Source organism: Eubacterium sp. LMAG:50, assembly GCF_008680265.1.
GTDB classification, from domain to species: domain Bacteria; phylum Bacillota; class Clostridia; order Lachnospirales; family Lachnospiraceae; genus Eubacterium_U; species Eubacterium_U album.
Genome location: NZ_NALP01000006.1, coordinates 346,030 through 403,700, shown reverse-complemented (window position 1 = coordinate 403,700; position 57,671 = coordinate 346,030). Strand labels below are relative to the sequence as shown.

The window sequence follows — 57,671 nt, the reverse complement described above, 5'->3', positions numbered from 1 at the left end:
GTTCTTGAAGGAAGAATATCAAATATTTTATGATTTTTCGGATCCGTTAGTATTGCCTGAAACTTCTCGCCACCGGCGTTTCCTTTGAATTCATCAATGGATAAAACTTGTGGAAGAACAGAAGGTTTAGGGTATTTAATATCTTCCATTCTTCTAAAAATAGTAGAAGGTGATATTCCAACCTGCCGGGCTACTGCAGAAACATTTTGAGCCTCTTTAAGCATATTTATAGCAAGAAAATTTAGTCTGTTTGTAATTCTGCAATGCTTAGGAAGTAAAGTAAAGTTCTCGTTGAAATGTTTGCCACAACAATCACAGTGATATCTTCTTTTTGAGTAATGAAGATACGTGTTTTTACCCATTATTGGTGCATCTTTTATAATTGAAGGACGATAGTCATGAACTTTATTTGTCACTGCACCACAACATGGACAAACGTGATCACGACGTTCAATTTTAAAGTAAATATGCATTTCTTCTGGATATGATTCAACATTTGTTATAATTAAGTCTTTTATTTCTAGGATATTTGATATAAAATCATTGTTAGGAATAGGCAATCTCCTTTCGGTTATTTTGTGGTGATTTAATTATAAAGGTTATAGGTTCCTGTGCCTACTTTTTTTACTTAAAAATTAAAAAGGCTCTAAACCTTACCCACCCCAAGTAAAGTTTAGAGCCTTTATTTTGCTTTTTATAACTGAAAATAGTGAAAAACAATGGGAAATTATCGAATTATGGATAATAATAATTGAGTTAAATGTGAATTTGTAAAAAACGCGCCTAACAGGAGTCGAACCTGCGTTACCGCCTCCGGAGGGCGGCGCTCTATCCACTAAGCTATAGGCGCATAAAAATATAATACAGGAATCTTAAGAAAATATCAAATATTTTTGTTGTATAATAAATAGTGTCGTATTGAATTTGGAGAAATAATTTGATATAGTTTAAGGAGGTTTTGTTTAAAATAATATAGAAATATTTAAATAAAATTATGTATTGGACAATGAGTATTGGAAAACGACAACAGGAAGTCGATAGAAATACAAAGATAATACAAGGAGCATTTAATAATGGGCTTTAAAAGTAATGGAATAAATGATTTTGATATAGAAGCATTAAAAAGAGAACAGGAAGAAAAGAAGAGATTAGCTAAGCTTGAAGAAGAAAGAGCAGCAGCTGAGAAGAAAAGACTTGAAGAAGAAGCTTTAAAACAGCAGGAATTACAGAAGCAGGAAGAACAGGCAATTTCTAATGACACAGAAGTTGTTGAACTTCAGGATACACCTGACGGATTAACAATGATGGGTGAAGATGGCAATGAAATTTCAATAGATAAAGAACAGAATGGTAATCCGGTAGATGTATCAACAGATATAACAGAAGATACAGTATCTGAATCACAGACATCAGATACAGTTATAAATGATACAGAAAGCGAAGATGAAATTAAGTCGGAAGAGGCTACGCTTGAAACGTTAGATAATGCATATTTAGATGAAGTGATGAAACAGCAGCCGGAGGAAGAAGAACCTCAGGATGAAGTAAGTAGATTGTTAAAGCAGATTTATGCTGATGAAGAAGCTGCCAAAAAGGCAAAGAAAGCCAAAGAGGAAAAAGAAGAAAAAGAAAAGAAACAAAAAGGAAAAAATAAAAAGAAGAAAAGTGCTAAGAATAATAAACAAAAAGCCGGATATAGTCATTCAATATATGGAGAAAATGATGATGATGACTACGATGATGACGATAAAGGTATTAGCAGATTTATTCCTGTAATAGGAATTGTTGTGGTAGTTATAGCGGTAATTGCACTTATAGCAGTTGGAATTAACGCAACAAATTATAAGAAAAATGACGAACCTGAAACAACATCATATGATCAGGCAAGCAATCCATTACAGGAAGATTCATATGAAGATATCTCTGATGTTGTAAAACTTTACTATCAGGCAAAGGCAGCAGGTGATGTTAATGCATTAGCACAATATGTAGACAATATGGATGGTATTACTGAGGATAGCTTAGCAGAAGAATCATCTTATATAACAGGATATTCAGATATAACATGCTATACAAAGAATGGATTATATGCTAACACATATGTAGTATTTGTAAGATATTCATTACAGATTAAGAATATTGCAACTCCAGCACCTGGAATCTCTATACTATATGTAATCAGAGATGATGAAACGGGAAATATTTATATTCATAATGGAGTTACAGATAAAGAAGTTCTTGATTATATTAGTATGATTTCTCAGGATGATGATGTTGTAGCATTGTATACGGAAGTTAATAATTCATTAAATGATGCATTGAATGCAGATGGAGATTTAAAGAATTTCTACGATGCACTTGCAACTCAGAACAATGCAAATCAGAGTACAAATGATGGAGCAGCTCAGTAGCATTTGAAAATTAGAAACTTTAGAGATATATAAAGAGAGAACAAAATGAATAATATATGCTATATAGTTGGTGCCGGAGATAATACCGGCACCAATTTTACAAAAAAAGAAAATGATTATGTAATAGCAGTGGATGGCGGATATAAGATTGTTAAAAAATTAGGAATTAGTCCTGATTTGACATTAGGAGATTTTGATTCATTAGGTTATGTTCCTGATGAATTAAATATAAAGACTTTTCAAGTAGAAAAAGATTATACAGATACAATGATTGCCGTTATGGAAGCTATTAAGCTAGGATATACAGATATTAGAATTTACGGTGGTACAGGTGGAAGAGCTGACCATACATTTGCAAATATACAGACTTTGCTTTATGGTGCAAAAAAAGGTGCAGATATGCGTATGGTAGATAGCGATAGAGTTTACAACGTAATAAATGATTCTAAAATCATATTAAAAAATAGAATTTGCGTAAATCTGTCCATTTTTGCTTTAGGTGATAAAGCGGAAGGAGTTTCTATTTTAGGAGCAAAGTATGAACTTAAAGATGGAACTTTGACAAATGATTATCCACTTGCAGTAAGCAATACATTTGTGGGAAATGATGTAAGTGTTGAAGTGAAAAAAGGTGCACTTTTAATTATTTATGACCGTTAAAATATTGGTGATAAGATAGATGTAGAAAAATGTAAATAGCGTTGGGAATAATCCCGGCGTTTTTTATTCTAAAGGAACATGATATGGATAATAAAAAGAAAGAAGTAAAAGACGAACACGAATTAATAAGGTTAAATAAATTTTTAAGTGATGCAGGAGTATGTTCAAGAAGAGAAGGGGACAGACTTATTGAAGCAGGTAAAGTAGTTGTTAATGGTAAAGTCGCATTAATGGGACAAAAAGTGACTATAAATGACGATATTGTTGTAAATGAACAAAGGGTTTCAAGAGAAGACGAAAGAATACTTATAGCACTTAATAAGCCTGTTGGAATAGAATGTACAACAGATTTGAATAATAAAGATAATATTGTTGATTTTGTAAATTATTCAAAGCGAATTTATCCGGTGGGACGTTTGGATAAAAATTCACAGGGATTAATATTAATGACAAATGACGGCTCGTTAGTTAATAGCATTTTAAAAGCGTCTAATGGACATGAAAAAGAATATCACGTGTGGACAGATAAGCAGATAACAGATGAATTCGTTGAAAAGATGAGTAGTGGAGTTGAAATATTAGATACGGTTACAAGACCTTGTAAAGTAGTCAGATTAAAGAAAAATATGTTTTCAATAGTTCTTACACAAGGGCTTAACAGACAGATTAGAAGAATGTGTGAGGCATTAGGTTATAGGGTTGTAAAATTAAAGCGCATCCGTATAATGAACATCGAGTTAGGAAATCTTCCAATTGGAAGTTATAGAGATGTGACAAAAGAAGAATTTGAAACAATGGCAGAAAGTTTTAGAAAATAAAAATTATAAATAATTTTGAAAGGTAAATAAAATGGCGCAGTTAGATAGAATAAAGGAGTTAGTTGAGCTTTTAAACGAAGCTTCAAAGGCATATTATCAGGAGAGCAGAGAAATTATGCCTAATATTGAATATGACAGGTTATACGATGAATTAGTAGAACTTGAAAAGGAAACAGGCATTGTATTGGCAAATAGCCCTACTGTAAATGTAGGTTACGAGGTTATTAGTGAATTACAAAAAGAAACACATGAAAGTCCTATGTTATCTCTTGATAAGACAAAGGATGTAGCAACACTTGCTTCATTTGCAGGAGAAAGAAAAGCACTTTTGTCATGGAAACTAGACGGACTTACTGTAGTTTTAACATACAATAACGGAACTCTTGAAAAGGCAGTTACAAGAGGAAATGGTATTGTAGGAGAAGTAATTACAAATAATGCTAAAACATTTAAAAATATTCCAATTAATATTTCATATAAGGGACAGCTTGTGCTAAGAGGAGAAGCGGTAATTAAGTATTCGGATTTTAAAAAAATAAATGCCACAATAGAGGATGCGGATGCAAAATATAAAAATCCCAGAAATTTATGCTCGGGCTCAGTACGTCAGCTTAACAATGAGATAACTGCAAAAAGAAATGTAAACTTTTTTGCATTTGCCCTAATTAGTGCTCCGGGAGTAGATTTTGGAAATTCTATGGCGAATCAGATGAAATGGCTTGAAGAACAGGGATTTCAGGTTGTAGAACATAAAGAGGTAACTGAAGCAAATATGCAGCAGGCTGTAGAATATTTTGCAGAAAAAATAAAGACATTTGATGTTCCATCAGATGGACTTGTATTAATGTATGATGATTTAGCTTATGGAGCATCTCTTGGCTCGACAGCAAAATTTCCTAGAAATGGAATAGCATTCAAATGGGCAGATGAGCAGGCCGAAACAAAATTAAAATACATTGAATGGAGTGCAAGCAGAACAGGTCTTATAAATCCTGTGGCTGTGTTTGAACCTGTTGAACTTGAAGGGACAACTGTTAGCAGGGCAAGTGTTCATAATGTAAGTATTATGGAAGAACTTGAACTTGGTGTGGGTGATAGTATTTTAGTTTATAAAGCAAATATGATTATCCCGCAGATTGCAGAAAATCTTACAAAAAGTGGAAATGTAGAAATTCCTGACAAATGTCCTGTATGTATGGGCAATACAATAATAAAGAATGAAAACGGAATTAAGACTTTGTATTGTGACAATCCTAAATGCCCTGCAAAACATGTTAAGGCATTTTCTCATTTTGTATCAAGAGATGCAATGAATATAGAAGGACTATCAGAAGAAACTTTGGAAAAATTTATAGATGAAGGTTATATTAAAGAATTTGCTGACATTTTCCACTTAGACAGATTTAAAGAGGAAATAGTAAATAAAAAAGGATTTGGTGAAAAATCATATAATAATATAACAGCAGCAGTTGAAAAATCCAGAAGAGTAACTCTTCCATCGTTTATCTATAGTCTTGGAATTGCTAATATAGGAATTTCAAATGCAAAGATGATTTGTAAGCAGTTAGATTCTATCGACAAAATCAGAAATGCAACAGTTGAAGAACTTGTGGCTATTGATAGAGTTGGAGAGATTATGGCAAAGAAGTTTGTTGAATATTTTGCAGATGAAGAAAACAATAGAAAGCTTAATAATTTATTATTAGAGGTTGAACTTTATATTGAGCAAAGTAATGATGAACAGGTACTTGAAGGAAAAACGTTTGTTATAACAGGAACTGTAAATGAATTTGCAAATAGAAATGAACTTAAAAAGTTTATTGAAGATAGAGGGGGAAAAGTAACAGGTAGTGTTACAGGAAAGACAAATTATTTGATTAATAATGATATAAATTCAAATTCATCAAAAAATAAAAAGGCAAAGGAACTTGGTGTTGAAATAATAGATGAACAGGGATTTATGAAATTAGTGGCACAGAATTAATTCTAAAGGGATTTTATGATTGGGTAGGATTGTGGGGAACAATCCGTAGGCATCAAAGTTGAGGCTTTTGACCTCAATATCATTTTATAAAAATATAAAGCAACAGAAAATTGGAAAAGTTAAACAAAAAACTTTTTTAATTTCCTGTTGCTTTTTTAATTATAAGTGTTATAATGATTTGGTAATTTAAAAATAAAGTTATAATACATATAACTAAAAAGTAATAACTCAACTCGAGAAGGAGAAGAAAATGAGAAAAAAGGTTATAGCATTAGCTATGATAGCTGCAATGGTAGTATCATTAACAGCTTGTGGAGGAAAGAACAACGATAAGCAGGGAAAGGATAGTACTGAAACTTTAAAAGTTGCATATCAGTCAGGAATTGCTTATGCACCAATTTTAGTAATGAAGGATCAGAAACTTATTGAAAAGAATTATGATGGAAATGTTGATATTGATTGGCAGTTGCTTTCGGGTGGAGCAGCAATCAGCGAGGGATTAACTTCTAATACAGTTGATGTAGGAGCAATAGGAACAGGAGTTGCAATTACAGGGGCTAAAGCAGGTGCACCATATAAGATTTTTGCAGGAATGTCATCACAGCCTTATAGAATATCAACAAATAAAGAAGAAATTAAGACTTTAAAGGATATAACAAAGGAAGACCAGATAGCTATTACAGGAATTAACAGCCAGCCACATATAGTTTTGGCAATGGCAGCTAAAGCTTATCTTGGAGATGCTCATGCATTGGATGCTAATCTTGTAGCACAGCCAAATGCAGACGGATATACATCATTAGTAAGTGGTGCAGTTCAGTGTCACATGATAATGTCACCGTATTGCTTTATGGAACAAAACAAAGAGGGAATTCATCAGATTGAGGTTGATGAAAGTGTATGGCCTGTAGGAGATACAACTATTGTAGGTGTTGCAACAGAAAAATTAAAAGAAGAAAGACCAAAGTTATATGAAGCAGTTTGTAAGGCAATGGATGATGCAATTGAATTTATAAATGATAATCCTGAAAAAACAGCAGATATTTTAAAAGATTATTACGATGCATCGCAGGAAGAAATTGTGTCGTGGTTAACTAATGATGCGTCAGTATTTTCAACAAAGCTTCAGGGCGTTAAGAAGTTATCTGATTTTATGGTAGAAGAAGATTTCCTCGATAAAGGACCTGAAAGCATAAGTGAAATAGCATTTGATAATGTGGAAGGAAATTAAATTGTTTAAATAACAAAGTTGAATAAGACTAGCCTGTTTAAATATTTTAGCTTGTTATTAATAATAGTTGAAAAATAAGTAACACAAAAGAGAAAATTAAACATTTTACAAAATGAAACATAAAGGAGCATGGAGATGAAGAAAAAAATTGTGGCATTGATTATGTCAATGGTATTGGCAGTAACATTTACAGCGTGTGGAAGCAGTTCAGACAATACAGAAAGTAAGAAAGATAACGGTAAAGAAAAAATCACAATAGCATATCAGTCAAGTATTGCATACGCACCGATACTGGTAATGATGAATCAAAAACTTATTGAGAAACATTATGACGGAGAAGTGAATATTGACTGGCAGATGCTTGCAAATGGTGCAGCTATTAATGAAGGTTTAACATCAGGCTCAGTTGATATTGGGTGTATGGGAGCAGCTCCTGCGATTACAGGTATTAAAGCAGGAATTCCGGGAAAGATTTTTGCGGGAATTTCATCACAGCCATATGGTATTTTAACAAATCAGGATGATATAAATTCATTAAAAGATATTACAGCTCAGGATCAGATAGCAATTACAGGATTGAACAGTCATCCACATATTTTGTTAGCAATGGCGGCTAAGGCATATCTTGGAGATGCACATGCACTAGACGGAAAACTTACGGTTTTATCAAATGCAGATGGATATACATCATTATTAAGTGGTGCAGTCCAATGTCACATGGTAATTTCTCCATATAATTTTATGGAAGAAGCAGCGGATAATGTTCATAAAATTGAAATAGGTGAAGATGTATGGCCTAATGGAAATACATTTATTGTAGGTGTTGCTTCAAATAAGTTAAAAGAAAATAAACCTGAATTATATCAGGCAGTTTGTGATGCAATGGAAGAAGCAATGGAATACATTAAGGAAAATCCACAGGAAACAGCTGAAATATTGTCAGATGGATATGATGCAACAGCAGATGAAATTCTTTCATGGATGAATGATCCGGCTTCAAGTTATACAACACAACTTCAGGGAATTATGGATTTAGCAGACTTTATGGTAGAAGCAGGATTTCTTGAAAATGGTCCAAAAGATATAAGTGAAATTGCATTTGATAATGTAAAAGGAAATTAATATAAAGTAGAAGAAATTGAGTAATCACATAAATGAAAATGCTGCTAAGTAGTGTAAAACGACTTAGTAGTATTTTTGTGTGAATAAATGTGAAAACCGTATATGGATAAAAGCATAAGAAAGTAGAAAGGAACAGGAAAAGCAGTGAAGAAAAGTACAAAGAGATTAATTGCACAGTTAGTATTTATAGTTGCAGTTTTTGCAGTGTGGGAATTGTATTACTATAACGTAATTGAACCAAGTGGTAAGACACTTTTATTCCCTGAACTTAGAAGTGTAGGTAAGGCATTTATGAATGCGTTTACGGTAAATGGGTTTGGAGCTATGGTTGCACATTCAATGCAGCTTATGTTAAAAGGTCTTTTAATAGGTGTAATATTGGCACTTATTTTTTCAAGTTTAGCAGTTGTAAGTGATACATTTTATGCTATTTACAATATGATTGTATCAATGTTTGACCTGATTCCGGGTATTGCGTTGACACCGATTGCAATTCTTTGGTTAGGAATTGGAGATGCATCAATTATATTTATCGTAATTCATTCAGTTGTATGGCCGATGTCAAGAAGTATTATAGATGGCTTTAATGCAGTTCCAAAATTATATTTGGAAGTAGGAGAAAACATTGGACTTAGTCCTGTAAGATTAGTATTTGGTGTATTTTTGCCGGCAGCTCTTTCGAGAATTTTCTCAGGTATAAAAATGGGATGGGCAAGAGCATGGAGAGGTTTAATAAGTGCAGAAATGCTTTTTGGAAGTGGCGGTTCAAAAGGAATTGGTTACTACATTACAGATAGAAGAACAAATATGGATATCGCCGGAGTATTTGCAACAATTTTAGTTATCATTTTAATTGGTTTAGTTGTTGAATACGGAGTATTTAGAACTATTGAGAATCACACATTTAAGAAATGGGGGATGTCAAGATAATGGATAAGAATATTTTAAAAATCAGAAATTTGGTAAAACAATACGATAATTCACAAAATGTAATTTTAAAAGGAATTGATTTAGATTTAAATGAAGAGGATTTCTTATGTATATTAGGACCGTCAGGATGCGGAAAATCAACAATGATTAGATGCATAGCGGGATTTGAAGGATACGAAGGAACGATTGAAGTTAGCGGAGAAAAAGTTACAAAACCGGGACCTGACAGAATTATGGTTTTTCAGGATTTTAATCAGTTATTTCCGTGGAAAACAGTTTTAGGAAATATAACATACCCACTTAAAGTAGGTGGAATGAAGGATAAGGAAGAAAGAAAAAAGAGAGCTGAAAAGTACTTAGAAAAAGTAAATTTATCACAGTACAAAAACTACTATCCACATCAATTGAGCGGTGGTATGAAGCAGCGAGTAGCCATTGCAAAAGGGCTTGCATTAGGCTCAAAGATTATTTTAATGGATGAACCATTTGCCAGCTTAGATGCCATGACTAGAAATAAAATGCAGTCAGAGTTACTTCATATAAAGGAAAAGGAAAAAATGACTGTAATTTTTATTACACATAATATTCAGGAGGCAATTTCTCTTGGAAACAAAATTATGGTTATGTCTAAAAATGGAACAATTAAGGAAAAAATGGATAATCCGATTTCTAAACCTGTAACACCTGCAAGCGAAGGATACGGAGAATTGTGGGAGCATTTGAATAATGCATTAACAGAAGAAAATAAAGAAAAATGATCAGAATCAATATGAGGAGAAAGCAATAATGAATAATGAAGTAGCATCAATTTTAGAAGCAATAAAGATACATGCGAAAGAAACTCCTGATAAATTATGTGCCGGGGATAAGAAAAAATCAGCAACCTACAGCGAATTTTGGGATATGATTCAAAGGGCAGCGACATATTTGAAAAATAGTGGAGTAAGAAAGGATTCCATCGTCGTAATAAGAGGAGTTCAGAAGGTGGAATATCTTGTGGCAGCACTTGGAATACAGTTAGCAGGAGCTGCATATCTTCCTCTTGAAAAAGCAGTAAAAGATGATAGAATTCTTGAAATTATGAGGTTTGTTGAGGCAGATGTTTATGTGGCAGAAAAACCTGTGAATAATGAAAATGTGAAAAATATAAGTTTAAAAGAATTGCTTAAAATTGTGACGGATAAGACAAGTCCAATAGAAACATTTGAAATGCCTAAGTCGAATCAGTTGGCCGAAATTTTATTTACAACTGGTACAACAGGAAAATCAAAAGGAATAGAAGTTACATTTAAGACAGATATTGCTATTGCACAAAATGTTATAGACAGCGTTGAAATGGGCAAAGATGAGGTGGAATTGCTTTCAACTCCGATTAATCATTCTTTAGCAATTAGAAGATTTTATGGAGCAATGTACAATGGAAGTACAGCCATTTTGACAGATGGTTTTGTATTTGTGGAAGATTTCTTTAAGCTGCTTGATAATTATAAAATTACAGCTATTACATTTGTTCCTGCAATATTAGATATGGTTTTAAAATTTGCAAAAGATAGATTTGCAACATATGACAGTCAGTTTAATTATATTCAAATGGGTTCAGCACCATTGTCAGAAGCAGATAAGGAATTATTAACTAAGATGTTTCCTACTGTAAGACTTTACAACACATATGGTGCTACAGAATCAGGGTGTACAGTAATCCTTGAATTTAATAAATATGCTGATAAGAAAAACTGTATCGGAAGAACTACAGTTAATACTACAATTTTCTTTGTGGATGAAAATAGAAACGAGATTGAAGCATCATTTAAAAATCCGGGATACATGGCATTTAAAGGTGACATGAATATGCGTGGATATTACAAAGAACCTGAAATTACAAAAGAGGCATTGGAGAATGGAAATATTTATACAAATGATTTAGGATATGTTGGAGATGATGGACTCGTATATCTTCTTGGCAGAAAAGGAGATGTTATTAACATGGGTGGACTAAAGATTGCTCCTACGGAAATAGAAGAAGTTGTTGTAACGCATGAAAAAATCAAAGATTGCGCATGTATTCCTATTAAAGATGAAATTACAGGTGAAGCACCAAAACTTTTTGTCGTAATGAATGAAGGATGCGAATTTGATCAGAAAGAAATTGCAAAATTTATGCTAAATAAGCTTGAAGCGTTTAAAGTTCCAAAAGTTTTTGAAGTTATAGATGAAATTCCAAGAACTTTTAATGGAAAAATTATAAGAAAAAAATTAAAAGAATTGAATAAGTAACAAATATGTGGTAGATATATATTTATAAAAATATTGCCATGAGGAGGAAGATGAAATGAGAGATGAAGTTATTGAAATTTTAGCAATGATTAATCCAGCAATTGACGCTGAAGATGAAGACCTAAATATTGCAGAAGATCTTGACTCTATGGATATCATCGCATTAATTGCTGAACTTGAAGATAAGTTTGATATCGAAATCACAATGGAAGAAAAGACAGAAGAAAACTTCCAGAATGTAGATACTTTAGTTGAAATGATTAAGCGTTTACAGTAATTTAAAATAACAAAATAGGAAAAAGGAAAACAAAAAGAGCCAAGCGAATTATTTTTATGAAAAATAAAAATAATTGAACTTGGCTTGTTTAATATAAAGAGGAAAAAAGATGGCAATTATTGATTATAATTTTATGTCTCAATCACTAATGCATCCCACAACAGTCAAACTAGTTATGCCTTGTAATAATAAGCCTGAATATGTAATGATTTTTTTGCATGGAGTGTTAAGTGATGCTAATAATTGTGTTAGTAATATGGATGTGCAGGGAATGGCTGATAGATATAAAGTAGCATTTATAATTCCAAGCTGTGGAAACAGTTTTTACATAGATCATGGAGTCGCATTTGGAAATTATGGAAAATTTGTAGGCACAGAACTTCTTGAGAGAATGAGAAAGCAATTCAGTCTTCCAATGGACAGGGAACACACCATTATTGCAGGATTCTCAATGGGAGGATATGGTGCAATAAGAAACGGTGCAAAATATTGTGATACATTTGGCACCGTAATAGGTTTATCTTCGGCATGCCTATATGAAAAATCAGTCAATGAACTTAATAAAGGAAAATTTGGTTATTACAAATTACAAATGTTTGATAAGGTCTTTAAGGAAAAATCAGTTCCGGGTAATTTTAGCGAGAATTACAAATATGTAATTGAAGAGAAATTAAAGAAAGGAAAAAAATTACCATTCTTTTACATTTCATGTGGCAGGGAAGAAGAACTCAGACAGATTAACACTGAATTTGTTAATTATTTAAAAGAATTACATGTAAAATGTTATTACAATTTATCTCACGGCGAACATAATTGGCAATTGTGGTCTAGGGAAATAGATAAGGCTCTTATGTATGTTACCGGTGGTGAAGGTGAAAATAGTTTTGTGGGTAAAGGTGTATAAAAATAATGAAAAAAATTGAAATTAGGAAAATGACATATACAGAAAAAAGGTATTGGGACTAAATGAAAATTGCTGTAATGACGATGAATTAAATTTGTGTCTCGTAAAGGAATTATAATTTGTATAATTGTATTGCAGAAATTAGTCATGCAGTAATATTAAATATAATCAATATATCTATACAGAAAAATCAAAATAAAATATTAAATAAAATCAAGGATGTTTTAGAACAAACATAGAGTTAAAGGGCTTTTGACAAAATTATAAAAATAAATTTAGTCTTATGAGTATTCAAATGTTGACATTGAAATAATTTGTGAGTAAAATTTATCTTATGGGTCGAGTAAAGTATATACGAGACTAAATAAAGTGCAATAGCAATCAGAGATAACTTGCCTTTTGCAGGGCACCAATCCTTACTGATAGTATTACACAGATAAATCGGAGGAAAAAAATATGGACAAGAAGAATATTGATTGGTCAAATTTAGGTTTTGGTTATGTTCAGACAGAAAAGAGATTTGTCTCAAATTTTAAAGATGGTAAATGGGATGATGGTCAGTTAACTGATGATGCAACAGTTGTTATCAGTGAATGTGCTGGTGTATTACAGTATGCACAGACATGTTTTGAAGGAATGAAAGCTTACACAACAGAAGATGGTCGTGTAGTAATATTCAGACCTGATTTAAATGCAAAGAGAATGGAAGACTCAGCAAAGAGACTTGAAATGCCGGTATTCCCTCAGGATAGATTTGTAAAAGCAATTGAAGAAACAGTAAAAGCTAACTTAGATTATGTACCACCATATGGTTCAGGTGCTACATTATATATCAGACCTTATATGTTTGGTAGTTCATCAGTTATTGGTGTAAAACCTGCTGAAGAATATCAGTTCAGAGTATTTACAACACCTGTTGGACCATACTTCAAAGGTGGCGCAAAGCCTATCACAATCAAAGTAAGTGATTTTGACAGAGCAGCACCTCATGGTACAGGTCATATCAAAGCCGGACTTAACTATGCTATGAGTTTACATGCAATCGTTACAGCCCATGCAGAAGGATTTGACGAAAATATGTACTTAGATGCAGCAACAAGAACAAAGGTTGAAGAAACAGGTGGAGCTAACTTTATATTTGTTACAAAAGACAACACAGTAGTTACTCCTAAGTCAAACAGTATTCTTCCTTCAATCACAAGACGTTCATTAATGTATGTTGCAGAACATTATTTAGGGCTTAAAGTTGAAGAAAGAGAAGTATATTTTGATGAAGTAAAAGATTTTGCAGAATGTGGTCTTTGTGGTACAGCAGCAGTAATCTCACCTGTAGGAAAGATTAATGACCATGGTAAGGAAATCTGTTTCCCAAGTGGAATGGAAGAAATGGGACCTATTACTAAGAAATTGTACGATACATTAACAGGAATTCAGATGGGAAGAATTGAAGCTCCTGAAGGATGGTTATACGAAATTAAATAAAAGTATATAATCTAAAAAAGAATATACAAGTTAAAAGATGCAGTTGTGGACGAGTGTTTGCAGCTGCATTTTTGATTTTAAATGACCACTTTATTTCTTGATAATTAATTTGATTAATTATATACTTAAGTTGCAATAGCAAAGTATGAATACAATAGTAAGAATTTGAAGTTTTGATAAAAATTAAATTACGAAAGAATAGGAGTGACAGGTTGTAACCTGAGAAGATAGAAAATTATGCAAAATAAAGACAAATGTATTGCTATATTTAAAACATTTATGAAAATTGGAGCGTTTACTTTTGGTGGTGGATATGCGATGTTACCTATGATTGAACGTTCCATGGTTCAACAGAAAAAGTGGATTACAGAAGAAGAAATGACAGATATGGTTGCAATTTCAGAAGCAACTCCGGGACCGATAATGGTGAATCTTGCTACATTTGTAGGAAGTAAAATCGCAGGAGTGCCGGGAGCAATAATGGCTACATTAGGAGTGATTGTTCCATCATTTTGTGCAATAACAATTATAGCTATGTGTATGAGACAAATAAGTGATATGATGCTTGTAAAATACGCTTTTGTTGGAATAAGAGCGGCGGTTTTAGTATTAGTTGTAAAAGCGATAGGAGTTGTTTATCGTGGATGCAATAAAAGTGTATTTGCCTATATAATAATGGGACTGGCATTGTTGTTGGTTGCATTTTTTAATGCTAATGCAATAATGGTACTTATAATAGCAGCAATATTAGGAATAGTGTATTCAAAACCATGGAAAGGGGAAGATAAATGATATATTTAAAATTATTTATTAACTTTTTCAAAATTGGTCTTTTTACCTTTGGTGGCGGATATGCAATGATTCCCATGATACAGGAACTTGTACTTAGCAACAAATGGATGGACACAAAGCAAATGGTAGATTTTATTGCAATCAGCGAAACTACACCAGGACCGCTTGCAATTAATATGTCAACTTATGTTGGATATGAGGTCGCAGGAATACCAGGAGCATTCTGCAGTACATTTGCAGTAGCATTACCATCATTCATAGTTATTATTCTTGTCGCAAGAGCTTATAAAAAATTTAAAGATAATAAAGTCGTTGTTGCAGTGATGAACGGAATAAAACCGGCAGTCGTAGGACTTGTCGGAGCAGCGGTTTTATCTGTTGCAGGAAATGTATTTACCGTTGGAAACTCAGTTTCAAAAATATTAACATCGGATAATCTTATATCATTAATAATAGTTATTACGTCAGCAGTTATGGCGATAAAAAAGAAAAATCCGGTAATCATTATATGTATTGGAGCCTTGTTGGGCATTATATTAAAATTTGCAGAAAGCATAATAATGTAGAACTGCAAATTAATTGTTTAAATCTTAAAATAAAAAATTAGGAGGGTTTTATGGAAAATTTATACGACAAAGCAAGCGAAATTTTAAATCAGGTAAAACAGGCGGTTGTTGGCAAAGATGATGCAATAGATAATATATTTGCGGCAATTTTAGCCGGTGGACATATTTTGATAGAAGATATGCCTGGAGTAGGAAAAACAACAATGGCTTTATCATTTGCAAAAGCAATGGGAATATCAAAGAAAAGAATACAGTTTACTACGGATATTATGCCGTCAGATTTGGTAGGTTTTTCAATTTATGATAACGAAACAAAATTATTTAAATATCAGTCAGGAGCTTTGATGTGTAATTTATTTTTGGCGGATGAAATAAATAGAACATCACCGAAAACACAGGCAGCGTTATTAGAGGTAATGGAAGAAAAACAGATAACAGTAGATGGTGTTACAAGAAGTCCGGGGAAACCATTTGTTGTAATTGCAACAGAAAATCCGGAAGGCTCAGCGGGTACACAACCGTTGCCGGATTCTCAATTAGACAGATTTATGATTTGCATTCACATGGGGTATCCGTCAGTTGATGAGGAAGTAGAAATTTTAAAAAGAAGACAAAAAGGAAATCCAATAGAAAATGTAAGACAGGTTTGTACTGCAGAAGATATTATTGCAATGCAAAATGAAATAAATGATATTTATATACATGATTTAGTATTTGATTATATTGCAAGGCTTGCAAAAGCAACGAGAGAAGATGAATTACTTAAAGCAGGTTTAAGTCCAAGAGGAACAGTTGCACTTGCAGGTATGAGCAGGGCATTAGCATGGATGGACAAAAGAAATTATGTTATTCCTAAGGATGTAAGCAATGCATTTGAGCCGGTTGCATTACATCGAATTACATTAAGCACAAAAGCAAAAGTAGGAAATGTAAAAAAAGAAAGCATTACAAAGAAAATAGTGGCACAGGTTAAAGCACCAATTGTTAGAAATAAGTAGAGAGGACGCTATGATAAAAAGATTAATAGAGTATATTATTTTGATTCTACTTACGATAATATTATTTTTCTTATACGATGATGAGATAGTAGGAATGATGCTTGTTATGGAGATAGTGTATTTACCGGTTTCTGTTATTTATATAAATTTGTGCAAATTATTTGTAAATGTACAAATGAAAAATTTGCAGCCTGTTGTAGAAAAAAATGAAAAATGTTCAATATTATTTGAAACAAGCAGTAAAGCATTTATTCCTTCGGTAAATATTGTGCTAAATATAGCTGTCAAAAACAGATTTACGGGAAAAAGTAAAAAGATAAAATTACGTGGGAAAACAAATGGAAAAAATAAGAATGAAATATATTATGACGTTGAGTTTAACCAGTTCGGAAGCGTAATTATCTCATTTGACAGTTATGAAGTACTAGATTGGTTTGGCATTTTTTCTTTAAAGAAAAAAGTCGAAGAGAAAGAAAATATATTAATATATCCGGAATTAAAACTTGTAAATGTAGAGGTAAAACAAAGTACAAGAAAATTTATAACTGAGGCGGACTATTATTCTACATATGAATCGGGAGATGATCCGTTAGAAACTTATCAGATAAGAGAATATAGAGAACAGGATTCAATACATGATATACATTGGAAACTATCAGCAAAAAATGACAAGCTTCTTGTTAAAGAAAGGGGAAAACCTGAAGGGTGTGCAGTGTTGATATGGGTTGATTTCTGTGGCAATAGCAAAGATAAAAAAAGCATAATTGAATCAATAGAAATTGCAACCGATATTTCATTTTCACTGCTTCAGGAAAAATGCAACAATGTGGTTTCATGGTATGACGGACAAAGATTGAAAACAGTTAATTTTAAGATAACATCATTGGAAAATTTATACCAAATGCTAAACGAAATATTGATTACAGATGTACACAAACTGCAGGAAGAAAATAGTTATGCATTAAATGATAAATTAGAAAAAGAAAACTATAGTACTGTCATAGAAATGAAATCTAATGGAATTATAAAAATTAATGATAATGAGCTTAGAATAACGAAAAACAAGAATAAAATACAATGGGATAAATTATATTTTGAAGTATAAAAAGCAAATTTATATTAATAAAATTGTCTAAATTATGTTTTAAAATAAAATAGTAAAATAGTTTATTACTAATTTTAAAATTAGCAAATTTCGTTGAAAGGCTTATATAAAATTATGGAGAAAAATGCATTGAAGGGTTGGAATAAAAAAAACATACTAGGTGTTGGTGTTAAAATCAGTATTTTAGCTTTTTTAATTGTGACTTTTTTTAATACAATTTTTTACGAATTTAAAATAAATGCAAATATAAACAGATTAATATTATTTGTATTAATTATAGTAATTATTGCGTTTATATGTGTGTATTATTTTAGATATATTTATAAATGGCTGCTTATAATCGGAGCAATGAGTGGTGTAACTTTAGGTATATGTATTTTTAGAAATGTTGAGGCTGCATGTGCTCATCTTATAAGAGGTATTTCGCCTATTTCTGAAGCCTATTATTCTATTTATAAAAAATATAATAATATTTTAAATTCAAATTATATCCTTGATTATTCAAATTTAAATAAAATAGGAATTAATAAATATTTGTCATTAAAAGAAATAACTAATGTAAAAGATAACTGGGAATTTTGGGTTATTGTAACATTAGTGATTTTTGTGATTTCGATTACATTTGTCTTAATTACAAAAAAGGAAAAAGGATTTTTCGTGGTTACTTTATTTATGGTAATTCCTATTGCATTAACATGTACTGTTGGAGCATTCCCATCAACTGAAAACTGCTTATTTATAATTGGCGGAGTAATGGTATATAGATTATATTTTGTTTTGAAAAAATATGGAAATGCAATTGGGAGCATAGTTGCCGGAGGGATAGTTTTAACTGTTCTTATATGTTTGGCTTTTGGAACAAAATCCTACATTAAAGAAAATAGAAAAATAAATGAAATTCAATATTTAGAGGCAAAATCAAGTATTCAGAATTTTCAACTTAAGGAATTGCCAACACAAATATTATCATTTTTTGGAGGACCATTTAGAAATGATAAAATAGTTTTAAATGGTAATTTGAATAATAGTAGTGAACGTACAATTACAGGAACAAAAATGATTAAAGTAACATTAACTCAAATGCCTGATGGAACGTTTTATATTAAAAATTTTGTGGGTGAAACTTATAAAAACAATAAATGGAGTGAGTTTAGTTTATCTGATTTAGAAAAAGATTCTAGTGGCTATAGATTGATGAAAGAAGCTGAGAACCGAAAAAGAATATATGGGGAAACTTACAATAGAATAAATCATTCAAGAGTGCCGGCAGCATTACAAATTGCAACATTAGATGTTTTTGCAGAATGTAAGAATATTGCATTTGTACCATATTATGCAAAAGTCACAGATGATGATACGGTGAATGGACATGGAAATCTAAATTTTATAAGTGGAGAGAATTCAAAAACATATCAGAAATATAATTATTTTCCAATGGAAGATGCTATGGCATTAGATGAGATGGATTATGGTAGTGATTTTGAAGACTGGAAAATTTATGAAAACAAAGTGGCGAAAATTGTAGATGAGCAGATTCCGGACAAATTGAGTAAAATAAGAGAATATAAAAGTAAGATATATTCTGACAATATAGATGATGTATCAAGTAATATTGATAAATTATTTTCAAATGGATTTAAATATACTTTAATGCCGGGAAAGACTCCGTCAGGGCAGGATGTATCAGAGTATTTTTTGACAGAGAGCAGAAAAGGATTTTGTGTTCATTTTGCTACAACTGCAACATTAATGTATAGAATGTGTGGAATCCCAGCAAGATATGTGGAAGGATTCGCAATCCCATCGAGTGCATTTGAAAGAGATAAAAATGGACATTATACGGCAGTTGTAACAGATAAGATGGCGCATGCATGGACAGAAGTGTTGAATTCATATATCGGGTGGGTTGTTAAAGATCATACAATAGCTGACACATCCTTAACTGAAGCTGAATCTGTTAATAGCCCGGAAGAAAAAGAGAATGAAAATGTAACTAATAAAATTGTAGAAGCAACAACTTTACAAAAACAGGTTAATGAGACACAAAGCAATGAAAAGAAAAATACTGATTTAGAAAATTCAAATGAGAGTGACACGAAAAATAGTGATAATACAAACATAAACGGAAATAGAAAAGTGATGGTTGGCATTATGTTGCTAGTTATAATTGCAGTCGTGATTTTATTTGTCGAATTTAATGCATTAAAGAAGAAAAAATTACGAAAATGCAGAAATATGTCTGCTGTTGAAGCGTATACTTATCTTTATTGCGTTGGAAGAAGAATGTGCGCAGGCAAAAATAATTTAAAAAGAAAAACATTAAGTGGTGCAAATCCAATAAATGTGAAGGCTAGAAGTTTAAATAAAGGAAACAGAGAAGAATCAAATATAAACAAGAAGAATAATTTGAATAAACAGACAATTGAATATGATGAATTTGAATATATAATGAATGAGTTGGATATTGTGAATAAAGAAGAGTGGAACTGGTTATACAAAAAGGCTTTGGAAGAAAAATTTTCTGATAAAAAGATAGAAAGTGAAGATGAGAAAAAAGCATATTTTATTTATATTAATTTTAGAAATAAATTAATTAAGAAAATGAAAAAAGATAATAGATATGGTAAACTAATTTGGCTTAGAATTAAAGGAATGTAAATTTTATAAACTATAGAAATGTTTTTCCTTTAATTATTTAAAAATTCGATATTTTTCACCTAATTTTTTATATTTCACTAGACAAAGAAAATATAATTTGTTAAAATTATAACAATCTCAGTGGACATAGGGATAACTGCGTGAATTAATGGTATTCACACAAATTTTACATATATTTTAAATGCGGTTTATTGCAAGATATATTGGCCTATGTTATCATTGAACAAGAGTGTGTCGTAAGGGATTACTTAGAATATATATTACAAAAGCGACGCGTAATTAAATTATTTTATATGGAGGATATTTATCATGTCAAAGAAAGTAGTTATTGCAGGCGCATGCCGTACAGCTATTGGTAAAATGGGTGGAGCTTTAAGCACAACTCCAGCACCTGTTTTAGGTTCTATCGTTATTAAGGAAGCTCTTAACAGAGCAGGCGTTCCAGCTGATCAGGTTGATCACGTATATATGGGATGTGTTATCCAGGCAGGTCTTGGACAGAACGTTGCACGTCAGGCAGCACTTAAGGCAGGACTTCCAATTGAAACACCAGCTGTAACAGTTAACGTTGTTTGTGGTTCAGGTCTTAACTGTGTAAATATGGCAGCACAGATGATTCAGGCAGGAGATGCTGATATCGTAGTTGCAGGTGGTATGGAAAACATGTCAATGGCACCATATGCTTTACCACAGGCTAGATTTGGTTACAGAATGAACAACGGAACAGTTGTTGATACAATGGTTAATGATGCTTTAACAGATGCATTTAACAATTACCATATGATGATTACAGCTGAAAACGTAGCTGATCAGTGGGGACTTACAAGAGAAGAATTAGATGAATTCTCAGCTAACTCACAGCAGAAATGTGAAAAGGCTATGGCTGAAGGAAAATTCAAAGATGAAATCGTTCCTGTTGAAGTTAAAACAAGAAAACAGACAATCATCGTTGATACAGATGAAGGACCAAGAGCTGGAACAACAGTTGAAACTCTTAGCAAGTTAAGATGCTGCTCAGGTAAGCCTGATGGAGTAGTTACAGCAGGTAATGCATCAGGAATTAATGATGGTGCAGCAGCAGTTGTAGTTATGAGCGAAGAAAAAGCTAAAGAATTAGGTGTTACACCAATGGCTACATTCGTAACAGGAGCACTTGGTGGTGTTGATCCATCAATCATGGGTGTTGGACCTGTTGCTTCTACAAAGAAAGCATTAGCAAAAGTTAATATGACAATCGATGATATGGACTTAATCGAAGCTAACGAAGCTTTCGCAGCACAGTCTGTAGCAGTTGCAAGAGACTTAAAATTCGACATGAGCAAAGTAAACGTAAACGGTGGTGCAATCGCACTTGGACATCCTGTTGGAGCTTCAGGTTGCCGTATCCTTGTTACATTACTTCACGAGATGCAGAAGAGAGACGCTAAGAAGGGTCTTGCTACATTATGTATCGGTGGTGGTATGGGATGTACTACAATCGTTGAACGTGACTAATAAAAAATAAATGAAATGCAGATGATGGATTGTTAATTGAAGTTAATAACTTTTTAATCTGTTAGAGAATAAGTTAATAATTTTTACATATGCATTTCGTCTTAAGCAATCAGGTGAGCTCTTTCACATATTGAAATAACGGTGATGGGGCTTACCTGTTTGAAGTGTAAATTGTTTTTTTGAGATGGCTCAATATAACAAATATTTTACTTTTATAGCCCAAAGCGTAGAATGCTATTTGCTTTGACTTTTATATTAAGGAGAATAAATATGGAATTTATCACATATGAACAGGAAGGATTTGTAGGTGTTCTTACAATCAACCGTCCAAAGGCACTTAATGCTTTAAATAGCCAGGTACTTACTGAATTAGAAGAAACAATTGATGCAATTGATATTAATACAACAAGAGCATTAATTATCACAGGTGCAGGCGAAAAATCATTCGTTGCAGGTGCAGATATAGGAGAAATGTCAACACTTACAAAAGCAGAAGGTGAAGCTTTTGGTAAAAAGGGAAATGATGTATTTAGAAAGATTGAAACATTAGAAATCCCTGTAATCGCTGCTGTTAATGGATTTGCATTAGGTGGTGGATGCGAAATTTCTATGAGCTGTGATATTAGAATCTGTTCTGAAAATGCAATTTTTGGACAGCCTGAAGTAGGTCTTGGAATTACACCTGGATTTGGTGGAACACAGAGACTTGCAAGAATTGTTGGACCGGGAATGGCTAAACAGATGATTTATACAGCAAGAAACATTAAGGCTGCTGAAGCTTTAAGAATTGGTCTTGTTAATGCAGTATATCCTGTAGAAGAATTAATGGATGCAGCTAAGAAGATGGCTAATGGAATCGCTATGAACGCTCCAATTGCTGTCAGAGCTTGCAAGAAGGCAATTAACGAAGGACTTGAAGTAGGTATGGACGATGCAATCGTAATCGAAGAAAAATTATTCGGTAGCTGCTTCGAAACAGAAGACCAGAAGGCAGGAATGGGTAACTTCCTTGAAAAAGATAAAGAAAAGAAATTAAAGGTAGTACCATTTGCAAATAAATAAGCGGAATGCTGAATTTATATTCAGATAATATTTATATTTTCATTTAGGAGGAAAAACAATGATAGTAGGAGTTATTGGTGCAGGAACAATGGGTGCAGGAATTGCACAGGCATTTGCAATGACAGACGGATATGAAGTACGTCTTTGTGACATCAAGCAGGAATTTGCTGATGGAGGAAAGGCAAGAATTGAAAAGAACATCAACTTCCTTGTTGGTAAAGAAAAAATCACAGCAGAAAAAGGTGCTGAAATTTTAGGAAAAATCCAGACAGGATTAAAAGACATCTGTACAGACTGCGATTTAGTAATCGAAGTTGCTCCAGAAGTAATGTCAATTAAGAAAGAAACATTTAAGGAATTACAGAGCATCGTAAAACCTGAATGTATTTTTGCTACAAATACATCATCATTATCAATCACAGAAATCGGTGCTGGACTTGACAGACCTATGATTGGTATGCATTTCTTCAACCCAGCTGACAGAATGAAGTTAGTTGAAGTTATTGCTGGTGGAAACACACCTAAGGAATTAGTTGAACAGATTAAGACAATCGCTACAGAAATCGGAAAGACTCCAGTAGAAGTTGCTGAAGCTCCAGGATTTGTTGTTAACAGAATCTTAATCCCAATGATTAACGAAGCAATCGGAATCTATGCTGACGGAATCGCTTCAGTAGAAGATATCGATACAGCCATGAAGCTTGGTGCTTCTCATCCAATGGGACCATTAGCATTAGGTGATTTAGTAGGTCTTGATATTGTACTTGCTATTATGGAAGTACTTCAGGCTGAAACAGGTGATCCAAAGTATCGTCCACATACACTTCTTAGAAAGATGGTACGTGCAGGAAAGCTTGGAAGAAAGACTGGCGTTGGTTTCTACGATTACAGCAAATAATACAATATACATGAGAGTTAGGGAGTGCCACTAGTCGATGATTAGTGGTATCCCCTTATATATTTATTTAATTTACATGGAGGAATTTAATAATGGATTTTACATTAAGTAAGAAACATGAAATGGCTCAGAGCCTTTTCAGAGAATTTGCCGAAAATGAAGTAAAACCTCTTGCACAGGAAACAGATGAAAATGAACAGTTCCCTGTAGAGACAGTTGAAAAAATGGCAAAAAATGGTTTCCTTGGTATCCCAGTTCCTAAGGAATATGGTGGACAGGGATGTGATCCTTTAACATACGCTATGTGCGTTGAAGAATTATCAAAGGTTTGTGGTACAACAGGTGTTATCGTTTCAGCACATACATCACTTTGTATCGATCCTATTATGACATTTGGTACTGAAGAACAGAAGCAGAAATACGTAGTTCCACTTGCAAAAGGTGAAAAATTAGGTGCTTTCGGTTTAACAGAACCAGGTGCTGGTACAGACGCACAGGGACAGCAGACAAAGGCTGTTTTCGATAAAGAAACAAATGAATGGGTATTAAATGGTTCAAAATGTTTTATTACAAATGGTAAATATGCAGATATTTATATCATCATTGCAGTTACAGGTAAAGTTGAAAAACGTGGTAGAATGATGAAAGAAATTTCAGCATTCATCGTTGAAAAAGGAACACCTGGATTTTCATTTGGTACAAAAGAAAAGAAGATGGGTATCCGTGGTTCAGCAACATACGAATTAATCTTTGAAGATTGCCGTATTCCAGCAGAAAACTTACTTGGTAAGCAGGGTAAAGGTTTCGGTATCGCTATGCATACACTTGATGGTGGACGTATTGGTATCGCAGCTCAGGCTCTTGGTCTTGCAGAAGGTGCTTTAGAAACAACTATTGCATACGTAAAAGAAAGAAAACAGTTCGGTAGAACAATCGGACAGTTCCAGAATACACAGTTCCAGTTAGCAGACATGGCTACTAAGGTAGAAGCTGCTAAGATGCTTGTATACAAGGCAGCTAAGGCTAAAGAAACACAGAAGACATATTCTGTAGAAGCAGCTCAGGCTAAATTATACGCAGCAGAAGTTGCAATGGAAGTTACAACAAAGGCTGTTCAGTTACACGGTGGTTATGGTTATATCAGAGAATATGACGTTGAGCGTATGATGCGTGATGCTAAGATCACAGAAATCTACGAAGGAACTTCAGAAGTTCAGCGTATGGTAATTTCTGCAAACTTATTAAAATAATTTAGGAGGTACTTATCGTGAAAATTGTCGTTTGTGTAAAACAGGTACCTGATACAAAGGGTGGAGTTAAATTCAATCCAGATGGTACATTAGATAGAGGTGCAATGCTTACAATTATGAACCCTGATGATAAAGCAGGTCTTGAAGCAGCACTTAGATTAAAAGATCAGTATGGCGCAGAAGTAACAGTAGTTACTATGGGTCTTCCAAAGGCTGAAGAAGTTCTTCGTGAAGCTATGGCTATGGGAGCTGATAAGGGAATCTTAGTAACTGATAGAGTTTTAGGTGGAGCTGACACATGGGCTACATCAACAACAATCGCAGGTGCTATCAGAAACCTTGATTATGATATTATTATTACAGGACGTCAGGCTATCGATGGTGATACAGCTCAGGTTGGACCACAGATTGCTGAACATCTTAACATTCCTGTTATCTCATATGCACAGGATATTAAGGTTGATGGAGATAGCGTAATTGTAGAACGTCAGTATGAAGACAGACATCACGTAATTAAAGCTCAGATGCCTGTATTAATTACAGCACTTTCAGAATTAAATGATCCTCGTTATATGACTCCAGGTGGAATTTTTGATGCTTATGATGCAGAAATTACAACATGGGGAAGAGCAAATCTTGTTGATGTAGAAGATGGAGACCTTGGATTAAAGGGTTCACCTACAAAGATTGCTAAAGCATCTGATAAAGTTCGTAAAGGCGCTGGAGAAAAAGTTACTCCAGATAGCCCGGCTGAAGCAGTTGATTACATCATGGATAAGCTTTTAACAAAGCACGTTATTTAATTAGAGAGGAGATTTAATCATGCAGAATATAAATTTAGAAGATTATAAAGGCGTATATGTCTTCGCTCAGCAGGTAGATAACGAATTAAGCTCAATCGCGTTCGAACTCCTCGGAGAAGCAGGAAGACTCGCAAAACCATTAAATACAGAAGTTACAGCAGTACTTCTTGGATCAAACGTTGGAAATCTTGTAGATCAGTTAGCTGAATATGGCGCTGACAAGGTTATCGTAGTAGATGATCCTGAACTTGAAACATATAGAACAGAACCATATGCACATGCTTTAGCAGAAGTTATCAACAAATATAAACCTGAAATTATGTTAGTTGGTGCAACAGCAATTGGTAGAGATTTAGGTCCTACAGTTTCAGCTAGAGTTGCAACAGGTTTAACAGCTGACTGTACATTACTTGAAATTGGTGACTTCCCATTAGTTGCTATTCCAGGTAAGGAACAGAAACACAATCAGTTATTAATGACTCGTCCGGCATTTGGTGGAAACACAATTGCTACAATCGCTTGTCCTGATAACCGTCCTCAGATGGCTACAGTACGTGCAGGTGTTATGCAGAAGGCTGAACCAAAGCCAGGTGCTAAGGCAGAAGTTATTGAATTCAATCCAGGATTTACACCTAACAACAAATATGTTGAAATCATGGATGTAGTTAAAGAAGTTGCTGAAACAGTTAACATCATGGACGCTAAGATTTTAGTATCTGGTGGACGTGGAGTTGGAAGCAAAGAAAACTTCAAGATTCTTGAAGATTTAGCAGAAGCTCTTGACGGAACAGTTGCATGTTCTAGAGCAGTTACAGATAACGGTTGGTTACCAGTTGACAGACAGGTTGGACAGACAGGTAAGACAGTTCGTCCACAGGTTTACTTCGCAATTGGTATTTCTGGAGCAATCCAGCACGTTGCAGGTATGGAAGAATCAGATCTTATTATTGCTATCAATAAAGATGAAGATGCTCCTATCTTTGATGTAGCTGATTATGGTATCGTTGGTGATTTAAACAAAATCGTACCACAGCTTACAGAAGCTATTAAGGCTGCAAAGGCTAATGCATAATTAAATATAATATACGTTAAGTTATATTAACATATTTAGGAATCTCCGCATCTTTGGATGCGGGGATTTTTGACTTCTCGACATCATGTATAATAAATCCTCAATTATTCATATAAAATTAATATAGAAAAAAGAGTGAAACTTTGTTATAATTTTGTGGTTACAATAGTAATAAAAATAAAGAAAGGAAGTATAAGATGACAAACAAGTTATCTATACAAAGGAGAAAATGTTAGAAAAAATATTCAAACTTAAAAAAAACAATACTTCTGTAAAAACTGAAGTTATTGCGGGTATTACAACATTTATGACAATGGCATATATTCTTGCTGTAAACCCTAACATCTTAAGTGCCTCAGGAATGGACAAAGAGGCTATTTTGATTGCTACATGTATAGCATCATTTGTTGGAACAATGTGTATGGCATTTATGGCAAATCTTCCATTTGCCTTATCAGCAGGTCTTGGATTAAATGCATACTTTGCTTACACAGTATGTGGAGAAATGGGATATTCATGGCAGATTGCTTTATTTGCGGTATTTGTAGAAGGTATTATATTTATAATTCTTTCATTAACAAATGTACGTGAAGCAATTTTTGATGCTATTCCTCTTAATCTTAAAAAGGCAGTATCAGTAGGTATTGGTTTATTTATTGCATTTATCGGATTACAGAATGCAGGATTAGTAAATGATTCAGAATCTACACTTGTTACAATTACAGATTTTACAAGTAACTTCCATACAGCAGGAATTTGTGCATTATTAGCAGTAATCGGTGTATTTATTACAGCTATTCTTTACATTAAGAGAGTAAAAGGTTCAATCTTAATAGGTATCGTTTCAACATGGGTTTTAGGAATTATTTGTGAACTTACAAAGATTTATGTTCCTGATAACGAAAGCTTTTTCTCAGTAATTCCAACACATTTTGTAAGCTTTGATTTTTCAGCTTTAGGAGAAACTTTTGGACAGTGCTTTAAACTTGATTTTAAAGCAGTAGGAATTGTTAACTTTATTATTGTAGTATTTGCATTCCTCTTTGTTGATTTATTTGATACATTAGGAACAATTATTGGTGTTAGTACAAAGGCTGGAATGCTTGATGAAAATGGAAAGCTTCCTAACATTAAACCAGCTCTTATGTCAGACGCTATTGCTACATCAGCAGGTGCTATTTTAGGTACATCAACAACAACAACATTCGTAGAATCTTCAGCAGGTGTTGCAGAAGGTGGTCGTACAGGTTTGACAGCAGCAGTAACAGGTTTATTATTCCTTGTTTCAGTTGTTCTTTCACCATTATTTATTACTATTCCATCATTTGCTACAGCACCGGCATTAATTATGGTAGGATTCCTTATGTTTGGAGCAGTAACAGATATTAAATTTACAGATGATAATTTGACAGATGCAATCCCTGCATATCTTTGCATTATTGCAATGCCATTGTTCTATAGTATCTCAGAAGGTATCTCAATCGGAATTATTTCATATGTATTATTAAATGCTATTTGCGGTAAAGCAAAAGAAGTAAAACCATTGATGTACATTCTTGCAGTATTATTCGTATTAAAATATATATTCTTATAAGAAAAAAATAGAATTTAATAAAATTCTAGAAAATTTAAGAAAAAACAACAGAAAAACAAAAGACCTTTGTCATTATTAGATGTCATCAATATGTTAGAAAAAAACTAATTATTGATAGTCATTGTGGCAGAGGTCTTTTTGATGAAAAATAAATTTTGGGATAGTTGAATTAAAATAATGTATAAGATATTTATAAAATTCAAAAATTCTTAAAGAAATATTTATTTATTTAATGTCGAAAATTGTTATTATACTATTTAGATAAGCAGAAAGAAGGTACGATATGTCAAGAAGAGCAGAGAACTTAAGAAGAAAAAGACAAAGAAAAATAATGTTAATTAGAAAATATATAAGATTTACATTTTGCTGTGTACTTATAGTAGTTTTGGCATTTGCAATTAATTATCTAAAGAAAAATATGAATAACATATCTGAAGGTGGAAATAGTGGCGGAAATAATGTAAAAAAAATAAAAGAATCAAAAGAGGAATCAGCAAAAGATGTAATAAAAAACTATGCAGAAAAACATGGTTACACTTTAGAGGATTATCCGGAAAATATAAAAAAATTATTTGAAAGAAATAAAGAAACAAAAGATTTTGTCTTGAAATATCCTGAAAAAAAGGGAAAAGCATACGATATTGATTTTTCAAAATATAAGAAAACTACAGAGGTTCCGCTATTTATGCAATGGGATCAGAGATGGGGTTATTATACATACGCAGGTGATTGTATGGGAATTACAGGCTGTGGACCGACATGCCTTTCGATGGTGGCTGTTTATGTGACAGGAAACATAAAATATACTCCGAAAATGATTGCAGATTTTGCAATGAAAAATGGATATGCAGATGAAGAAAATGGTTCATCATGGTCGCTTATTTCAGAAGGTGGCAGGCAGCTTGGCATGCAAGTTATAGAAATACCGTTAGATGAACAAAGAGTAAAAGATAATTTGGAAGTAGGTAATCCAATTATATGTGTAGTAGGGCCAGGAGATTTTACGACACAGGGACATTTTATAGTATTAACTAAATATAAAGATGGAAAAGTAAGTGTTAATGATCCTAACAGTAAAGCAAATTCGAATAAGCAATGGGTGTTTGAAGATATAAAAGACCAGATAAAAAATCTATGGGTTTTAAGATAAATTAAAGGATTAAAAATAAAAAATGAAAGAAAATTTGATTTTTAAAGCAGGAGATATAAATAGATTAGAGGATATTTTTAAATTGTATGTTGATGCAAGAAAGACTAAAGGATGTACATGGACAGAAGAATATCCAACAAAAGAAATAATAAAAAATGATATTTTAAGAGGGGATAGTTTTGTTATAGTTAATAAAAAAAACAATGAGATAATAGCAGCAATTTCAATAGATGATGATAAGTTAGTAGAAGAACAGAAATGCTGGTCAAAAGAACTAAAACCGGCAGGGGAACTGGCAAGACTGGTAATAGCTGAAGAATATAGAGGTAATGGACTTGCAGGAAATTTGATACAAGGAGCCATGGAAAACTTACAAAAAAGAAAATATAAGGGAGTACATTATCTGGTAAGCCCAAATAACGCTAACGCACTGAGAGCATATAAAAAAATGGAATTTAATGATTGTGGAAGAATATTTTTGTATGACCATGAATGGATATGCTATGAAAGGGGAATATAAAAAGGTATAAATATAATAAAAAGTGTAGAAAAGGTGCAATAAAAAAGAATAACATTAAAAAATGATTCAAAAAACAATAAAAAAGTATAAAAAGCATAATAAAAAAGTTACCAGATTAGTAATTGAGTTTTGTTGAATAAAACTGTATATGTAGTATAATATTCATATGGAATAACGGAAAATTAATATTCAATTTAGAAAAATTATAATAATGACTATAGATTGATTATAAATGCGAGATAATAATGACTGGAGGACATATGAAGAAAACGGTTTTAGTTGTTGAAGACCAGGAAATGAACAGAGAAATTCTTAAAGCCTTATTAGAAGACAGATATACTGTTATTGGGGCTGAGAATGGTCTTGAGGCATTAGAAATTTTAAAAACAGACAGTGAACGTATTTCTGCAATTTTATTAGACATTGTAATGCCGGTTATGGACGGATATGGATTTCTTGAAGAATTTAAGAAAGAACCGGAATATAATAAAATACCTGTAATTGTAACAACAGATAAAGATGCGGATGAAACGGAAGAGAAGGTCTTGGCTTTAGGCGCTAATGATTTTGTAAATAAGCCATATAATATCAAAGTATTGCTTAGAAGAATCGATAATATTATCGATATGAAAGAATCCATTTACAGACTTAGAGATGCTGAAAGAGATTCTTTGACAGGAGCTTATAACAGAAAGGCTTTTTATAGAAAGGCAAAAGAAATAATAAAAAGTAATCCGGAAGAAAAATATCAAATTATTGCGTCAGATATAGAAAAATTTAAATATTTTAATGATGCATTTGGATGGAAAGAGGGAGACAGCCTTTTAAAATTTTATACTGAGATGCTAAATGGAGCGTTTGAAAATAAGGATGTGTTGTTTGCCCGTGCCCATTCAGATATTTTTTACTTTTTATCTAAGGAATCCGATAATATAATTAATACTTTAATATATGCTACGAAGATGGTATATCAGAGATTTTATGAAGCAAAAATAAGTTTTAAATTTGGTGTATACAATATTGAAGATAAGAGCATCATTATAAATTCTATGTGCGATAATGCTATTGCAGCATGTAATCAGGCTAAACTCACATATGATCATGATGTGTACATATATGACGATGCATTAATGAGTAAAAATCAGCAGAATATTCAGATTACAAAAACTATGAAACAATCTCTTATGAATGAGGATTTCAAGGTGTATTATCAGCCTAAATATGATATTCAGACTAATAAGATGATTGGAGCAGAGGCACTTATAAGATGGCAACATCCGGAATTAGGATTTATTTCGCCGGGTGAATTTATTCCGATATTTGAAGAAAATGGATTTATTACTGAACTCGACATATATATATGGGAGCATGTATGTGGATTCATTGAGAAAATGAAGAATGAACACAATAAGATTCTTCCGGTATCTGTCAATGTATCAAGAAAAGATATTTACAAAGAAGGACTTCCGGAGATTCTTAAAAGTATGGTTGAAAGACATAATCTATCACCTACATACTTACACTTAGAAATTACAGAATCAGCATATATGGAAAATACTGAAAATCTTTTAGAAGTAGTCAGAAGATTAAAAGAATATGGATTTATTATAGAGATGGATGACTTTGGAAGTGGATATTCATCATTGAATATTTTAGCTGAACTTCCAATAGATATAATTAAGCTTGATATGAAATTCATTCAGAATGAACAGAAAAATAAGAATAGCCATAATATTATCAGTTCAATAGTAAATCTGGCAAAATGGATGAATCTTATAATTGTAGTTGAAGGTGCAGAGACAGAAGAACATATTCAGTATTTGAGAAGATTAAAATGTAATTTTGTACAGGGATATTATTTCTCAAGACCGATACCTGAACAGGAATTTAAAAATAAATTATTAAGTGAAGATATAATTCCAATTTTTAATTTAGAGAGTTATAAAGAGTACAAGAAATTATCAATAGATGACCAGAACGGCGAGACAGAAGTGATAGTCCTTGTGGATGAATTACAAAGAAACCATGAAATGTTTAGAAACTATCTGGATACGGAATATAGATTTGTAGAGTTTGACAATGAAGAAGAAGCTTATCAATTTATAAAGAAGAATTATTACAACATTATTTTAACAGTTGTAGATACTAATATAAATGAAGAAGATAAGTTTCATTTACTTTACGAAATGAAAAAGAACGATAAATTAGATGAGATTCCGGTATTATATACAACAGGTGACAATGAAAATGTATATAAAGATATTGCATTTAAAAACGGTGCAGATGGTATGCTGTTTAAACCATATGACAAATATGAATTAAACAATACGGTTGAAAGATTATTTGAAGAGCATCGTAAAAAGGTAATTCAGAAATTACGAGTTGTTGAAGGTCAGGTTAAACTTGATACAATGACAGGACTTCTTAACAGAAAAGAGTTTGAAAGACAGGTAAGATTGTTCTTGAGCAGTTCAGGAAAAGAAGCTATATTCCTTATGATTGATATTGATAATTTTAAGGGAGTAAATGATAGTCTTGGACACATTATGGGTGATCAGGCAATAATTAATGTGGCCAATATTCTTGACAGTGCTTTTTCAGAAGAAAATTTATCGTGTAGATTTGGTGGAGACGAATTTGCTGTATTTATAAAGCGTGGAATGACAATAGATGAACTTAATAACGAAATGGAAATATTGAGAAATAAACTACGTATTAATGTGGGAGAAATGAAGATTTCATGTTCAATAGGTGTTGCAATGTTTCCGGCTCATGCGACAGAATATAAAGAACTTTACAGATGTGCTGACATGGCACTTATTCAGGCTAAGAAATTAGGAAAGAATCAGTTCCAGATATATACAGGTAATGAAGAAATGTCAATGCCTATAGATGTTAGAAACATGGGATGGCTTATTGAAGAATCACATGAAATTATATTTATATGCAATGAAAAAACAAAAGAATTATTGTATATGAATCGTGCAGCAAAGGAAGAATTAACTTCTGATAAAACAAAAGAACTTATTGGATTAAAATGTCATGAGACAATATGGGATTCGAATACACCATGTGAACATTGTGATAAATTCTGTAATGAACTTATTAAAGAAGTTGACGTTAAGAATGAGGATACAGGTAAGACATATAATATTAGAATAAGAAAAGTACCTTGGAATTCAGGGTATGCGCTTATACATTTTGCAGAAGATATTACAAAGAAAATACAGGATGATAATATTATTAACGGAATGCTTGATAATATCAGGTTTGGACTTGAAGGAGAAAAATATACTTATTGGCATGTGGCAATGGATACAGATGTATGTGATGTCGGAACAAAAGCTAAAGAAATTTTTGATTTAGATACTGATAAAGTAGATTATGTAGAATTTATGAAAGAAAAAGTTGTTTCAGATGAAGAGATTGATAAATTTATTAAATTCTATGAAGAAACAAAGTCAGATAAATCAAATAAAAAAATACAATTAAATTGTTTTGACAAAGATGGTACATTAAGAAAAACTCTATTAAGTCATATAGTTTTAGAAACACCAAATGAGCAGTATAATGGAATAATCGGATTGTTAAATTATGTTGATTAAACCATGATTAATTACTTTCGTTAGAGATATTTTATACTGCTAAAAAGAGAATATGCATTTTTGACACCTACATTTATATATTGTATAATGTGTGTGTTTGCAGCTATAAGGAGCCGTAAGGCTCCTTATGTTATATATCGGGGAAGAGAAAATGATATATAAAGACTATATGTGAGTATGTAGTTGTTGCATACAAAGGCTTCTATAGTTTATATAAGTCAAAGAGGTATCACTTTTATATAAGAGAATTTCAATGAACAAAGGATTATGGGTATCCTTAATTAACCCAAATATAAAAAGGAGGAAATAAATGTTCGGATTAAAAAAAGATAAAAAACCGGAAGCACAAGTGTTTGTTGACTATGAACATTGGTATTATGCATACAGAAATAAGTTTCAGATGAAGCCTAATATTGAAGAGTGGATTGAAGAACTAAAACAGGAATATAATATTACAAGATTGTATGTTTTTGGGGATTTTTCAAAATATAATATAGGAAATGATTTAGAAAGATTAAAAGGAATTACTAAGAATATTATACATACAGCCAGCGATAAAGAAGGCGTAGATAAAGATTTTACAGATGTAATTATTTTAGATGCAATTTATAGAAGCGCTGCAAAAAAAGATAAAACAAAAGTATATGTTTTGTTTACAGGTGACGCACATTTTACTAAAGTTGCAGAATACTTAAAGGAAATAGGCAAAAAAGTTATTATTTATGGGGTTAAATATTCATTTAGCAATAAACTTAAATCAGTCGCAACAAGTTATGTCGAGATGCCAAGACAGTCACAGGAAAAACATCATTATAATGAACTTATTCTAAATAGTTTATATAAACAGAAACAGAAAAATCGTTCAGTTGTTACATATTGGAAGACCATTCAGTGTGTAGCGGATTATAATAAAGTTCCGAAAGATAAAGTAAAGGTTGCTGTTGACGGATTAATAAAACAGAAGTATTTATATCAGGAAGAGAAGAAATTTAAGAGGGGAAAAGTTGTTTCTGTATTGAAAGCAGATTGGAATAAGATTTCAAATGATGGTATTTGGGAGAAGGAATAAAAATTCCGTTTATCTAAAAGCAAATTCCACAGCACGATGGAAGAGTGAAATTTAAAATTTTAATTTTGGAAGGAATAAAAATATTAAAAAACAGTTGATTTTTTTGCTACAAAAAGTTAGTATAGAAAAAGATTAATTATTTATAAGACGTTGAGAGGAAGAAGTAACTTAATTGTACTTGCAAGAGAGTAATCGGTTGGTGTGAGATTATGAAGTAGATTTTGTGAAATACATCCTGGAGTTACAACCTGAAAAGAAATGAGTAGGGAATGTCGGGAGCGCCCGTTATAGCGCAAGAGTGTGTTTGCACTCGTAGAGGAAGATTTCGTGAGAAATTTTTATTTAGAGGTGGTACCGCAGTTAATGCCCTCTGTATCGTAAGATGCAGAGGTTTTTTTTATGTATGGCAAGGTCATATTTATGAATCTAAGCTTAAAAAATGCAATTTTAATTTTCGCAGATAATAGAAAATTGCATATCGGTATCAAAAATTTAATAAGTATCCTAATAACTTGAAACACTTATAAAGAAATTTAATGAATTTTAATTTAAGAAAGGAAAAAAAGATGACAATTTATGATGAATTAGTAGCACGTGGTCTTATAGCCCAGGTTACAGATGAAGAAGAAATTAAAGAATTAATTAACACAGGAAAAGCAACATTTTATATTGGATTTGATCCTACAGCAGATTCACTTCATGTAGGTCATTTTATGGCTTTATGTCTTATGAAGAGATTACAGATGGCAGGCAACAGACCTGTTGTATTGCTTGGTGGTGGAACAGGATACATAGGTGATCCTTCAGGACGTAACGATTTACGTCAGATGCTTACACCTGAAACAATTGAACATAACTGCGAATGTTTTAAGAAGCAGATGGAAAGATTTATTGATTTTGGAGAAGGTGGAGCTATTGCAGTAAACAATGCTGATTGGTTATTAAAACTTAACTACATTGATGTATTACGTGAAGTAGGACCATGTTTCTCAGTTAACAATATGCTTCGTGCAGAATGCTACAAGCAGAGAATGGAAAAAGGTTTAACATTCCTTGAATTTAACTATATGATTATGCAGTCATATGACTTTTATCATTTATTTAAAGAATATGGATGTAACATGCAGTTTGGTGGAGATGATCAGTGGTCAAATATGTTGGGTGGTACAGAATTAATCCGTCGTAAACTTGGAAAAGATGCTTATGCCATGACAATTACACTTCTTATGAATTCAGAAGGAAAGAAAATGGGTAAGACAGCTAACGGAGCAGTATGGCTTGACGCTAATAAAACATCTCCATTTGAATTTTACCAGTATTGGAGAAATGTAGGAGATAAAGACGTATTAAAATGTATCCGTATGTTAACATTCCTTCCACTTGAAGAAATTGATAAGATGGATGAATGGGAAGGAAGCCAGTTAAATAAAGCAAAAGAAATTCTTGCATTCGAACTTACAAAGATGGTTCATGGTGAAGAAGAAGCAAAGAAAGCTGAAGAAGCATCAAAGGCATTATTTGCAGGTGGTGGAGATGATTCAAATATGCCAACATCTACAATTACACATGAACAGTTAACAGATGGTGGAATTGGAATCATGGATTTAATGGTAACTTGTGGATTAGCAGGAACAAAGAGTGAAGCAAGAAGACTTGTACAGCAGGGTGGCGTATCTGTTAATGATGAAAAAGTTTCTGACATAGGCTTTGTTGTTACGGAATCAATGTTAAAAGAAGGAGCAAAGATTAAAAAAGGTAAAAAGAAATTCCATAAGGCAATTATGGACTAAGATTTAATTCAGAATCGATAATACAAAAAGTAGAACACTTATTACATTCTAAGTAATTATGGTAAGAAATTTTCATAGAATGTAATAAGTGTTTTTTTAGGTATGTTTATGAACGGAAAAATAGAAAATTTATTGAATGTTGCCTTGGAAGCTAATATTCAGGAATTAGATAAATGCCGGGAACTATCAGCAGGTTTTAATCCAATAGATAACTCCTGGGATTTGATTATAAGGTTCACGGGAACTCCGGATTTTTTAGAAAAATATAATGGAATACAATATGAAATATTGTCAAATAATTTTGCAATATTATCTGTGCCAAAAGAAACTATTGATAAACTTGCTGAGGATGACAGTGTTATTTATATTGAAAAAGCAAAACCGTTATATTTTGCAGTTATAAATAACAGAAGTGAAGCATGTGTTACAAATGCACAGAATCAGTTTGGTATATATGGAGAAGGGGTAATTATTGCGGTAATAGACAGTGGAATAGATTATGCAAATTCAGCATTTATAGATGAATTTGGGAAAACTAGAATTATTGAGATTTGGGATCAGACAATAGGGAATGGCGAAAATACATACGGTTTTAACAGAGGAACATTTTATACGGATAGTCAGATAAATGCAGCAATAAATGCACCGGATTTTAGAGAAAGATATGAAATTGTACCATCAAGAGATTATTCAGGACATGGAACTCATGTAGCAGGTATTGCTGCAGGAAATTTTGCAAACGATAAAAGAAATAATATCGGAATAGCAACTAAAAGCAAATTGTTAATTGTTAAATTGGCGACACCGAGAGAAAATTCGTTCCCGACAACAATAGAACTTATGGAGGCAATTGATTATGTGACAAAAAAGGCAGAAGAATTAAAAATGCCACTTGTAATAAATTTGAGTTTTGGAAATAATTATGGTTCTCATGATGGCACATCATTGCTTGAAACATATATTAACGAGATATCTGCAAAGGAAAGAATATCCGTTGTAATAGGTTCAGGAAACGAAGGAAATGCGGGAGGACATACAAGTGGAAAAATAGATACAGGTGAAACAGAAAATATAGAATTTGCAGTATCAAATTATCAAAATTCCCTTAATTTGCAAATATGGAAGTCTTATGCAGATATATTTGAAATAGAATTAATTTCACCAACAGGCGAAAGTACCGGAATTTTTACTGATGCAAATGAAGTTATGAAATATAATATCTCTTCAGATAGAACAAGGTTGATGGTATATTATGGAACACCTAAACCTTATAGCATATATCAGGAGGTATATGTTCAATTCGTGCCTGAAGATATGTATATTCAGTCAGGTATTTGGACTGTGAGGATAACATCGGTTAAATCAGTGTTAGGAGCGTATAATATGTGGTTGCCTGTTGAGGCTTCATTAGGGACAAATACAAGGTTTTTAAATCCTATACCTTACACTACGTTGACAATTCCATCAACTGCTTCTAAAGCAATTACTGTAGGAGCGTATGATAGTAACAGGCAGACATATGCAGACTTTTCAGGAAGAGGATTTACAAGAGAAACAAATCAAATTAAACCGGATATTGTAGCACCGGGAGTAGATATAATATCTGCAGCAGTTGGCGGAGGACTTTCAGTAAAAAGTGGGACTTCAATGGCAACCCCATTTGTTTCAGGGGCAGCAGCATTGCTTATGGAATGGGGCATAGTTAATGGAAATGACAAGTATTTATATGGAGAAAAACTTAAGGCTTATCTGATAAGAGGAGCAAGGAAAATAGATGGATTTGAAAAATGGCCTAATCCTATGATGGGATGGGGAGCATTATGTATTAGAAGTAGTATACCGAGATGATGTTTGAAATTTGTACTATAGGACTATAGACTTTATGGACAGATAATGGTATAGTTGTCTAGTTAACCGTTTAAAGTTGTTTATTTTATAAAGTAAATTGCGTGGCATACAACATATGCCAATTAATTAGTGGGATATATTTTGATATTTGAATTTGATAATACGTTAGTTTGTAGTTATATATACATTTGGAGGAATAATGATGAAGAAGACAGGAATTTTAACTGATAGTCATAGCGGAATAACACAGGAAGAAGCTAAAAAACTTGGGATATATGTGTTGCCAATGCCATTTTACATTAATGATCAATGTCATTACGAAGGTAAAGATATAAGTAGAGAAGAATTTATAGAATTGCTTAAAAACGATGAGAATGTAAGTACATCACAGCCATCACCTGAGGCAGTTATGAACTTATGGGATGAAATTTTAAAAGAATACGAAGAATTAGTTTATATACCAATAAGCAGTGGACTTAGTGGCTCATGTTCAACAGCAATGGCTATGGCACAGAATGATGATTATGATGGTAAAGTTTTTGTAGTTGATAACGGAAGAGTTTCAACGCCTATGAAACAGTCTGTTTTAGATGCAATCGAGTTGTTAAATGAAGGTTGTAGTGCGAAGGAAATAAAGAACAGACTTGAAGATGCAAAAGGAAAAATGGGAATTTTTGTTGCTGTAGATGATTTGAAATATTTAAAGAAAGGTGGAAGAATTTCATCTAGTGTAGCACTTGTAGGTGGAATGCTTAAAGTTAAGCCAATTTTAAAATTTGATATTGGTACACTTGATTCTTTTAAAAATTGTAGAGGATTGATAAAGGCAAAAACAGTAATGATAGAGGAAGTGAAAAGAATAGTTACAACAGACTATGCAGAAGACTTTGAAAAAGGAAATGTACATATTTTAGCAGCATCAAGTGCTGATGAAGAAGAAACAAAGAAGTGGGTTAATGAAATACAGGAAGCTTTCCCTGGAATAAAAGTGTTATGGGATTATTTACCAATGGGAATAACATGTCATATTGGACCGGGAGGACTTGGAATAGGATATTCTGTAAGACCATAAAGATGTAAATATTTATTATTATGAAGATATTGTATTAAAAGTAAAATTTTCTTAACACGTTTTAGTACAATTTTATACATAGATAGTTGAAAGAGATAGCAAAATTATGATATAATTTGCATATAATATATGTGGAGGTGATTATAATGTTATCTATACAGGAATCAATAAGACCATCTGCTGATTTAAGAAATCATTATAATGAAATATCTAAGCAGTGTAAGGAAAATAAAGAAGCAGTAATTATTACAGTAAATGGTAGAGGAGATACAGTTTCTCTATCATATGAAGAATATAAAAATATGAAAGCACGAATAGAGTTGTTAGAAGTGCTAGCTGAAGCAGAGGATGATGTAAAAAATGGTAGGGTTGCCCCGATAAGTGATACATTTGATGATTTACGTAAAATGTTTCAGGAGGGGTAAGTGATGAAATATGAGGTGATAAGAACTGATACAGCTGATGCAGGAATTAGAAAAATAATACTATATATTGCTCAGAATTTTGGAAATACGGTTGCACTTGAAAAACTAGATGATATTGAAAAGAGAATTCTTCAGTTAGGTGAAGATCCATATATTGGAACAAATCCAAGATATTCTATACTTAGGCGACAGGGCTATAAAGTACTTATTTTAGAAAAAAATTTAGTTTTTTATAAAATTGATGAAGTAAACAAGCAGGTAGTTGTATATGCAGTTATAGATCAACGACAGGATTATTTGAATATTATACAAGGTTTATAAATTAATAAAAAGTTTTAAATTGAATAAAAATGTTAAAGGGAATCCTTCTTAACGAGTATGTTAAGGAGGATTTCCTGTATTTAGAGAATGTTTTTATGTCAGATTTATAGTAAAGAAAAATTGTTTATAGGTCAGGTTTATATTGTAGAAAATTTAAAATAGTTTCAGGTGTGACAGGATGATTGTAAGAGTTAATTTACTAATCACATTCCGTGTTACATATGTGAATGTGTAAAAAGCATGAATGATATAAAAAATATAGTCAAAAATAAGTAAAAAGGAGATATAAAATGAAAGATAAAATTTTTGGCGTATTACAGCGAGTAGGAAGATCATTTATGCTTCCAATAGCAATTCTACCGGTTGCAGGTTTATTGCTTGGACTTGGTAGTTCATTTACGAATGAAACAATGTTAAAGACATACGGACTTTGGAATGTAATGGGACCGGGAACATTATTTAATGCTATATTTCAGGTTATGAGTGATGCAGGGAATATAGTATTTGCTAATCTACCTATTATATTTGCAATGGGCGTTGCCATTGGTATGGCTAAGAAAGAAAAAGAAGTTGCAGCACTGTCGGCAGCAATAGCATTTTTTATAATGCATGCATCAATTGGCGCAATGATAACAATTAACGGCGGAGCAGAAAAAATGTTAGAAGGTGCTACAGCTGATGTTGTGGGCATAACTTCTCTTCAGATGGGAGTTTTTGGCGGTATTATTGTAGGATTAGGAGTTGCAGCATTGCATAATAAATTTTACAAAATACAGTTGCCACAGGTGCTATCGTTTTTTGGAGGAACAAGATTTGTCCCTATTATATGTTCTTTGGTATATACGTTAGTAGGTATTTTAATGTTCTTTATATGGCCTGTAATTCAAAGTGGTATATATTCCGTTGGTGATTTAGTACTTAATTCAGGATATGCAGGAACCTGGGTGTATGGATTTATGGAAAGATTATTGATTCCATTTGGTCTTCATCATGTATTTTATCTTCCGTTCTGGCAGACAGGTGTTGGTGGAACGATGGAAGTTGGAGGACAGCTAATAGAAGGTGCTCAAAATATATTTTTTGCACAGCTTGCTGATCCTACAGTTACTGAATTTTCAGTTTCAGCGACAAGATTTATGTCAGGAAAATTTCCTCTTATGATTTTTGGGCTTCCGGGTGCTGCACTTGCAATGTATAAAACGGCAAAACCAGAGAAAAAGAAAGAAGTTGAAGGACTTTTATTATCAGCTGCGCTTACATCCATGATTACCGGAATTACAGAGCCGTTAGAATTCACATTCCTTTTTGTTGCACCTTTACTTTATGGCATACATTGTGTATTTGCGGGACTTGCATATATGCTTATGCATGTATTTAAAGTTGGTGTAGGGATGACTTTTTCAGGCGGTCTTATTGATATGTTTCTTTTTGGTATAATGCAGGGAAATGCAAAGACAAACTGGATATGGATTGTTATAGTAGGTGTGGTATATTTTATTGTCTATTATCTGTTGTTTAGTTTTTTAATAAATAAACTTGATTTAAAAACACCGGGAAGAGATGATAGTGATGAAGTTAAATTATATAGAAGAAGTGATGTCGAAGCAAAGAAAAAAGGTGAAGCAAAAGCAGATAATGTAAATTCGTCAGATGAATTATCAGAAATGATTTGCAAAGGACTAGGTGGAAAGAAAAATATATCAGATGTAGATTGTTGTGCCACAAGACTTAGATGTACGGTTTATAAAGCAGAATTAGTAAATGATTCATTACTAAAAAATACAGGAGCGTCAGGGGTTGTCCATAAAGGAAATGGTGTGCAGATTATTTATGGACCAAGAGTAACAGTTATTAAATCTAATTTTGAGGATTATCTGGAAACAGCTCCAAATATAGAGTATAATAAAAAAGATAATGCCGTTAAAAATGAAGACAAAGAAGATGATATTTTTAATGAAGATAAAGACAAAAAGAAAATAGTTAAATCAATTGTAATTTCAAGTCCTATTACAGGAATATCTGCAAATTTGGATACAGCAGCAGATGAAGCATTTGCAAGTAGAATGATGGGAGATGGCGCGATAGTCACTCCGACAGATGAAATTGTTGTGGCACCTGATGATGGAGAAATTATATTTGTATTTGATACTAAACATGCAGTAGGGTTTACAACTAAAGATGGAATAAGTATGATTATTCACATTGGAATTGATACTGTAAAATTAGGCGGACAGGGATTTAGCGTATTAGTAAAAGCAGGTGACAAAATGAAAAAAGGTGATACAATAATGAAACTTGATTTAGAATATTTAAAACAAAATGCACCATCAGTTGCTTCACCTGTTATATGTACTGAATTAGCTGACAATCAGAAAATCAGATTAGTTGCAGAAGGAAAAATAAATGCAGGCGAAGAGTTATTTGCAATTGATTTTTATGAGTAAAATACGAATGTATTAAGATATGTATAGATATGCATATTTACAAAAATACAATTGGAGAATTATATAAATTATGAGAACAATACTTTATGCTTTATTTGGATATATTTCAGGTAGTGTTTTATATGCTAAAAATTTTATGAAATTATTTAATAAAGAAGAATTAATTGAAGAAAGTAAAGATAAGAATCCGGGAACAGCAAATGCATTTATGTACGGAGGAATGACTTGTGGAATCATGACACTTATATGTGAACTTTTAAAGGGAATTGTACCGGTACACATGTATATAAATGGAGCAACACCACAGGAAATGGGAATAATTCCGCTAGCAATTGTTTTAACTATGCCTGTTGTTGGCCATGTGTGTTCTATGTTTGACAATTTCCATGGAGGAAAAGGAATTGCCGTAACATTTGGATGCCTGTTAGGGCTAGCACCTGATATAAAGGCTGTAATTATTTTGGCATTATTTTTTATATTTTACTCACTAATATTTAGAGTAATTCCACATTTTTACAGAACAATAGTTACTTATGTGAGTACATTGGCGGGACTATTCATATTAAATGAAAATCAGGCAGTGAATATTGGATTTTTATTTATTACATTAGTTGTGTTAGTAAGACTACATCAAAGTACAGAAGTTAGAGAAAAGTTAAGGATTAAATTATTATGGATGCGTTAATATTATCATGTGGCACAGGCGGTGGACATAATGCAGCAGGTGCAGCTATAAAAGAAGAACTAATTAAAAGAGGATATAATGTTAAATTTTTCAATCCATATGCTTTAAAAAGTAACAGGCTTGCAAGAGTTATAGACAGGGCATACGTAGGACTTGTACAGAAAGCTCCAAATGTATTTGGAGTTGTGTATAAAATTGGAAATGCTTACAGAAAACTTCCTTTTCATTCTCCGGTCTATTATGCAAATGGAAGAATTGCAGCAATAATAGAAGATTATATTCAAAAAAACAAATGCGACATAATAATTATGCCACATTTGTTCCCGGCAGAAATCATAACTCAAATGAAAAGAAAAGGATATGAACTTCCACCTACAGTTTTTGTTGGAACTGATTATACATGTATTCCGTTTACAGAGGAAACAGAATGTGATTATTATGTTATTCCTGCCAAGGATTTGGAAAAAGAATATATTAAGCGTGGGATAAAAAAAGAAAAATTAAGAACTTTTGGAATTCCGGTTAGAGAGGTATTTGATCATAGCATTAATATGGATGAGGCTAAACTAGAACTTGGACTTAGTGTTAGTAACAGATATATTTTGGTATCAGGCGGAAGCATTGGTGCGGGAAATGTTGAAAAAGTTGTAAAGAATTTATCCGATTATTATGATGGAACAAATGTAAAACTAATAATAATTTGTGGAAATAACAAAAAACTTTTGAATAAACTTAAGGACAAATATAGTGAGAAATGTATTTTAATAGGTCATACGAACGATATTGCAAAATACATGATGGCAAGTAATTTAATTATCGGAAAACCCGGTGGGTTGTCTTCTACCGAGGCAGCAGTTGTAGGAAAGCCTTTTATCCATATTACACCTATTCCGGGGTGCGAAACTTACAACATGAGATATTTTTACAGCAAAGGAATGAGTATTCCGGTTAAAAGAATTACAGAAAAATTTGGAAAGATATGTGATAAAACAATGGAAGAAGACAATAAAAAGAAAATGATTTGTCAGCAGAAAAATAATATTTCAGCTAATGCAAGAATTCTTATTGGTGATATGGCTGATGAATTGTGTAAAACTAAATTGTAATTTGTAGTAAGTTTGTTTGATATCATATCGTATATTTTGCCAATATAATCATAAAAGTCAATGATATTTGAAAAAATCAAATATTGTTGGCTTTTTTTAAGTTCATTTAAGGTTGGCATTTTATTATATGACCATAAGATGAAACTCAGTTAGATAAGTGAAATGAAGTGTAAGATATGAGACATAAATTTTTAGTAGGAATTATGGCAGTAACAATGGTAGGTGCATCTCTTAGTGGGTGTGCAGGCAGTTCAGGAAAACAATCAAATGAAGAAAAGACTGTTTATGGACAGGTAAGCAAGGTATATGATGATGAAATAACTATAAAGCTTGGAACCTTAAATGTATAGCGAATTATATTATAAAAATTTACTTCAAATAAAAAACGGAATTGGAAAAATCCAACTCTGTTTTTATTTGATTAAACAACGTTCTTGATTTTAGACCATTTGCCATAAATCTTTTTACCATTTACAGTAGTTCCGTCATCTAATAAAACAATAGAAGTTTCAGTCCCAGTAGTATCAGCATAAACTGATTTTAGGTTAATACATCCAATTCCCAAAGAAACTATATTTAATGATAATATTGTTGATAAAATTAATTTGTCTGATTGTTTCATATAACAAATCCTCCTTTTAATATTTTAATTGTTGTACATATAATAGAATGCGAAACTAAAATGAACTTTAAATGGCAGTCGGTGTTGAAAAATAATCTAAATTTAATTAAAATTTATTGTGTAATAACAGATAAAAATAAAATGAGTAAGGTTAATTTTTTATAATAAATATTTTAGGTGGTTAATCCGATTAAAAAAGAAAATACATATTAGAAGAGGAGTAGAAAATTATGAATAAGGGAATAATATTTGATGTAGACGGAACAATTTTAGATTCAATGAAAATCTGGATGGATGCAGGAAAAATATATTTGGATAAGTTTGGAATTGAGGAAAAAGAAAATATTGCAGAGGTTTTATTTGATTTAACGATGGCTGAAGGTGCAAAATACATAAAAGAAACATATAAATTGGATAAAACTATACAGGAAATTATTGATGGAATAAACAGTGTTGTATATGAATTTTATGAAAATGAAGCAATGCCAAAGGATGGAGTGTTGGAATTTATAGAGTATTTATATGAAAATAAAATTCCAATGACAGTTGCAACATCTACAGACCGACCAATGATTGAAGCAGCTTTTAAGAGATTAGGTTTGGAAAAATATTTTAAGAAGATATTTACAACAACAGAGGTTGGAAAGGGAAAAGACAATCCGTTAATATTTGAAAAAGCAATGGAAGAAATGAAAAGCGATAAAGCAGGTACATGGCTTATGGACGATGCATTTTATTCATTGAATACAGCTTATAATAATGGAATTAATACAGTTGGAATATATGATGATTCTAGCAAATTGCATCAGGAAAAGGTTAAATCAGTATCTACAATCTATATTAAAGATTGGACTCAGGTAAAACAGTTAATTGCTGATATGAATTTGTAAAGCATATGAACATAAACTTATAAGCTAAATAACAATAATATATATAGATGATGTATAATTATTTATGATAATAATAAAATACAACTCCCACATATGGATTTTTTGTGTGCTAGAGATATTAACTTAAGTGCATTTGCAACTGCGTGCGTTATTAAGTTAATACCTCAAATCTGCACAATTTAAAACCTATATGTGGGAGTTTTTCTTGATTTCTATGAAAAAGAATGTATAATCATAAATAAATAGGTAGCGATGACTAACTATAGTTAGAAATACACAACGTAAAAGATTAATAAAAAATAGAGAGGAGTAAATATGTTTTTAGAAATCAAGGACATAAAAAAGAGTTTTGGAGACGATAAAAATAAGACAGAAGTGTTAAAAGGAATTAATTTTTCCGCACAAAAAGGTGATATTTGTGTACTGTTAGGACCTTCCGGTTCAGGTAAATCAACACTTTTGAATATTATTGGTGGAATAGACGAGGCAGACAGTGGAACTATAACAGTTAATGGAGAGGTTATTCAGGACATGAACGAAAAATCTCTTACACAATACAGAAGAAAGCACTTAGGATATGTATTTCAAATGTATAATCTTATACCGAATTTGAATGTAAAAGAGAACATAGAAGTAGGAGCATATTTGAGTGATAATCCATTAGACATAGATGATTTGCTGAAAACGTTAGGCCTTTATGAACATAGACATAAATTGCCAAATCAGTTGTCAGGAGGTCAGCAGCAGAGAACATCAATTGGAAGAGCAATTGTAAAAAATCCAAGTATTTTACTTTGCGATGAACCTACAGGAGCGCTTGATTATAATACTTCTAAAGAAATACTAAAGCTGATTGAGGATGTTAATCATAAATATGGTAATACGGTAATTATGGTTACACATAACGACGCAATAAAAAATATGGCAGACAGGGTTATAAAATTAAGAGACGGACAAATCAGAAAAGATTATGTTAACGAAGAAAAAATTCCTGCTATGGAATTAGAGTGGTAGGAGGTTAGATAATGAAAAATCCGTTACATAAAAGACTTCCAAGACAGTTAAAAAGCGAATTTGGAAAATATGTGGTTATTTTTCTACTTCTTATAGGCTCAATTGGGTTCATTTCAGGATTCCTTGTTGCGGCAAAGAGCATCAGCAAAACATATGATGAAAGCTTTAAAGTATACAACATTGAAAATGGTAATTTTGAAATGTTGTCTCCATTAAGTGATGAGGCGATAAATGAAATAGAAAATCAAGAAAAAATTTCCATATATAATAATTATTACATAGAAGAAGATACTGATACAAATTTAAATGATAAATATGACAGTACACTTAGAATATTTAAAGACAGAAAGAAAGTTAATAAAGTATGCCTTATGGAAGGTAAAAAGCCGGATAATAAAGATGAAATTGCCATAGACAGAATGTATGCAAATAATAACGATGTTGAAGTTGGTGATTATATTAAAGTTTCGGATAAGAAATTAAAAGTCACGGGTTTTGTAGCTTTATCAGATTATAGTGCATTATTCTCAAATAATGGAGACTTAATGTTTGATGCAGTAAAATTTGGTGTCGCAATAATGACAGATGATGGATACAATCAGTTCGGAGATGAACACAAATTTTACAGTTATTCATGGAAATATGATAAAGAGCCTTCCACAGAGAAAAAAGAAAAGAAGGTATCAGATAAGTTATTAGAAGTTATAGCTTCTAAAGGAATTGTGAAAAATTTCATTCCAAGATATACAAACAATGCAATTAATTTTACAGGTGATGATGTAGGAAGTGACAGAGGAATGATGATTGCTTTACTATACATTCTAATTGTAATAATTGCATTTATATTTGCAGTAACAATAACAAATACAATTAATAAAGAAGCAACGATAATAGGAACTCTTAGAGCGTCAGGATATTCAAAAAGAGAAATAACAGCTCATTATATGGAAATTCCATTAATAGTTACGATTATTTCAGCAATAATAGGAAATATACTTGGATATACGGTATTTAAATATGTATGTGTCGGAATGTATTATGGAAGTTATAGTCTTCCAACATATACAACGATATGGAGTGCAGAAGCATTTGTGCTTACAACACTTGTTCCGTTTATAATAATGCTTGTTGTAAACTATGTGTTTATAAGAAAGAAACTTAGACTTTCACCAATGAAGTTTATAAGAAATGATTTATCAACTTCAAAGAAAAAGAAAGCCATAAGATTACCACATTTTAAGTTTTTTAACCGTTTCAGAATTAGGGTTATTATTCAGAACAGATATAATTATCTGACTTTATTTGTTGGAATCGTATTTGCAAATTTATTGCTTTTATTTGGATTAATGCTTCCGGCTTTGCTTGATTCGTACAATGACAGCATAATTGAACATATGGCTGCAAAGTATCAGTATGTATTGAAAGCACCTCTTGAAACAGAAACAAAAGATGTAGAAAAATATTTTATGAGCACAGTTGAAAAAACAGGTGATAATGGGGAAAAAGACGATATATCAGTATATGGAATATCAGATGACAGTAAATATTTATCAATGGATTTTGAGAGTGGAAAGGTTTATGTTTCAGATGTATTTGCAGATAAGTACAGATTGAAAAAAGGTGATAAATTTACTTTAAAAGAAAGCTATGGAACTAAAAAACATACTTTTGAAATTGGTGGAGTTTATGAATATCCTATTGGACTTACGATATTTATGAATGAAAAGGATTTTTGCAAAGAGTTCAATGTAAAAGACAATGAATTTACAGGATATTTTTCAAATGTAAAAATAAAAGATATTGACCAGGAGTACATTTATTCTGTTATTACTCAGGATGATTTAACTAAAATGGCAAGACAGATGGATGTATCTATGGGTAGCATGATGAATATGGTAAACATTGTATCAGTTATTTTATCAATGCTTGTAATGTATCTTTTAATTAAGCTTGTTATAGAAAAGAATAGTTTATCGATTTCTATGGTAAAAATTTTAGGATATGATAATAATGAAATAAGAAAACTTTATCTGACTGCAACGACATGGGTTGTAATCGCATGCGTAGCATTAAGCATTCCGGTTGTAGTATGGATTATAAAAGATTTGATTTACAGACCAATGATGATGGATATGAAAGGATGGATTATACTGAAAATGGATCCTGTTGTATATGTCGAAATGTTTATTCTTGGCATGATGGCATATATATTAGTTTCGTTCCTCGAATTTAGAAAAATTAAGAAAATACCTATGACAGATGCATTGAAAAATGTAGAATAACAAGATACCCACAGATGTATTCCGGTTTTGTGAGGGTTTGTGATATTAACTAAATAACGCTTGCGCTGCTTGTCACTCGCAGCAGTTCTAAATCTCCAGCTATATTTTGTTGTTAGAACCTTTGATTCTAGGCAAAATCCGCTGTCAATTTGAACCAGCGGTGACAAATGCCTTTAGTTAATATCACAAACCCTCACAATTAAGAATTAATCTGTGGGTATTTTTGTGTGGAAAATTATGAAAGTATAGATTACGGTATTTAAAAATCATATCGCAAAATATCACCTGTCATTGAAAGAAAAAAGAATCAGTCGTATAATAATAAAAAGGCACAGTTCGGAAAGAGTTATATAACGAGGAAATTATATGAAACAAAATATTGAACAGGAAAAATCAATTATTAATGAAACACTGTTAAATTCAATTCCAGGTGGAATAATAATTGTAAAAGTAGTTGAAAACAATATAGAATGTCTCTATTTTAATGAGGCATTTGCAAAATTATCAGGAAGAACGCATGATGAATTACAACGTTATCTTGATAGTGGGGTAAATGTTATAGATATTATATATGAGGCAGATAGAAAAAAGTTTTTGACGAGTATTTTATGCAAAATACAAAGTGATAATGAAGTAGATGAAAGATATAGATATTATACAGCCACGGGAAATGTTCAGTGGATTAATTTGGTCGCTTCAAAGATTAGAGAAGAGGATGGATGTCCTGTTTTTTATTGTGCATGTACAAAGTTGTCAGATGAATTAGATTTGTATATAAATTTATCAGATGAATCTCCGGTTGCAACATATGTAGCAGAGAAAAAGGAAAGACGAATATTATATGCAAATGCTGAGTGGAAGAAAATAGAAAATATCCCTCAGGATATAAATGTAATTGGAAAGAGTGTGTATGAATTAATACCGGCTGAGAGAATAATATTTAGCGAGAAAGAAATAAATGAATTAACTTCTCAGGCTTACAGACAGATACATATTAAAAGAAATAACAGATATTATAGTCTGGGTACAAAAAGCTATTTATGGAATGATATTGATGCATACATGGTATATTTTGTTGATGAAACTGAAAGCATATTAAAGCAACAAAAAAAATTAGAAATATATCAGGCAGAACTTAAAACAAGAGAGGAAATGTCACAGGATATAATTGCTTCATATCAGATAAATCTTACTAAAAACAGAATTGAAAGAAGTAACTTTAAAAACAATTATGCTAATTCGACAGATGATGTTGTAAATGAAAACACATCATGTGAAGATGCTGTTGAATATTTTATCGGATTAATTTTATCTGATGAAGTAAAAAAAGAAATAAGAAATAAATTTTCAGTCGGAAACATTATAATGCAATACCATAATGGAAAAGAAAATATTGACTCTGAAGTTCAGATTGTAATGAAAGATGGAGAGATTAAATGGGTTAAGATTGTTGCTAAAATTTTAAGCAATCCCATTACTTCTGAAATTATGGAATTTGTGTATATACAGGATGTGACTGAAAAGCATACTATAAAATCAATAATGGATAAGTGTATACATACGGAATATGATTGTATAGGTTTGATAAATACAATCAATGGCCAAATTATGATTTTTAATTATAGAAACACATATGGCGAAATGAAAATGCGCAAGAAGAATTTTTTCGCAGATGAAATAGATACATTTATAAATAATAATATTGGAGAAGAAGAACGCGAAACGGCAAGAAAAGAATATGCGTTAGATAATATTAAAAAGCAATTGAAAAAAAATGACAATTATTATTTTTATCATAATATAACATCTAACATTGAAAAAGGAGTACGAAGAAAGAAAATTCATTTTCAATATTTAGATTCTGCCGTAAATAAAAATGAAATTTTATTCATGGTAACAGATGTTACGGATATTTATGAAAAAGAAAGAAAAAATAGCGAGAGATTAGCAAAAGCGCTAGAAGAGGCAAAACAGGCAGCTAAAGCTAAAAGCGAGTTTTTGGCACGAATGAGTCATGAAATAAGAACACCTATGAATGCTATTATTGGAATGTGCGAAATTGCTAAAGATGATGTTGATAAAAGAGAAGTTATAGCAAAAGAAATAGACCAGATTAATGAGTCAGGTAAATATCTGTTAGGACTTATTAACGATATATTAGATGTAAGCCGTATTGAAAATGACAAATTTGAACTTTATACGGAATGGTGCAGTATGTATAACGTTGTTAAACCTATTGTTTCAATGATGAGTCCATTAATGAAAGAAAAAAATATAGAATTTATTTATCCTAATTTTATCAAAAAAGAAAAAGATAAAGAAGTTTTATGTTACATTGATAAAATGCGTGTACAGCAGATGATTATTAATCTTTTAAACAATGCTTATAAATTTACTAAACCGGGTGGAAAGATAACCTGGAAAATAGAAAACATTAATGTAGATGATAAGACTGCAAAGGAAAGAATAGTAATCAGTGATACAGGCTGTGGTATGAGCAAAGAATTTGTACAGAAAATAGGCGAGCCTTTTATGCAGGAGAGAAATGAATTTTCATCAGAACTTATAGGCACGGGACTTGGACTATATATTGTTAAAAAAATTGTAGATGCGATGGGATTTACCATGAAAATAGAAAGTGAACTTGGTAAGGGAACAACATTTATAATTGAGACAGAATATAGTTACAAATATAATGAAGATGATGAAAATCAGTTGGAAAATAGTAATGTTTCGGGAATGAGAGTGTTACTTGTAGAAGATAATGAAATTAACAGAGAAATTGCACAGACTCTTTTAGAAAGAGAGAAAATAATTGTGGAAACTGCAGTTGAGGGAAAAGAAGCAGTTGAGGCATTTGAAAAATCTGATTTAGGATATTATGATGCAATTTTAATGGATATTCAAATGCCTGTAATGGACGGTCTTGAGGCTACAAGAACAATTAGAAAATTGAATAAAGCCGATGCAAAAACAATACGAATAATTGCAATGTCGGCAAATGCGTTTGAAAGTGATATAAAGGCAAGTATTGATGCAGGAATGAATGCTCATTTAACAAAACCAATAGAAATGGAAAAGGTTTTAGAAGAAATTGCTAAAAGTAAATTAAAAAAATAGATATAGAATATGTAATGTAAATTATTAATATTTTATAAATTTAATCGTCAAAATGATGAATAAACAAAAGAAAGATGTATAATTACAGGAAAGAAGGACATAAAAGTGTACGATATAACATCAAAATCGGCAGATGACTTTATTAATCATGAAGAAATTTTAGATACAATTAAATATGCAGATGAAAATAAAAATAATATAAAACTTATTGATTCGATTCTTGAAAAAGCCAAATTAAGAAAAGGACTATCCCACAGGGAAGCGTCCGTATTGTTAGCATGTAAAGATGAAAATAAAAACAATGAAATGTTTAAACTTGCTGAACAGATAAAAAAAGACTTTTATGGAAATCGAATCGTAATGTTTGCTCCACTTTATCTGTCGAATTATTGTGTTAACGGATGTGTATACTGTCCTTATCATGCTAAGAATAAGCATATTGCCAGAAAAAAACTTACACAGGAAGAGATTAAAAAAGAAGTAATAGCTCTTCAGGATATGGGACATAAAAGATTAGCACTAGAGGCAGGAGAGGATCCTGTTAATAATACAATGGACTATTATCTTGAATGTATTAAAACAATATACAGTATAAAACACAAAAATGGAGCTATCAGACGTGTAAACATTAATATTGCTGCGACGACTGTTGAAAATTACAGATTATTAAAGGAAGCAGGAATTGGAACTTATATACTTTTTCAGGAGACTTATCATAAGGAAAGCTATAAGAAATTACATCCGACAGGACCAAAGAGTGATTATAATTATCATACAGAAGCAATGGACAGAGCAATGAAAGGTGGAATTGATGATGTAGGTCTTGGTGTATTATTTGGACTTGATAAGTACAGATATGAATTTGCAGGATTATTAATGCATGCTGAACATTTAGAAGCCGTCTTTGGAGTTGGACCACATACTATAAGTGTGCCTAGAATTTGCGATGCAGATGATATAGATAAGTCATCATTTTCAAATGGAATAAGTGACGATATTTTTGCAAAGATTGTTGCATGCATAAGAATTGCAGTTCCATATACAGGAATGATTGTATCTACAAGGGAAAGTCAGAAGACAAGAGAAAGAGTATTACATCTTGGAATTTCTCAGATTAGTGGTGGCTCAAGAACAAGTGTGGGCGGATATTTTGAAGCAGAACCTGAAGAAGAAAATTCAAGTCAGTTTGATGTAACTGATACAAGAAGTCTTGATGAAGTGGTTAACTGGCTTATGAAAATGGATTATATACCAAGTTTTTGTACAGCCTGTTATAGAGAAGGCAGAACAGGTGACAGATTTATGTCTTTATGTAAAAGCGGTCAAATACAGAACTGTTGTCTACCAAATGCATTAATGACTTTACAGGAGTATTTAATGGATTATGCTTCATCTGAAACAAAAGAAATAGGCGAAAATTTAATTCATAAAGAAATTGAAAATATTCCTAATGAAAAAGTAAAGGATATTGTAATAAAAAATTTAAAATTAATAAAAGATAATAACAAAAGAGACTTTAGATTTTAAAACAAACGTTAAAATCCTCTCTAGGAGGTTTATATGAAAATAGATATGCATTGTCATACAAAAGAGGGCTCGCTAGATGGAAAAGTCCCAATTAGTGAGTATATAAATATATTAAAATCTCAGGGTTATGGGGGTATGTTAGTAACAGACCATGACTCTTATGATGGGTATAGATATTGGAAACATAATATAAAAAATGTTGACAAGGACTTTGTAGTATTTAAAGGAATAGAGTATGATACATTAGATGCAGGACATATCATTGTAATTATGCCGGAGAATCTTAAATTAAGGCTTATGGAACTTAGAGGAATGCCGGTACAGTTGCTTATTCCAATAGTTCATAATTATGGAGGAATATTAGGACCTGCGCATCCATTTGGTGAAAAGTTTATGAGTTTTATGAATTCAAAAGCTTATAAAAGAAATCCGGACATTTTATCTGAATTTGATTTTATTGAAGTGTTTAATGCCTGCGAATCTAAAATGGCAAATGATAAAGCGTTAGAAATGGCTGAAAAATATAATTTGACAGGAACAGCAGGAAGTGATTCACATAAGACGGAGAGCATAGGATATGCATACACAGTAATTCCTGATGAAATAAGAAAAGAAAGTCAGTTGATTGAGTATATAAAACACAGAAATAAGACTGAATGTGGTGGAAAAATATATGAAAATACTTCAAGAGGTAAATTAGGAAAAGCCAAGATAATAACAACATATTTATTTTGGATTTATAATAAATTTGGAGGTTGGAGTCGTGGAATCCAGCGTAATGGAAAACTTAAAAAAGGTTATATTGAAAGAATAGATATAATTGATAATGATAAAAAAGGAAATAAAGATAAAACAGAATATAAAGGAAAAGATAACAATAATTAACAGTTAAAAGAAATAATGGAGAAAATAATGGGCTTGAACGAAACAACTAGAGGTGAACGAATTCATATAGGAATATTTGGAAAGCGAAATGCAGGTAAATCCAGTGTAATTAATGCAATTACAGGTCAGAAATTATCGATTGTATCAGATGTTTGTGGTACAACAACTGACCCGGTATTAAAAGCAATGGAACTTTTACCTCTAGGGCCTGTTGTAGTAATAGATACTCCGGGAATTGATGATGAAGGAGAACTTGGCAAATTAAGAGTTCAGAAAACTTATCAGATGTTAAATAAGACGGATATAGCTGTTATAGTTATTGATTTAAATGAAAAGAATAATAATGATATGTCTCATAAAATTTTAGACGATGACATTTCTCTTATAAATGAAATAAAAAAACGAAAAATTTCTTATATTGTTGTTTTAAATAAAATAGATTTAATTATAACAGATTTAAAAGAAAATCAAGTTTATAAAAATTTATTAGAAATAGTGCCTGAAAATAAAATAATTGGAATAAGTGCTAAAGCAAATAAGAATATATATGAATTAAAAGAAAAGATAGCTACGTTAAAGCCGGAAAAAGAATTTGAATATCCGATAGTCAGAGATTTAGTTGATGAAGGAGATATTGTTATTTTAGTGACACCAATAGATTCAGCAGCACCTAAGAGCAGACTTATATTACCGCAACAGCAGACTATAAGAGAATTATTAGAAGTTGGGACAATTACGATTGTGATTCAGCCGGATAAACTTGTTGCTACTTTAGATAAATTAGTACAAAAACCGAAATTAATTATTACAGACAGTCAGGTATTCAAACAGGTAGCAAAAGATACACCTAATGATATGCTTTTAACTTCTTTTTCAATATTAATGGCAAGGCATAAAGGAAATCTTAAGACACAGGTAGAAGGTGCAGCTACTATCGAAAATTTAAATGATGGAGACAGAATTTTGATTTCAGAAGGTTGCACTCATCATAGACAATGTGATGATATAGGAACGGTTAAGCTACCTAATTGGATAAAAAAATACACAGGAAAAGATTTAAAACTGCATTTTACAAGTGGAACAGAATTTCCGACAGATTTGTCAGAGTACAAATTAATTATTCATTGTGGCGGATGCACATTAAATGAAAAGGAAATGAAATATAGATTAAAGTGTGCAAACGATAATAAAATTCCAATGACAAATTATGGTACATTGATAGCGTATATGAATGGAATTCTTGAAAGAAGTATAGAAGTATTTAATACTAATAAACGAAAATAATGGCTCGTTGTCAGAAATGGGGTAAAACAAGTTTATAACCAGGCTGCAAATAACCAAAATAATATTATATGTAGTGTTTTAGGTTATTTACTACACATATGATAAATGAGTAAAACCCACATCAATGGAAAATGATGTGGGTTTTACTCATTAAAGACTATAATAAATGTTTAAAATAATTAGTGTGATTTTACATGATTCTTTATAGCCGCAAAGCTTTCCTTGCTAATCACATGCTCAATTCTACATGCATCTTCTGTAGCAATTTCTTCAGGAACTCCTAAACGTACTAACCATGATGATAAGAGTTCATGTCTTTCATATATCATGTCTGCAATCTGTTTTCCAGATTCTGTAAGATAAATGTATCCGGCGTCAGTAACAGTGATATGACCTTTCTCTCTAAGGTTTTTCATAGCAATGCTGACGCTTGATTTCTTAAAACCTAATTCGTTGGAAATATCTACGGAACGAACAACGGGAAGTTTTTTGCTAAGAACAAGAATAGTCTCTAAATAATTTTCTGCCGATTCATTAATAATCATGTTGAAAACCTCCTTGTATTTCTCGTATTGTCTTTTGATATTGTATCACAAAGTGGAATATTACTCAAATTATATTGAATAAAAATACGAAGGTATTTTTATAAAAAATAGAAAAAAATTGAAATTTTAGTAAAATAATTATTGACATCTAATTTGCGTTAGCATATACTAACTGTTGAAAAATAAGGTTTATCTTTACTTAAGAAGAAAGAAGGAAACATGATGCCATTAACTATGATAAATGAAGGAGAACCAACGGTTATCAAAAAAGTTGGCGGTAAGGAAGAAACAAGAAGGTTTTTGGAAAACTTAGGATTTGTAGTAGGTGGAACTGTTACAGTTGTTTCACAGATGGGTGGAAACATGATTGTTAACGTAAAAGATTCACGTGTTGCAATAGGAAAAGATATGGCTAATAAAATTATGGTTTAGATTTAATAAAGAAAATTAAAGTTTTATTTATTTGATTAAATATTATTAAATCTTTTTTGTTGTGCAGGTATTTAAGAGTGCACAATCATAATTTTACATATAAAAAAGAAATATGAAAGAAGGATAGCAATGAGTACATTAAAGGAAGTTGCAGTTGGAAAGACTGTGAAAGTTAAGAAACTTACTGGAGATGGCCCGGTTAAAAGAAGAATTATGGATATGGGCATAACAAAAGGTGTTGAAGTATATGTAAGAAAAGTAGCACCTTTAGGAGACCCGATTGAAGTAACTGTAAGAGGATATGAATTATCTCTTAGAAAAGCAGATGCAGAAATGATTGAGGTAGAATAATTTTTTTACCCACAAGTTAGAAATGACTAATAAAAGTGAGTACGACATAATGAAAGTAAGTGATATGCAATAAAGGTAAGTGATAAAGAATTGCGGTCAGAATGATAAAACTTGCGCTTGGAATTTTGAGTTGACTTACTAATGACAAAATAGCATATTATTACACATTTGAAAAAGATAGTAAAAAAGGAGAAAGAAATGTCAATTAAAATTGCTTTAGCAGGTAACCCTAACTGCGGAAAAACAACTTTGTTTAATGCTTTGACAGGTTCTAATCAGTTTGTTGGAAACTGGCCGGG

49 protein-coding genes, 1 tRNA gene, 1 pseudogene and 1 other annotated feature (2 of these 52 only partly in view) are annotated in these 57,671 nt (G+C 31.9%); of the genes and pseudogenes, 47 read left to right on the top strand and 4 right to left on the bottom strand.

Translation table 11 applies throughout. The features are described 5' to 3' along the window. Positions 1–560 carry the 5' end (the start) of an ISL3 family transposase gene (locus tag CCC31_RS04620; RefSeq protein WP_290849957.1) on the bottom strand. The gene continues 625 nt to the left of window position 1, outside the view, so 560 of the gene's 1,185 nt are visible here — the first part of the coding sequence; the start codon lies at positions 558–560; the stop codon falls past the left edge of the window. Between the two features lie 218 nt (positions 561–778). Beyond that, positions 779–850 (bottom strand) — tRNA-Arg (locus CCC31_RS04615). A gap of 223 nt (positions 851–1,073) precedes the next feature. On the opposite strand from CCC31_RS04615, the gene CCC31_RS04610 reads away from it, so the two are divergent. The 37 genes and pseudogenes from CCC31_RS04610 to CCC31_RS04430 all read left to right on the top strand — a co-directional run bounded on the left by CCC31_RS04610 (position 1,074) and on the right by CCC31_RS04430 (position 44,770). Next, positions 1,074–2,411 carry a hypothetical protein gene (locus CCC31_RS04610; RefSeq protein ID WP_290849955.1) on the top strand — a complete coding sequence of 446 codons (1,338 nt, stop codon included), beginning with the start codon at positions 1,074–1,076 and terminating at the stop codon, positions 2,409–2,411. A 45-nt stretch (positions 2,412–2,456) separates the two neighbouring features. After that, positions 2,457–3,071, top strand: coding sequence for a thiamine diphosphokinase (locus tag CCC31_RS04605; protein WP_022088346.1), 615 nt, complete (start codon positions 2,457–2,459; stop codon positions 3,069–3,071). Between the two features lie 83 nt (positions 3,072–3,154). Next, positions 3,155–3,889 (top strand): pseudouridine synthase, encoded by a 735-nt coding sequence (locus tag CCC31_RS04600; RefSeq protein ID WP_290849952.1) that lies wholly within the window; start codon positions 3,155–3,157, stop codon positions 3,887–3,889. A gap of 31 nt (positions 3,890–3,920) precedes the next feature. Next, complete coding sequence (gene ligA / locus CCC31_RS04595) at positions 3,921–5,873, top strand: NAD-dependent DNA ligase LigA (protein ID WP_117909646.1); 1,953 nt, start codon at positions 3,921–3,923, stop codon at positions 5,871–5,873. Between the two features lie 250 nt (positions 5,874–6,123). Next, a complete protein-coding gene (locus CCC31_RS04590) occupies positions 6,124–7,104 on the top strand; it encodes an ABC transporter substrate-binding protein (RefSeq protein WP_290849950.1) in 981 nt (326 codons plus the stop codon). Between the two features lie 135 nt (positions 7,105–7,239). Next, positions 7,240–8,226, top strand: a complete 987-nt coding sequence (locus tag CCC31_RS04585) for an ABC transporter substrate-binding protein (RefSeq protein WP_290849948.1) — start codon at positions 7,240–7,242, stop codon at positions 8,224–8,226. A 144-nt stretch (positions 8,227–8,370) separates the two neighbouring features. Next, positions 8,371–9,156 (top strand): ABC transporter permease, encoded by a 786-nt coding sequence (locus tag CCC31_RS04580; protein ID WP_022088351.1) that lies wholly within the window; start codon positions 8,371–8,373, stop codon positions 9,154–9,156. Continuing rightward, entirely contained in the window at positions 9,156–9,914 is a 759-nt protein-coding gene (locus tag CCC31_RS04575; protein WP_290849945.1) for an ABC transporter ATP-binding protein, read from the top strand. The genes CCC31_RS04580 and CCC31_RS04575 overlap by 1 nt, the downstream gene beginning before the upstream one ends. A 28-nt stretch (positions 9,915–9,942) precedes the next feature. After that, positions 9,943–11,430: a class I adenylate-forming enzyme family protein gene (locus tag CCC31_RS04570; RefSeq protein WP_290849943.1), complete on the top strand. Its 1,488-nt coding sequence runs from the start codon at positions 9,943–9,945 to the stop codon at positions 11,428–11,430. 55 nt (positions 11,431–11,485) lie between these two features. Then, positions 11,486–11,707, top strand: a complete 222-nt coding sequence (locus tag CCC31_RS04565) for a phosphopantetheine-binding protein (protein ID WP_022087867.1) — start codon at positions 11,486–11,488, stop codon at positions 11,705–11,707. Positions 11,708–11,816: 109 nt separating this feature from the next. Beyond that, positions 11,817–12,611: an alpha/beta hydrolase-fold protein gene (locus CCC31_RS04560; RefSeq protein WP_022087868.1), complete on the top strand. Its 795-nt coding sequence runs from the start codon at positions 11,817–11,819 to the stop codon at positions 12,609–12,611. A 447-nt stretch (positions 12,612–13,058) separates the two neighbouring features. Continuing rightward, positions 13,059–14,093, top strand: a pseudogene (locus tag CCC31_RS04555) (branched-chain amino acid aminotransferase); the annotation flags it as partial. Positions 14,094–14,330: 237 nt separating this feature from the next. Continuing rightward, positions 14,331–14,885 (top strand): chromate transporter, encoded by a 555-nt coding sequence (locus CCC31_RS04550; protein WP_022087870.1) that lies wholly within the window; start codon positions 14,331–14,333, stop codon positions 14,883–14,885. Further along, a complete protein-coding gene (locus CCC31_RS04545; protein ID WP_290849941.1) occupies positions 14,882–15,451 on the top strand; it encodes a chromate transporter in 570 nt (189 codons plus the stop codon). Before CCC31_RS04550 ends, CCC31_RS04545 begins: the two co-directional genes overlap by 4 nt. 50 nt (positions 15,452–15,501) lie before the next feature. Beyond that, positions 15,502–16,449, top strand: coding sequence for a MoxR family ATPase (locus CCC31_RS04540; protein WP_117909631.1), 948 nt, complete (start codon positions 15,502–15,504; stop codon positions 16,447–16,449). A gap of 10 nt (positions 16,450–16,459) precedes the next feature. Further along, positions 16,460–17,554 (top strand): DUF58 domain-containing protein, encoded by a 1,095-nt coding sequence (locus tag CCC31_RS04535; protein ID WP_290849938.1) that lies wholly within the window; start codon positions 16,460–16,462, stop codon positions 17,552–17,554. A 129-nt stretch (positions 17,555–17,683) separates the two neighbouring features. Further along, entirely contained in the window at positions 17,684–20,212 is a 2,529-nt protein-coding gene (locus CCC31_RS04530) for a transglutaminase-like domain-containing protein (RefSeq protein ID WP_290849936.1), read from the top strand. 309 nt (positions 20,213–20,521) lie between these two features. Further along, positions 20,522–21,706: an acetyl-CoA C-acetyltransferase gene (locus tag CCC31_RS04525; protein ID WP_022087875.1), complete on the top strand. Its 1,185-nt coding sequence runs from the start codon at positions 20,522–20,524 to the stop codon at positions 21,704–21,706. A gap of 270 nt (positions 21,707–21,976) precedes the next feature. Next, the gene (locus CCC31_RS04520; RefSeq protein ID WP_022087876.1) at positions 21,977–22,768 is read left to right on the top strand and encodes an enoyl-CoA hydratase-related protein; all 792 of its coding nucleotides are present in this window, start codon (positions 21,977–21,979) and stop codon (positions 22,766–22,768) included. 58 nt (positions 22,769–22,826) lie between these two features. Then, positions 22,827–23,666 carry a 3-hydroxyacyl-CoA dehydrogenase NAD-binding domain-containing protein gene (locus CCC31_RS04515; RefSeq protein ID WP_022087877.1) on the top strand — a complete coding sequence of 280 codons (840 nt, stop codon included), beginning with the start codon at positions 22,827–22,829 and terminating at the stop codon, positions 23,664–23,666. A gap of 92 nt (positions 23,667–23,758) precedes the next feature. Next, positions 23,759–24,916, top strand: coding sequence for an acyl-CoA dehydrogenase (locus CCC31_RS04510; protein WP_290849933.1), 1,158 nt, complete (start codon positions 23,759–23,761; stop codon positions 24,914–24,916). Positions 24,917–24,933: 17 nt separating this feature from the next. Further along, positions 24,934–25,719: an electron transfer flavoprotein subunit beta/FixA family protein gene (locus CCC31_RS04505; RefSeq protein ID WP_022087879.1), complete on the top strand. Its 786-nt coding sequence runs from the start codon at positions 24,934–24,936 to the stop codon at positions 25,717–25,719. Between the two features lie 19 nt (positions 25,720–25,738). After that, entirely contained in the window at positions 25,739–26,791 is a 1,053-nt protein-coding gene (locus CCC31_RS04500) for an electron transfer flavoprotein subunit alpha/FixB family protein (protein WP_022087880.1), read from the top strand. Positions 26,792–27,020: 229 nt separating this feature from the next. Further along, entirely contained in the window at positions 27,021–28,385 is a 1,365-nt protein-coding gene (locus tag CCC31_RS04495; protein ID WP_022087881.1) for an NCS2 family permease, read from the top strand. 283 nt (positions 28,386–28,668) lie between these two features. Beyond that, positions 28,669–29,535 (top strand): C39 family peptidase, encoded by an 867-nt coding sequence (locus tag CCC31_RS04490; protein WP_117909625.1) that lies wholly within the window; start codon positions 28,669–28,671, stop codon positions 29,533–29,535. 22 nt (positions 29,536–29,557) lie between these two features. Next, positions 29,558–30,055, top strand: coding sequence for a GNAT family N-acetyltransferase (locus CCC31_RS04485; RefSeq protein ID WP_290849929.1), 498 nt, complete (start codon positions 29,558–29,560; stop codon positions 30,053–30,055). Positions 30,056–30,315: 260 nt separating this feature from the next. Further along, on the top strand, positions 30,316–33,660 hold the full coding sequence (locus tag CCC31_RS04480) for an EAL domain-containing protein (protein WP_290849927.1): 3,345 nt from the start codon (positions 30,316–30,318) through the stop codon (positions 33,658–33,660). A 310-nt stretch (positions 33,661–33,970) separates the two neighbouring features. Then, complete coding sequence (locus tag CCC31_RS04475) at positions 33,971–34,729, top strand: NYN domain-containing protein (RefSeq protein ID WP_118565450.1); 759 nt, start codon at positions 33,971–33,973, stop codon at positions 34,727–34,729. A 141-nt stretch (positions 34,730–34,870) separates the two neighbouring features. Then, positions 34,871–35,103, top strand: a binding site (T-box leader). A gap of 192 nt (positions 35,104–35,295) precedes the next feature. Further along, positions 35,296–36,519 carry a tyrosine--tRNA ligase gene (gene tyrS / locus CCC31_RS04470; protein ID WP_290849925.1) on the top strand — a complete coding sequence of 408 codons (1,224 nt, stop codon included), beginning with the start codon at positions 35,296–35,298 and terminating at the stop codon, positions 36,517–36,519. A 108-nt stretch (positions 36,520–36,627) separates the two neighbouring features. Beyond that, entirely contained in the window at positions 36,628–38,367 is a 1,740-nt protein-coding gene (locus tag CCC31_RS04465; RefSeq protein ID WP_118565449.1) for a S8 family peptidase, read from the top strand. Between the two features lie 199 nt (positions 38,368–38,566). After that, positions 38,567–39,439 carry a DegV family protein gene (locus tag CCC31_RS04460; protein WP_336306287.1) on the top strand — a complete coding sequence of 291 codons (873 nt, stop codon included), beginning with the start codon at positions 38,567–38,569 and terminating at the stop codon, positions 39,437–39,439. A 146-nt stretch (positions 39,440–39,585) separates the two neighbouring features. Beyond that, on the top strand, positions 39,586–39,864 hold the full coding sequence (locus CCC31_RS04455) for a type II toxin-antitoxin system Phd/YefM family antitoxin (protein WP_022087889.1): 279 nt from the start codon (positions 39,586–39,588) through the stop codon (positions 39,862–39,864). Positions 39,865–39,867: 3 nt separating this feature from the next. Continuing rightward, positions 39,868–40,185 (top strand): type II toxin-antitoxin system RelE/ParE family toxin, encoded by a 318-nt coding sequence (locus CCC31_RS04450; RefSeq protein WP_022087890.1) that lies wholly within the window; start codon positions 39,868–39,870, stop codon positions 40,183–40,185. A gap of 290 nt (positions 40,186–40,475) precedes the next feature. Beyond that, the gene (locus CCC31_RS04445; protein ID WP_117909615.1) at positions 40,476–42,629 is read left to right on the top strand and encodes a PTS transporter subunit IIABC; all 2,154 of its coding nucleotides are present in this window, start codon (positions 40,476–40,478) and stop codon (positions 42,627–42,629) included. 70 nt (positions 42,630–42,699) lie between these two features. Then, the gene (locus CCC31_RS04440) at positions 42,700–43,314 is read left to right on the top strand and encodes a glycerol-3-phosphate acyltransferase (protein ID WP_118565446.1); all 615 of its coding nucleotides are present in this window, start codon (positions 42,700–42,702) and stop codon (positions 43,312–43,314) included. Beyond that, positions 43,302–44,420: a glycosyltransferase gene (locus tag CCC31_RS04435; RefSeq protein WP_022087893.1), complete on the top strand. Its 1,119-nt coding sequence runs from the start codon at positions 43,302–43,304 to the stop codon at positions 44,418–44,420. The genes CCC31_RS04440 and CCC31_RS04435 overlap by 13 nt, the downstream gene beginning before the upstream one ends. Before the next feature lie 176 nt (positions 44,421–44,596). Continuing rightward, entirely contained in the window at positions 44,597–44,770 is a 174-nt protein-coding gene (locus CCC31_RS04430; protein ID WP_290849919.1) for a hypothetical protein, read from the top strand. 71 nt (positions 44,771–44,841) lie between these two features. Here CCC31_RS04430 and CCC31_RS04425 read toward each other — a convergent pair whose 3' ends face one another. Beyond that, on the bottom strand, positions 44,842–45,042 hold the full coding sequence (locus CCC31_RS04425; RefSeq protein ID WP_290849917.1) for a hypothetical protein: 201 nt from the start codon (positions 45,040–45,042) through the stop codon (positions 44,842–44,844). A 230-nt stretch (positions 45,043–45,272) separates the two neighbouring features. Here CCC31_RS04425 and CCC31_RS04420 point away from each other — a divergent pair, with 230 nt between their 5' ends. The 7 genes from CCC31_RS04420 to hydF all read left to right on the top strand — a co-directional run bounded on the left by CCC31_RS04420 (position 45,273) and on the right by hydF (position 56,044). Beyond that, positions 45,273–45,932, top strand: coding sequence for an HAD family phosphatase (locus tag CCC31_RS04420; protein ID WP_022087896.1), 660 nt, complete (start codon positions 45,273–45,275; stop codon positions 45,930–45,932). 315 nt (positions 45,933–46,247) lie between these two features. Further along, complete coding sequence (locus CCC31_RS04415) at positions 46,248–46,946, top strand: ABC transporter ATP-binding protein (RefSeq protein WP_290849914.1); 699 nt, start codon at positions 46,248–46,250, stop codon at positions 46,944–46,946. Between the two features lie 11 nt (positions 46,947–46,957). Then, positions 46,958–49,228, top strand: coding sequence for an ABC transporter permease (locus CCC31_RS04410; protein WP_290849912.1), 2,271 nt, complete (start codon positions 46,958–46,960; stop codon positions 49,226–49,228). Positions 49,229–49,594: 366 nt separating this feature from the next. After that, positions 49,595–52,348: a PAS domain-containing hybrid sensor histidine kinase/response regulator gene (locus tag CCC31_RS04405; RefSeq protein WP_290849910.1), complete on the top strand. Its 2,754-nt coding sequence runs from the start codon at positions 49,595–49,597 to the stop codon at positions 52,346–52,348. A gap of 105 nt (positions 52,349–52,453) precedes the next feature. Next, on the top strand, positions 52,454–53,875 hold the full coding sequence (gene hydG, locus CCC31_RS04400; RefSeq protein ID WP_022089654.1) for a [FeFe] hydrogenase H-cluster radical SAM maturase HydG: 1,422 nt from the start codon (positions 52,454–52,456) through the stop codon (positions 53,873–53,875). Between the two features lie 33 nt (positions 53,876–53,908). Further along, positions 53,909–54,760, top strand: a complete 852-nt coding sequence (locus tag CCC31_RS04395; RefSeq protein WP_022089655.1) for a PHP domain-containing protein — start codon at positions 53,909–53,911, stop codon at positions 54,758–54,760. Positions 54,761–54,787: 27 nt separating this feature from the next. Further along, positions 54,788–56,044 (top strand): [FeFe] hydrogenase H-cluster maturation GTPase HydF, encoded by a 1,257-nt coding sequence (gene hydF, locus CCC31_RS04390; protein ID WP_118565435.1) that lies wholly within the window; start codon positions 54,788–54,790, stop codon positions 56,042–56,044. Between the two features lie 179 nt (positions 56,045–56,223). On the opposite strand, the gene CCC31_RS04385 is transcribed toward hydF, so the two are convergent. Next, positions 56,224–56,589, bottom strand: coding sequence for a metal-dependent transcriptional regulator (locus tag CCC31_RS04385; RefSeq protein WP_022089657.1), 366 nt, complete (start codon positions 56,587–56,589; stop codon positions 56,224–56,226). Positions 56,590–56,808: 219 nt separating this feature from the next. Here CCC31_RS04385 and CCC31_RS04380 point away from each other — a divergent pair, with 219 nt between their 5' ends. The 3 genes from CCC31_RS04380 to feoB form a co-directional block, all read left to right on the top strand. Continuing rightward, the gene (locus tag CCC31_RS04380) at positions 56,809–57,021 is read left to right on the top strand and encodes a FeoA family protein (protein WP_117909598.1); all 213 of its coding nucleotides are present in this window, start codon (positions 56,809–56,811) and stop codon (positions 57,019–57,021) included. 129 nt (positions 57,022–57,150) lie between these two features. Beyond that, positions 57,151–57,372, top strand: a complete 222-nt coding sequence (locus CCC31_RS04375) for a ferrous iron transport protein A (RefSeq protein WP_022089659.1) — start codon at positions 57,151–57,153, stop codon at positions 57,370–57,372. A 198-nt stretch (positions 57,373–57,570) separates the two neighbouring features. After that, positions 57,571–57,671: the 5' portion of a ferrous iron transport protein B gene (feoB, locus tag CCC31_RS04370; protein ID WP_290849905.1), read on the top strand. Its footprint extends 2,410 nt past the window's final position; only the first 101 of its 2,511 coding nucleotides appear in the window; its start codon is at positions 57,571–57,573; the stop codon falls past the right edge of the window.

What these genes read in the sequence shown, in the direction of transcription:
- CCC31_RS04460 (WP_336306287.1), top strand. Translation starts at nt 38,567, where the DNA reads ATGATGAAGAAGACAGGAATTTTAACTGATAGTCATAGCGGAATAACA.
- CCC31_RS04610 (WP_290849955.1), top strand. Translation starts at nt 1,074, where the DNA reads ATGGGCTTTAAAAGTAATGGAATAAATGATTTTGATATAGAAGCATTA.
- CCC31_RS04440 (WP_118565446.1), top strand. Translation starts at nt 42,700, where the DNA reads ATGAGAACAATACTTTATGCTTTATTTGGATATATTTCAGGTAGTGTT.
- CCC31_RS04540 (WP_117909631.1), top strand. Translation starts at nt 15,502, where the DNA reads ATGGAAAATTTATACGACAAAGCAAGCGAAATTTTAAATCAGGTAAAA.
- CCC31_RS04380 (WP_117909598.1), top strand. Translation starts at nt 56,809, where the DNA reads ATGATGCCATTAACTATGATAAATGAAGGAGAACCAACGGTTATCAAA.
- CCC31_RS04525 (WP_022087875.1), top strand. Translation starts at nt 20,522, where the DNA reads ATGTCAAAGAAAGTAGTTATTGCAGGCGCATGCCGTACAGCTATTGGT.
- CCC31_RS04575 (WP_290849945.1), top strand. Translation starts at nt 9,156, where the DNA reads ATGGATAAGAATATTTTAAAAATCAGAAATTTGGTAAAACAATACGAT.
- CCC31_RS04495 (WP_022087881.1), top strand. Translation starts at nt 27,021, where the DNA reads ATGTTAGAAAAAATATTCAAACTTAAAAAAAACAATACTTCTGTAAAA.
- CCC31_RS04490 (WP_117909625.1), top strand. Translation starts at nt 28,669, where the DNA reads ATGTCAAGAAGAGCAGAGAACTTAAGAAGAAAAAGACAAAGAAAAATA.
- CCC31_RS04550 (WP_022087870.1), top strand. Translation starts at nt 14,331, where the DNA reads ATGCAAAATAAAGACAAATGTATTGCTATATTTAAAACATTTATGAAA.
- CCC31_RS04585 (WP_290849948.1), top strand. Translation starts at nt 7,240, where the DNA reads ATGAAGAAAAAAATTGTGGCATTGATTATGTCAATGGTATTGGCAGTA.
- CCC31_RS04545 (WP_290849941.1), top strand. Translation starts at nt 14,882, where the DNA reads ATGATATATTTAAAATTATTTATTAACTTTTTCAAAATTGGTCTTTTT.
- CCC31_RS04435 (WP_022087893.1), top strand. Translation starts at nt 43,302, where the DNA reads ATGGATGCGTTAATATTATCATGTGGCACAGGCGGTGGACATAATGCA.
- CCC31_RS04515 (WP_022087877.1), top strand. Translation starts at nt 22,827, where the DNA reads ATGATAGTAGGAGTTATTGGTGCAGGAACAATGGGTGCAGGAATTGCA.
- CCC31_RS04535 (WP_290849938.1), top strand. Translation starts at nt 16,460, where the DNA reads ATGATAAAAAGATTAATAGAGTATATTATTTTGATTCTACTTACGATA.
- CCC31_RS04520 (WP_022087876.1), top strand. Translation starts at nt 21,977, where the DNA reads ATGGAATTTATCACATATGAACAGGAAGGATTTGTAGGTGTTCTTACA.
- CCC31_RS04570 (WP_290849943.1), top strand. Translation starts at nt 9,943, where the DNA reads ATGAATAATGAAGTAGCATCAATTTTAGAAGCAATAAAGATACATGCG.
- CCC31_RS04600 (WP_290849952.1), top strand. Translation starts at nt 3,155, where the DNA reads ATGGATAATAAAAAGAAAGAAGTAAAAGACGAACACGAATTAATAAGG.
- CCC31_RS04375 (WP_022089659.1), top strand. Translation starts at nt 57,151, where the DNA reads ATGAGTACATTAAAGGAAGTTGCAGTTGGAAAGACTGTGAAAGTTAAG.
- CCC31_RS04425 (WP_290849917.1), bottom strand. Translation starts at nt 45,042, where the DNA reads ATGAAACAATCAGACAAATTAATTTTATCAACAATATTATCATTAAAT.
- CCC31_RS04480 (WP_290849927.1), top strand. Translation starts at nt 30,316, where the DNA reads ATGAAGAAAACGGTTTTAGTTGTTGAAGACCAGGAAATGAACAGAGAA.
- CCC31_RS04455 (WP_022087889.1), top strand. Translation starts at nt 39,586, where the DNA reads ATGTTATCTATACAGGAATCAATAAGACCATCTGCTGATTTAAGAAAT.
- CCC31_RS04415 (WP_290849914.1), top strand. Translation starts at nt 46,248, where the DNA reads ATGTTTTTAGAAATCAAGGACATAAAAAAGAGTTTTGGAGACGATAAA.
- CCC31_RS04420 (WP_022087896.1), top strand. Translation starts at nt 45,273, where the DNA reads ATGAATAAGGGAATAATATTTGATGTAGACGGAACAATTTTAGATTCA.
- CCC31_RS04565 (WP_022087867.1), top strand. Translation starts at nt 11,486, where the DNA reads ATGAGAGATGAAGTTATTGAAATTTTAGCAATGATTAATCCAGCAATT.
- CCC31_RS04590 (WP_290849950.1), top strand. Translation starts at nt 6,124, where the DNA reads ATGAGAAAAAAGGTTATAGCATTAGCTATGATAGCTGCAATGGTAGTA.
- ligA (WP_117909646.1), top strand. Translation starts at nt 3,921, where the DNA reads ATGGCGCAGTTAGATAGAATAAAGGAGTTAGTTGAGCTTTTAAACGAA.
- CCC31_RS04450 (WP_022087890.1), top strand. Translation starts at nt 39,868, where the DNA reads ATGAAATATGAGGTGATAAGAACTGATACAGCTGATGCAGGAATTAGA.
- CCC31_RS04430 (WP_290849919.1), top strand. Translation starts at nt 44,597, where the DNA reads ATGAGACATAAATTTTTAGTAGGAATTATGGCAGTAACAATGGTAGGT.
- tyrS (WP_290849925.1), top strand. Translation starts at nt 35,296, where the DNA reads ATGACAATTTATGATGAATTAGTAGCACGTGGTCTTATAGCCCAGGTT.
- CCC31_RS04385 (WP_022089657.1), bottom strand. Translation starts at nt 56,589, where the DNA reads ATGATTATTAATGAATCGGCAGAAAATTATTTAGAGACTATTCTTGTT.
- CCC31_RS04410 (WP_290849912.1), top strand. Translation starts at nt 46,958, where the DNA reads ATGAAAAATCCGTTACATAAAAGACTTCCAAGACAGTTAAAAAGCGAA.
- CCC31_RS04475 (WP_118565450.1), top strand. Translation starts at nt 33,971, where the DNA reads ATGTTCGGATTAAAAAAAGATAAAAAACCGGAAGCACAAGTGTTTGTT.
- CCC31_RS04500 (WP_022087880.1), top strand. Translation starts at nt 25,739, where the DNA reads ATGCAGAATATAAATTTAGAAGATTATAAAGGCGTATATGTCTTCGCT.
- CCC31_RS04605 (WP_022088346.1), top strand. Translation starts at nt 2,457, where the DNA reads ATGAATAATATATGCTATATAGTTGGTGCCGGAGATAATACCGGCACC.
- hydF (WP_118565435.1), top strand. Translation starts at nt 54,788, where the DNA reads ATGGGCTTGAACGAAACAACTAGAGGTGAACGAATTCATATAGGAATA.
- CCC31_RS04445 (WP_117909615.1), top strand. Translation starts at nt 40,476, where the DNA reads ATGAAAGATAAAATTTTTGGCGTATTACAGCGAGTAGGAAGATCATTT.
- CCC31_RS04395 (WP_022089655.1), top strand. Translation starts at nt 53,909, where the DNA reads ATGAAAATAGATATGCATTGTCATACAAAAGAGGGCTCGCTAGATGGA.
- CCC31_RS04465 (WP_118565449.1), top strand. Translation starts at nt 36,628, where the DNA reads ATGAACGGAAAAATAGAAAATTTATTGAATGTTGCCTTGGAAGCTAAT.
- CCC31_RS04510 (WP_290849933.1), top strand. Translation starts at nt 23,759, where the DNA reads ATGGATTTTACATTAAGTAAGAAACATGAAATGGCTCAGAGCCTTTTC.
- CCC31_RS04405 (WP_290849910.1), top strand. Translation starts at nt 49,595, where the DNA reads ATGAAACAAAATATTGAACAGGAAAAATCAATTATTAATGAAACACTG.
- CCC31_RS04560 (WP_022087868.1), top strand. Translation starts at nt 11,817, where the DNA reads ATGGCAATTATTGATTATAATTTTATGTCTCAATCACTAATGCATCCC.
- CCC31_RS04485 (WP_290849929.1), top strand. Translation starts at nt 29,558, where the DNA reads ATGAAAGAAAATTTGATTTTTAAAGCAGGAGATATAAATAGATTAGAG.